The sequence below is a fragment of the Halioglobus sp. HI00S01 genome, assembly GCF_001635445.1.
GTDB lineage: Bacteria > Pseudomonadota > Gammaproteobacteria > Pseudomonadales > Halieaceae > Halioglobus > Halioglobus japonicus.
The window spans coordinates 57,672-115,342 of record NZ_LWEE01000163.1 but is presented as its reverse complement, the minus strand read 5'-3'; the positions used below and the strand labels follow the sequence as shown (position 1 = coordinate 115,342).

The 57,671-nt window shown below is 57.5% G+C and carries 52 protein-coding genes and 2 pseudogenes (2 of these 54 cut by a window edge); 23 read left to right on the top strand and 31 right to left on the bottom strand.

What is annotated here, in order from left to right:
- Positions 1-487: the 5' portion of an ABC transporter ATP-binding protein gene (locus A3709_RS15580; RefSeq protein ID WP_066056552.1), read on the bottom strand. Its footprint begins 179 nt before the window's first position; 487 of the gene's 666 nt are visible here — the first part of the coding sequence; the start codon lies at positions 485-487; its stop codon lies off the left edge, out of view.
- Between A3709_RS15580 and A3709_RS15575 the strand changes: the two genes are divergently transcribed.
- Together A3709_RS15575 and bioA are read left to right on the top strand one after the other, a co-directional pair.
- Positions 486-1,121, top strand: a complete 636-nt coding sequence (locus tag A3709_RS15575; RefSeq protein WP_066056549.1) for an arylesterase — start codon at positions 486-488, stop codon at positions 1,119-1,121. The genes A3709_RS15580 and A3709_RS15575 overlap by 2 nt on opposite strands.
- A complete protein-coding gene (gene bioA, locus A3709_RS15570; protein WP_066056545.1) occupies positions 1,118-2,413 on the top strand; it encodes an adenosylmethionine--8-amino-7-oxononanoate transaminase in 1,296 nt (431 codons plus the stop codon). Before A3709_RS15575 ends, bioA begins: the two co-directional genes overlap by 4 nt.
- Here bioA and A3709_RS15565 read toward each other — a convergent pair.
- On the bottom strand, positions 2,410-3,204 hold the full coding sequence (locus tag A3709_RS15565; protein ID WP_066056542.1) for a PhzF family phenazine biosynthesis protein: 795 nt from the start codon (positions 3,202-3,204) through the stop codon (positions 2,410-2,412). The genes bioA and A3709_RS15565 overlap by 4 nt on opposite strands.
- Before the next feature lie 82 nt (positions 3,205-3,286).
- On the opposite strand from A3709_RS15565, the gene A3709_RS15560 reads away from it, so the two are divergent.
- Genes A3709_RS15560 through A3709_RS15550 form a run of 3 tightly spaced genes read left to right on the top strand, consistent with a single transcriptional unit; the run spans position 3,287 to position 8,683 of the window.
- A complete protein-coding gene (locus tag A3709_RS15560) occupies positions 3,287-4,144 on the top strand; it encodes an ion transporter (RefSeq protein ID WP_066056539.1) in 858 nt (285 codons plus the stop codon).
- A gap of 43 nt (positions 4,145-4,187) precedes the next feature.
- On the top strand, positions 4,188-6,518 hold the full coding sequence (locus A3709_RS15555; RefSeq protein ID WP_066056536.1) for a TonB-dependent receptor: 2,331 nt from the start codon (positions 4,188-4,190) through the stop codon (positions 6,516-6,518).
- Between the two features lie 47 nt (positions 6,519-6,565).
- On the top strand, positions 6,566-8,683 hold the full coding sequence (locus A3709_RS15550) for a YgiQ family radical SAM protein (RefSeq protein ID WP_066056533.1): 2,118 nt from the start codon (positions 6,566-6,568) through the stop codon (positions 8,681-8,683).
- A 1-nt stretch (position 8,684) separates the two neighbouring features.
- Here the strand turns inward: A3709_RS15550 and hrpB are convergent, their stop codons facing one another.
- Positions 8,685-11,240, bottom strand: a complete 2,556-nt coding sequence (hrpB, locus tag A3709_RS15545) for an ATP-dependent helicase HrpB (protein WP_066056530.1) — start codon at positions 11,238-11,240, stop codon at positions 8,685-8,687.
- 205 nt (positions 11,241-11,445) lie between these two features.
- On the opposite strand from hrpB, the gene A3709_RS15540 reads away from it, so the two are divergent.
- Together A3709_RS15540 and A3709_RS15535 are read left to right on the top strand one after the other, a co-directional pair.
- Entirely contained in the window at positions 11,446-12,918 is a 1,473-nt protein-coding gene (locus A3709_RS15540) for an HAD-IB family hydrolase (protein ID WP_066056527.1), read from the top strand.
- Positions 12,919-13,045: 127 nt separating this feature from the next.
- Entirely contained in the window at positions 13,046-13,927 is an 882-nt protein-coding gene (locus A3709_RS15535) for a lysophospholipid acyltransferase family protein (RefSeq protein WP_066056524.1), read from the top strand.
- Between the two features lie 17 nt (positions 13,928-13,944).
- Here the strand turns inward: A3709_RS15535 and A3709_RS15530 are convergent, their stop codons facing one another.
- Together A3709_RS15530 and A3709_RS15525 are read right to left on the bottom strand one after the other, a co-directional pair.
- Positions 13,945-15,315 carry an MATE family efflux transporter gene (locus A3709_RS15530; RefSeq protein ID WP_231871209.1) on the bottom strand — a complete coding sequence of 457 codons (1,371 nt, stop codon included), beginning with the start codon at positions 15,313-15,315 and terminating at the stop codon, positions 13,945-13,947.
- 34 nt (positions 15,316-15,349) lie between these two features.
- The gene (locus tag A3709_RS15525; RefSeq protein WP_066056521.1) at positions 15,350-16,198 is read right to left on the bottom strand and encodes a hypothetical protein; all 849 of its coding nucleotides are present in this window, start codon (positions 16,196-16,198) and stop codon (positions 15,350-15,352) included.
- 113 nt (positions 16,199-16,311) lie between these two features.
- Between A3709_RS15525 and A3709_RS15520 the strand changes: the two genes are divergently transcribed.
- Both A3709_RS15520 and A3709_RS15515 read left to right on the top strand, forming a co-directional pair.
- Positions 16,312-17,184 (top strand): YafY family protein, encoded by an 873-nt coding sequence (locus A3709_RS15520; protein WP_066056517.1) that lies wholly within the window; start codon positions 16,312-16,314, stop codon positions 17,182-17,184.
- On the top strand, positions 17,156-17,548 hold the full coding sequence (locus A3709_RS15515) for a YkvA family protein (RefSeq protein ID WP_156507796.1): 393 nt from the start codon (positions 17,156-17,158) through the stop codon (positions 17,546-17,548). The genes A3709_RS15520 and A3709_RS15515 overlap by 29 nt, the downstream gene beginning before the upstream one ends.
- 2 nt (positions 17,549-17,550) lie before the next feature.
- On the opposite strand, the gene A3709_RS15510 is transcribed toward A3709_RS15515, so the two are convergent.
- On the bottom strand, positions 17,551-18,297 hold the full coding sequence (locus tag A3709_RS15510; protein ID WP_231871208.1) for an ABC transporter permease: 747 nt from the start codon (positions 18,295-18,297) through the stop codon (positions 17,551-17,553).
- On the opposite strand from A3709_RS15510, the gene A3709_RS15505 reads away from it, so the two are divergent.
- Entirely contained in the window at positions 18,287-18,895 is a 609-nt protein-coding gene (locus tag A3709_RS15505) for a uracil-DNA glycosylase (RefSeq protein ID WP_066056513.1), read from the top strand. The two genes, A3709_RS15510 and A3709_RS15505, sit on opposite strands and share 11 nt — an antisense overlap.
- Positions 18,896-18,901: 6 nt before the next feature.
- On the opposite strand, the gene A3709_RS15500 is transcribed toward A3709_RS15505, so the two are convergent.
- Both A3709_RS15500 and A3709_RS15495 read right to left on the bottom strand, forming a co-directional pair.
- Entirely contained in the window at positions 18,902-19,114 is a 213-nt protein-coding gene (locus A3709_RS15500; RefSeq protein WP_156507795.1) for a hypothetical protein, read from the bottom strand.
- A 96-nt stretch (positions 19,115-19,210) separates the two neighbouring features.
- The gene (locus A3709_RS15495; RefSeq protein ID WP_066056507.1) at positions 19,211-20,110 is read right to left on the bottom strand and encodes a neutral zinc metallopeptidase; all 900 of its coding nucleotides are present in this window, start codon (positions 20,108-20,110) and stop codon (positions 19,211-19,213) included.
- A gap of 104 nt (positions 20,111-20,214) precedes the next feature.
- Between A3709_RS15495 and A3709_RS15490 the strand changes: the two genes are divergently transcribed.
- Positions 20,215-21,672, top strand: coding sequence for a helicase HerA-like domain-containing protein (locus A3709_RS15490; RefSeq protein ID WP_066056504.1), 1,458 nt, complete (start codon positions 20,215-20,217; stop codon positions 21,670-21,672).
- Here A3709_RS15490 and A3709_RS15485 read toward each other — a convergent pair.
- Positions 21,665-22,375: a glutathione S-transferase family protein gene (locus A3709_RS15485; protein WP_066056501.1), complete on the bottom strand. Its 711-nt coding sequence runs from the start codon at positions 22,373-22,375 to the stop codon at positions 21,665-21,667. The two genes, A3709_RS15490 and A3709_RS15485, sit on opposite strands and share 8 nt — an antisense overlap.
- A gap of 176 nt (positions 22,376-22,551) precedes the next feature.
- Between A3709_RS15485 and A3709_RS15480 the strand changes: the two genes are divergently transcribed.
- Both A3709_RS15480 and A3709_RS15475 read left to right on the top strand, forming a co-directional pair.
- Positions 22,552-24,420 carry a DUF885 family protein gene (locus A3709_RS15480; RefSeq protein WP_066056497.1) on the top strand — a complete coding sequence of 623 codons (1,869 nt, stop codon included), beginning with the start codon at positions 22,552-22,554 and terminating at the stop codon, positions 24,418-24,420.
- 65 nt (positions 24,421-24,485) lie between these two features.
- Positions 24,486-24,689, top strand: a complete 204-nt coding sequence (locus A3709_RS15475; RefSeq protein WP_066056494.1) for a DUF1289 domain-containing protein — start codon at positions 24,486-24,488, stop codon at positions 24,687-24,689.
- Here the strand turns inward: A3709_RS15475 and A3709_RS15470 are convergent.
- Positions 24,686-25,618 carry a DUF808 domain-containing protein gene (locus A3709_RS15470; RefSeq protein ID WP_066056491.1) on the bottom strand — a complete coding sequence of 311 codons (933 nt, stop codon included), beginning with the start codon at positions 25,616-25,618 and terminating at the stop codon, positions 24,686-24,688. The two genes, A3709_RS15475 and A3709_RS15470, sit on opposite strands and share 4 nt — an antisense overlap.
- A gap of 126 nt (positions 25,619-25,744) precedes the next feature.
- On the opposite strand from A3709_RS15470, the gene yegQ reads away from it, so the two are divergent.
- Complete coding sequence (gene yegQ / locus A3709_RS15465; RefSeq protein WP_066056618.1) at positions 25,745-27,058, top strand: tRNA 5-hydroxyuridine modification protein YegQ; 1,314 nt, start codon at positions 25,745-25,747, stop codon at positions 27,056-27,058.
- Here the strand turns inward: yegQ and ppk1 are convergent.
- From ppk1 to A3709_RS15440, 6 genes and pseudogenes are all read right to left on the bottom strand, one after another.
- Positions 27,055-29,202 carry a polyphosphate kinase 1 gene (gene ppk1, locus A3709_RS15460; RefSeq protein WP_066056489.1) on the bottom strand — a complete coding sequence of 716 codons (2,148 nt, stop codon included), beginning with the start codon at positions 29,200-29,202 and terminating at the stop codon, positions 27,055-27,057. The two genes, yegQ and ppk1, sit on opposite strands and share 4 nt — an antisense overlap.
- A gap of 270 nt (positions 29,203-29,472) precedes the next feature.
- Positions 29,473-29,877, bottom strand: coding sequence for a hypothetical protein (locus tag A3709_RS15455; protein WP_066056486.1), 405 nt, complete (start codon positions 29,875-29,877; stop codon positions 29,473-29,475).
- A gap of 354 nt (positions 29,878-30,231) precedes the next feature.
- Positions 30,232-30,354, bottom strand: a pseudogene (locus A3709_RS25055) (universal stress protein); the annotation flags it as partial.
- Positions 30,355-30,366: 12 nt separating this feature from the next.
- Positions 30,367-31,101 (bottom strand): universal stress protein, encoded by a 735-nt coding sequence (locus A3709_RS15450; RefSeq protein WP_197484234.1) that lies wholly within the window; start codon positions 31,099-31,101, stop codon positions 30,367-30,369.
- Between the two features lie 140 nt (positions 31,102-31,241).
- Positions 31,242-31,490, bottom strand: coding sequence for a hypothetical protein (locus A3709_RS15445; RefSeq protein ID WP_156507794.1), 249 nt, complete (start codon positions 31,488-31,490; stop codon positions 31,242-31,244).
- 92 nt (positions 31,491-31,582) lie between these two features.
- On the bottom strand, positions 31,583-32,611 hold the full coding sequence (locus tag A3709_RS15440) for an AraC family transcriptional regulator (RefSeq protein ID WP_066056480.1): 1,029 nt from the start codon (positions 32,609-32,611) through the stop codon (positions 31,583-31,585).
- 94 nt (positions 32,612-32,705) lie between these two features.
- On the opposite strand from A3709_RS15440, the gene A3709_RS15435 reads away from it, so the two are divergent.
- Positions 32,706-33,797: a PA0069 family radical SAM protein gene (locus A3709_RS15435; RefSeq protein WP_066056478.1), complete on the top strand. Its 1,092-nt coding sequence runs from the start codon at positions 32,706-32,708 to the stop codon at positions 33,795-33,797.
- Positions 33,798-33,802: 5 nt separating this feature from the next.
- Here the strand turns inward: A3709_RS15435 and A3709_RS15430 are convergent, their stop codons facing one another.
- The 4 genes from A3709_RS15430 to A3709_RS23375 all read right to left on the bottom strand — a co-directional run bounded on the left by A3709_RS15430 (position 33,803) and on the right by A3709_RS23375 (position 35,532).
- Positions 33,803-34,315, bottom strand: coding sequence for a PspC domain-containing protein (locus tag A3709_RS15430; protein WP_066056476.1), 513 nt, complete (start codon positions 34,313-34,315; stop codon positions 33,803-33,805).
- Entirely contained in the window at positions 34,312-34,575 is a 264-nt protein-coding gene (gene pspB / locus A3709_RS15425) for an envelope stress response membrane protein PspB (protein WP_066056473.1), read from the bottom strand. The genes A3709_RS15430 and pspB overlap by 4 nt, the downstream gene beginning before the upstream one ends.
- Positions 34,576-34,651: 76 nt before the next feature.
- Complete coding sequence (gene pspA, locus A3709_RS15420) at positions 34,652-35,329, bottom strand: phage shock protein PspA (protein ID WP_066056471.1); 678 nt, start codon at positions 35,327-35,329, stop codon at positions 34,652-34,654.
- A gap of 26 nt (positions 35,330-35,355) precedes the next feature.
- Entirely contained in the window at positions 35,356-35,532 is a 177-nt protein-coding gene (locus A3709_RS23375; protein ID WP_156507793.1) for a hypothetical protein, read from the bottom strand.
- Positions 35,533-35,744: 212 nt separating this feature from the next.
- Between A3709_RS23375 and pspF the strand changes: the two genes are divergently transcribed.
- The 3 genes from pspF (at position 35,745) to A3709_RS15405 (ending at position 37,934) form a co-directional block, all read left to right on the top strand.
- On the top strand, positions 35,745-36,734 hold the full coding sequence (pspF, locus tag A3709_RS15415; protein WP_231871206.1) for a phage shock protein operon transcriptional activator: 990 nt from the start codon (positions 35,745-35,747) through the stop codon (positions 36,732-36,734).
- 28 nt (positions 36,735-36,762) lie between these two features.
- Positions 36,763-37,176, top strand: a complete 414-nt coding sequence (locus tag A3709_RS15410) for a hypothetical protein (RefSeq protein WP_066056465.1) — start codon at positions 36,763-36,765, stop codon at positions 37,174-37,176.
- A 77-nt stretch (positions 37,177-37,253) separates the two neighbouring features.
- Positions 37,254-37,934 (top strand): class I SAM-dependent methyltransferase, encoded by a 681-nt coding sequence (locus tag A3709_RS15405; protein ID WP_197484233.1) that lies wholly within the window; start codon positions 37,254-37,256, stop codon positions 37,932-37,934.
- 460 nt (positions 37,935-38,394) lie between these two features.
- On the opposite strand, the gene A3709_RS15395 is transcribed toward A3709_RS15405, so the two are convergent.
- Positions 38,395-40,251 (bottom strand): beta-ketoacyl synthase, encoded by a 1,857-nt coding sequence (locus A3709_RS15395; protein WP_066056456.1) that lies wholly within the window; start codon positions 40,249-40,251, stop codon positions 38,395-38,397.
- A gap of 117 nt (positions 40,252-40,368) precedes the next feature.
- Here A3709_RS15395 and A3709_RS15390 point away from each other — a divergent pair, with 117 nt between their 5' ends.
- The 3 genes from A3709_RS15390 (at position 40,369) to ribB (ending at position 43,746) form a co-directional block, all read left to right on the top strand.
- Positions 40,369-41,361: a GlxA family transcriptional regulator gene (locus A3709_RS15390; RefSeq protein ID WP_066056454.1), complete on the top strand. Its 993-nt coding sequence runs from the start codon at positions 40,369-40,371 to the stop codon at positions 41,359-41,361.
- A 73-nt stretch (positions 41,362-41,434) separates the two neighbouring features.
- Complete coding sequence (locus A3709_RS15385; RefSeq protein WP_066056450.1) at positions 41,435-42,625, top strand: acetyl-CoA C-acyltransferase; 1,191 nt, start codon at positions 41,435-41,437, stop codon at positions 42,623-42,625.
- Between the two features lie 2 nt (positions 42,626-42,627).
- A complete protein-coding gene (ribB, locus tag A3709_RS15380) occupies positions 42,628-43,746 on the top strand; it encodes a 3,4-dihydroxy-2-butanone-4-phosphate synthase (protein WP_066056447.1) in 1,119 nt (372 codons plus the stop codon).
- A gap of 206 nt (positions 43,747-43,952) precedes the next feature.
- Here ribB and A3709_RS15375 read toward each other — a convergent pair whose 3' ends face one another.
- Positions 43,953-44,516 carry a hypothetical protein gene (locus tag A3709_RS15375; RefSeq protein WP_156507792.1) on the bottom strand — a complete coding sequence of 188 codons (564 nt, stop codon included), beginning with the start codon at positions 44,514-44,516 and terminating at the stop codon, positions 43,953-43,955.
- Positions 44,517-45,159: 643 nt separating this feature from the next.
- On the opposite strand from A3709_RS15375, the pseudogene A3709_RS22710 reads away from it, so the two are divergent.
- Positions 45,160-45,351 (top strand): annotated as a pseudogene (locus A3709_RS22710) (hypothetical protein); the annotation flags it as partial.
- A 568-nt stretch (positions 45,352-45,919) separates the two neighbouring features.
- Here A3709_RS22710 and A3709_RS15370 read toward each other — a convergent pair.
- Positions 45,920-47,065, bottom strand: a complete 1,146-nt coding sequence (locus tag A3709_RS15370) for a LuxR C-terminal-related transcriptional regulator (protein WP_066056441.1) — start codon at positions 47,063-47,065, stop codon at positions 45,920-45,922.
- Between the two features lie 290 nt (positions 47,066-47,355).
- Here A3709_RS15370 and A3709_RS15365 point away from each other — a divergent pair, with 290 nt between their 5' ends.
- Positions 47,356-47,985, top strand: a complete 630-nt coding sequence (locus tag A3709_RS15365) for a hypothetical protein (protein ID WP_066056438.1) — start codon at positions 47,356-47,358, stop codon at positions 47,983-47,985.
- A gap of 349 nt (positions 47,986-48,334) precedes the next feature.
- On the opposite strand, the gene A3709_RS15360 is transcribed toward A3709_RS15365, so the two are convergent.
- The 8 genes from A3709_RS15360 to A3709_RS15325 form a co-directional block, all read right to left on the bottom strand.
- Positions 48,335-48,748 carry a VOC family protein gene (locus A3709_RS15360; protein ID WP_066056435.1) on the bottom strand — a complete coding sequence of 138 codons (414 nt, stop codon included), beginning with the start codon at positions 48,746-48,748 and terminating at the stop codon, positions 48,335-48,337.
- Positions 48,749-48,980: 232 nt separating this feature from the next.
- Positions 48,981-49,883 (bottom strand): alpha/beta hydrolase, encoded by a 903-nt coding sequence (locus tag A3709_RS15355; protein ID WP_066056430.1) that lies wholly within the window; start codon positions 49,881-49,883, stop codon positions 48,981-48,983.
- A gap of 201 nt (positions 49,884-50,084) precedes the next feature.
- Entirely contained in the window at positions 50,085-52,514 is a 2,430-nt protein-coding gene (locus A3709_RS15350; protein ID WP_066056427.1) for a penicillin acylase family protein, read from the bottom strand.
- Between the two features lie 124 nt (positions 52,515-52,638).
- A complete protein-coding gene (locus tag A3709_RS15345) occupies positions 52,639-53,409 on the bottom strand; it encodes an enoyl-CoA hydratase-related protein (protein WP_066056424.1) in 771 nt (256 codons plus the stop codon).
- A gap of 8 nt (positions 53,410-53,417) precedes the next feature.
- Positions 53,418-54,092, bottom strand: coding sequence for a nitroreductase (locus A3709_RS15340; protein ID WP_066056421.1), 675 nt, complete (start codon positions 54,090-54,092; stop codon positions 53,418-53,420).
- Positions 54,093-54,139: 47 nt separating this feature from the next.
- Entirely contained in the window at positions 54,140-54,958 is an 819-nt protein-coding gene (locus tag A3709_RS15335) for a crotonase/enoyl-CoA hydratase family protein (RefSeq protein WP_066056418.1), read from the bottom strand.
- Positions 54,959-54,976: 18 nt separating this feature from the next.
- Positions 54,977-56,605, bottom strand: coding sequence for an acyl-CoA synthetase (locus A3709_RS15330; RefSeq protein WP_066056415.1), 1,629 nt, complete (start codon positions 56,603-56,605; stop codon positions 54,977-54,979).
- Between the two features lie 20 nt (positions 56,606-56,625).
- Positions 56,626-57,671: the 3' portion of a thiolase domain-containing protein gene (locus A3709_RS15325; protein ID WP_066056412.1), read on the bottom strand. The gene runs 118 nt beyond the window's last position; 1,046 of the gene's 1,164 nt are visible here — the last part of the coding sequence; its start codon lies beyond the right edge, outside the window; the stop codon is at positions 56,626-56,628.

The following is a 57,671-nucleotide window of genomic DNA, read 5'->3' as shown; positions in this document are numbered from 1 at the left end:
CGAAAAGCACTGCGGGGCGACTGGCGAAGGCTCTGGCAATGGCCACTCGCTGCTGCTCGCCCCCAGACATCTGCCGGGGATAGTGGGTCATACGCTCGGCAAGACCGACGCGAGTGAGGAATTCTTCTGCCTCCTGTTGAGGGCGATCATGGCCGGCGAGTTCCAGCGGCAACATGACGTTCTCCAACGCGGTGAGCGCTGGCAACAATTGAAACGACTGGAAGACAAAGCCCACTTCCCGGCCGCGCAGCAATGCTCTGCCGTCTTCATCCAGATCGCTTAAGGACGCCCCTGCCAGCTCTACGCGGCCGCCGGTGGCTTCGTCCAGCCCGGCCAGCAGCCCCAGCAATGTGGATTTACCCGAGCCGGATGCGCCGACAATGGCCACACTCTCGCCCGACTTGATTTCCAACGTAATCCCTTTCAGTATCTCTAGCTCGCTCCCGGCCACGGGGACTGATTTCTGGAGATTTTCGGCCTTTATCATGCAGCGTTTCCTTTACCGCCTGTTACGCGTATTCACAGTCGTTGGATTGCTTCTGGCGTCCGCGACGACACCTGCCCAGTCCTCCGGCACGACGTTGCTGGTGCTCGGCGATAGTATCAGTGCCGCCTATGGCATGTCTTTACAAGAGGGTTGGGTTGCCTTGCTGGCACGACACATAGCTGAGGAACGTCCCGGCACTGAGGTCGTCAATGCCAGTATCAGCGGCGAAACCACCGGCGGTGCACTGCGTCGCCTTCCCGTATTACTGGAGCAACACAAGCCGGATCTGGTCGTCATCGAGCTCGGGGGTAACGATGGCCTGCGCGGATTTCCGCTCAATGACTTCCGCGACAACCTGACCCAGCTGGCCACGCTCTCCCAGGACGCAGGTGCGAAGGTGTTGTTCCTGCCGATGCGGATTCCCCCAAATTACGGCTCGCGCTACACCCAGGGGTTCTACGACAGCTATGCCAGAGTGGCCGAAGCCAGCGGCAGCGCAATCGGTGCATTCATTCTCGAAGCGGTGGCGATCGACCCACAACTGATGCAGGAAGACGGTATTCACCCCAAGGCCGAGGCACAGCAGACCATGCTCGACACCGTATACCCTGACATCCGTGGGGCACTGCCATGAGCGCCCCCGACAATCACTGGGAACAAATGCTGGCGGATGACCGCGCCCACATTTGGCACCCCTATGCACAGGCCTCTGACCCCGGCTTTATTACACCCGTCGTAGGCGCCAACGGCGTGCGCCTGCAACTCGCCGACGGCCGTGAACTCATCGACGGCATGGCCTCCTGGTGGTGCGCCATTCACGGTTACAACCACCCGGTCATGAATCGTGCTGTCCAGCAGCAACTGGAGACAATGTCGCACGTAATGTTCGGTGGCCTCACCCATCCGCCAGCCATCAAACTCGCTGCCATCCTGGTCGACCTGACACCCGAAGGCCTGAATCGCGTGTTTTTCAGTGACTCAGGTTCCGTGTCGGTAGAAGTCGCCATGAAAATGGCCATTCAATATTGGCAGGCCATCGGCAAGCCCGGCAAACAAAAAATGGTGGCACTGCGCAGCGGCTATCACGGCGACACTCTGGCTACCATGTCGGTTTGCGACCCGGTCACGGGAATGCACCATCTTTTCGGCGATGTGGTTCTGAAACAGTTCTTCGCGCCGGCCCCGGACTGTGCTTTCGACGGCCCCTGCCCCGAAAGCGACATGGAAGAGATCAGCGACATTCTGGCCCGGCACCACGAGGAGATCGCCGCCGTTATCGTCGAACCCGTAGTGCAGGGGGCCGGCGGCATGCGCTTCTACTCGCCGGACTATCTGCGCAAACTGCGCGCTCTGTGCGATGCCTTTGACGTATTGCTGATATTCGATGAAATTGCCACCGGCTTTGGCCGCACCGGCAAGCTGTTTGCACTGGAGCATGCAGGCGTAGAGCCGGATCTGCTGTGCCTCGGAAAATCACTCACCGGCGGCTATATGACGCTGGCGGCGACAATCGCCAATGATCGCATCGCAGAGGGTATCGACGGCGGTGACGCCGGCGCGTTTATGCACGGGCCGACCTTTATGGGCAACCCCCTGGCTTGTGCGTCAGCGATCGCCAGTATCGAGCTGCTGCTCTCTCAGCCCTGGCAGCGGACCGTGGCGCGACTGCAAACCGAATTGGAACAGGGCCTGGCCCCCGCCCGCGACTTCGAACAAGTCGCGGATGTCCGCACCCTCGGCGCGATCGGGGTAATTGAACTCAAGGAGGCGGTCAACATGCGTGAGGTACAGCCGATGTTTGTTGAGCAGGGCATCTGGATTCGCCCGTTCGGCAAGCTGGTCTATACCATGCCACCCTTCATTATGAACTCCGAGGACACCGCCAGCGTCACTGCGGGCATGCTCGAGGTCGTCGCCAGGCTCTAAAGCGCCAGCGAGACCTCGCCGACCATATAGGTAGTCGCCTCGCCGGTCATAAACACGCGATCTCCCTGCAAGGTGCAATCGAGCCTGCCTCCCCGTTCGGAAATCTGCCGGGCACTCATTCGCGCCTGACCCAGCCGGCTCGACCAATAAGGCACCAGTGCGCAGTGTGCCGACCCTGTCACCGGATCTTCATTGATACCCACGTGCGGGCCGAAGAAGCGAGATACGAAATCACACTCATCGCCCGGTGCCGTGGCAATCACATTGAACGCAGAGGCGGCTACCAGCGCAGCAAAGTCTGGTGCTAGCCTGGCGACATCCGCTTCAAACTCAAACACATACAATTTTTTGCAAGTGCCCTCTACCTGCCAGACCTCACTCGCCATGCCGCCCAGCGCATCGCATACTGCCACATCAACCGCATCGGGCGTCAGTGTGTAGGCAGGGAAATCCAGCGAGTAGCTGCCATGCGAATGGGTCACGCTCAGGTTGCCGCTGCGCGTGGCAAACACCAGCTCAGGCTGCTGTGCGCCCATATGCTGGACCAGAGCATGCGCACTGGCGAGCGTTGCATGCCCACAGAGATCCACCTCGATAGACGGCGTAAACCAACGCAGCTCCCAGGCATTATCCGCAGCGACCAGAAAAGCGGTCTCCGAGAGATTGTTCTCGGCCGCAAGCGCCTGCAACTGACGATCTTCGAGCCAGTGCGCCAGCGGCATAACTGCGGCCGGATTGCCGCCGAATACCGACGAGGTAAAAGCATCTACCTGATAGATGGGGATATTCACGTTTTGCGTCCATAGCTTTGTTATCTTCGGGGTGTTAAATATAGAGATAGCCGCGAGCCTGGGAAAAGTAAAAAATCACACTATGGCAGTACGCGAACAAACAGCGCGCCAGAAGCAGGTCTACGATGTCATTTTTGGCACGGAGACCCCTGCCGGTAAAACCTTCGATATCGTATTAATCGTCCTCATACTGGCCAGCGTGGCGGTGGTGCTGCTCGACTCTATTCCGGAGTACCACGCTGACTATGGCCACCTGTTTCTCAGGGCAGAATGGGGTTTTACGCTGTTTTTCACCATCGAGTACATTTTGCGCCTGTGGTGTTCGCCCAATCGCAGCGCCTACGCACGCAGTGTTTACGGCATCGTCGATCTGCTCGCTGTCGCCCCCACTTATCTGTCGCTGATCCTGCCCCAGGCAGCACCACTGCTGATTATCCGCCTGTTGCGGATTTTGCGGATTTTTCGGGTACTGCGCCTGCTCTCGCTGCTGCGCGAGGCCAATGAACTCGCTGGCGCCCTGCGTCGCAGTGCGCGCAAGGTGTTCGTTTTTTTCACCTTGATGATCATTCTCGCCACTATCTTCGGCTGCCTAATGTATGTCATTGAAGGCAGCGAACACGGTTTTCACAGCATCCCTCACAGCATTTACTGGGCGATTGTGACCATTACCACCGTTGGCTATGGCGACGTGGTACCGCTCACCTCTGCCGGACGGTTTATCGCATCCATCGGCATGTTGATCGGCTACGCGGTCATCGCTGTGCCCACCGGCATAGTCACCGCTGAACTCACCCTGGCCCAGGCCCTGAAGAACGAACGCATTACCCGCCGCTCACGCAATTGTTCCACATGTGCCAGTGTTGAAACTGATCCCCATGCGCACTACTGTAGGAACTGTGGCAGCGAGCTACCCGCGCCGGGGCACAAGCCCGACAACTAACTATGCTAATAACAATTATCGCTGTATCTAACGAGGTATTAAAATGACTGTGTTCAAACCCGCTGTACTCTCTACCGCTGTGGCTTCAGCTACGCTGCTGTTATTGCCCGGCCTGGCCCAGGCCCAGGGCCAGCTGGAAGAAGTGATCGTTACCGCCCAGAAGCGTGAGCAGAGCATGCAGGACGTCCCTGTTGCCGTAACCGCATTTTCTGCCCAGCAACTGGAGAAGTCCGGCGTCAAGGACATGTTCGACCTGCAGGTCAACGCACCGAGCCTGCGCGTTGGTGCCAGCCAGACATCCACGACCACCACCTTTGCGATTCGCGGCGTATTTACCAGCAGCCAGAACTTCGGTCTGGAACCCTCAGTGGGGCTGTATGTCGACGGTGTTTACCGAGCGCGTCAGGGTTCCATGATTAACAACCTGGTGGATATTTCCAGCATCGAGGTCCTGCGCGGCCCCCAGGGCACGCTGTTTGGCCGTAATACCCCGGCCGGCGCGATCACCATGTCGACAGCCATGCCCGATTTCGAGGGCACCGGCTTCATTGAAGGCACCGTTGGCGACTACGACCTGTATGGTTTGAGTGGCGCCAAGTCCTTCACCGCCATTGAAGATGTGTTGGCCTTCCGGGTGACCGGCTTTGGTATGCAGCGCGACGGTTACATCGACATCGTCGACGGCGGCGATGACGTGATTAACGATCGCGACCGCTGGGGCGCGCGTCTTCAGGCCCTTTACCTGCCAACAGATTCTGTCACCGTGCGGGTAATCGCCGATTACTCGGAAGTCGACGAAACCTGCTGTGCAACCGGTTCTTTCAAGAATAACTTTGTCGCACAGGACCTGCCCCCGGGCTCGGCACCGGTCTTCGGTACCGACACCAATATCGTCAATATCGGCGGCACCGTTATCGACCAGGATGACTTCTACGATCGCGAAGTCGCTGTGGCTCGCCCCCCGGTCTCACAGAACGAAGACAGCGGCTTATCCGTGCAGATTGACTGGGAAACAGATTCCTTCACCCTGACCAGCATTACCGCGTATCGCGAGCACGATTCCTTTGACGATGCCGATATTGCATTTACTTCTGTCGATGGCGCCTATCGCATCAACGACGCTGAGCAGAACCAGTTCACCCAGGAACTGCGCATTGCCAATGAGTCTGACAGATTCAGTTACGTCGCCGGCCTCTACTACTATGAACAGGAGCTGGACAACAGCCGCCAGACAATCGTGGGTAACGATCTGAGCGGCATCATCGGCCTGTCGCCGAATGCCTTTATCGGTGGCGACGGATCCTTCGACGTAAACACCCAGGATCACACCAGCTACGCGGCCTTCGGTCAGGTCGACTACAACATTACCGATGACCTGATCCTGACCGCCGGCCTTCGCTGGACCTACGAAGACAAGGACCTGGAGAACATCTACACCGACGATGCGCCTCCCTCCCTGGACTTTTCCCAGGACAACTGGGGTTTTTACTTCTTCGCCCCGCTGACACCTCAGGATGACCTCAGCGAGAGCTTTGACGACGACCGCATAACCGGCGCCCTCAAAATCAGCTGGTTTATGAATGACGACGTCATGCTGTATGCCTCCTACGGCACCGGCTACAAGTCGGGCGGGGTCAACGCCGACCGGATTGAAGAGCAGTTCAACCCGCTCTTCGATGCCGAGGAATCTGAATCCTACGAAGTCGGCATGAAAGCTGACTTCCCGGAACAGGCCATGCGTCTGAACCTGGCCATCCACCGCACCGACACGGACGACCTGCAGACCAGCTCGTTCCAGGGTGGCGGTTTCTTCCTGTCAAATGCCGGGGTCGCAGAAACCTACGGCCTCGAGGCTGACCTCTACTGGGCGCCGACAGACAGCACTACGCTGACCCTGGGTTATGCCTACAATCACGGTGAATACAGCGACTTTGAAAATGGCCCCTGCTGGACGGGTACCCCGTGGCATACCGGAGAGGCCCCTCCCGGGCTGAACGAAGATGGCAGCTGTGATATCTCTGGCGGCGATCTGTCCGGTAACGCAGAGAATGTAGTGGTACTCACCGCCAACCAGGATTTCACGCTCAGCGACACCATGACGGGCTTCATCTACGGCGAATACTCCTGGGTCGACGATCGCATGACCGACGTGAACAATGACCCGGTGAAGTACGATGGTGACTACAACCTCATCAACGTACGGGCTGGACTGCGCTATGAACCATGGGATGCCTACGTCACCTTGTGGGGTCGTAACCTGACCGATGAGGAATACACAGGGACGATTGCAGACGCCCCCGCCCAGACCGGTCGCTTCATTGCCTACTACGAAGAACCCCGCACCTGGGGTCTCACCTTACTCAAGGATTTCTGACCCCAGGTTCTGCTATAATGCGCGCCCCATAACCCCCGGTGGCGCGCATGTCCAAACCCATCCACTCATATCGCAAGTACTGGGCCGAATGTTTCGGCCCAGCCCCCGAGCTGCCCATGACCCGGGCAGAGATGGACGCGCTCGGCTGGGATTCCTGCGACATCATCCTGGTCACGGGCGACGCCTATGTTGACCACCCTTCTTTCGGCATGGCCGTCATTGGTCGTACCCTGGAAGCGCAGGGCTTCCGGGTAGGCATTATCGCCCAGCCAGACTGGACCAGTGCCGATGAGTTCAAGCGCCTGGGTAAGCCCAACCTGTTCTTCGGCGTAGCTGCGGGCAACATGGACTCGATGATTAACCGCTATACAGCGGACCGCAAGCGGCGCAATGACGATGCCTACACCCCGAACAACGAGGGCGGAAAGCGGCCTGACCGCGCTGTGGTTGTCTATAGCCAACGCGTGCGTGAAGCGTACAAAGATGTACCGCTCATTATTGGCAGCATCGAAGCCAGCCTGCGCCGGATAGCCCATTACGACTACTGGAGTGACAAGGTCCGTCGCTCAATCCTGCTCGACAGCCGCGCCGACCTGCTGCTGTACGGCAACGCAGAGCGGGCCATCCTCGCCATCGCCCATCGACTGGCCGATGGCGAAGATGTGCACAATATCCGCGACATTCGCGGTACGGGCTTTGTCCGCAAACGCGTACCGGAAGGCTGGCGCGTCATCGACTCCAGCTCAATCGACCCGATCGGTGCAGTTGAGCCAAAGATAAACCCCTACGACACCCCGCAGGGCCCTGAGTGTGAGCCGGATGAAATCGCGGTCCAGCAGGGCGAAGATGTGGTGCGAATTCTCGACCGCGTCGACGACGATCGGCCTGGCGTAATACGCATTCCCTCTTATGAACAGGTCAAAGACGACAGCGTGCTCTACGCCCACGCATCGCGCGTGCTCCACAAGGAGACCAACCCGCACAATGCGCGACCGCTGGTGCAAGCGCACGGCGACCGCGAAGTGTGGCTGAACTCACCGCCTATCCCCCTGGAGACCGACGAGCTGGACTGGGTGTTCGAGCTGCCTTATACCCGGCTCCCCCACACCAGCTACGGCGATGCACGTATTCCCGCTTATGAGATGATCCGGCACTCGGTAAACATCATGCGAGGCTGCTTTGGCGGTTGCACCTTCTGCTCAATCACCGAGCACGAAGGACGCATTATCCAGAACCGCTCGCAAGATTCGATACTGCGCGAGATTGAAGCGATTCGCGATNCCTCGCCGGCTTTTACCGGCGTCATCTCCGATCTCGGCGGCCCCACCGCCAATATGTGGCGACTAGCCTGCAAGAGCCGGGAGATTGAGGCCAAGTGTCGGAAGCTCAGCTGCGTGTTCCCGGGAATTTGCAAAAACCTCGACACCAACCAGAAACCACTGGTAGAGCTCTACCGCAAGGCGCGGGAGTTGCCCGGCGTGAAGAAAGTACTCATCGCGTCGGGACTACGCTATGACATCGCCGTGGAAACCCCTGAATACGTCGAGGAGCTGGTCACCCACCACGTCGGCGGGTACCTGAAGATTGCGCCTGAGCACACCGAAGATGCGCCGCTGGGCAAAATGATGAAGCCTGGCATTGGTACCTATGACCGGTTCAAGGCCATGTTTGAGAAATACTCCAAGGCTGCGGGTAAAGAACAGTATCTCATCCCCTACTTCATTGCCGCTCACCCCGGCACTTCTGATCGGGACATGATGAACCTCGCCTTATGGCTGAAGCGCAATAAGTATCGCGCCGACCAGGTGCAGACCTTCTACCCGTCGCCAATGGCCAGCGCCACGGCCATGTACTACAGCGGCAAGAACCCGCTACAGCGCATTACCCGTGACAGCGACACCATGCCTACGGTGCGCGGCCTGAGCCAGCGGCGTCTGCACAAGGCGTTTCTGCGCTACCACGACCCGGAGAACTGGCCACTATTGCGCAAGGCACTCAAAAAGCTTGGGCGAACGGATCTAATCGGCAATGGCAAAATGCACCTGGTGCCGCCACGCCAACCCGGGCGTCGTCACGCTGTGGTTGAGCCCGGCAGCAAGACCTTTGCCACCCAGCATAACGGCCTGCCCCGCACCCCGAAGCGCAAACCCGGCCGCCGGCGCTGACTCAGGCGTCGCTGCGGCGTTTGGTATGCCGCGTCGCCGGGGCCTGCAGCGGGTCATCCGGCCAGGGGTGTTTGGGATAGCGCCCCTTCATTTCCTTTTTCACATCCTGATAGCTACCGCGCCAGAACCCGGCGAGATCCTGTGTCACCTGCAGTGGTCGCTGTGCAGGTGACAATAAGTGAACCATTAAGCTGACTTTGCCGTAGGCGACGGTGGGCGTACTTTCACAGCCGAACATTTCCTGGAGTTTTACAGCCAGCACGGGTGGATGCTGGGTGTAGTCGACCCGAATTGATGATCCGGAAGGCACACTGATGCGCTCAGGTACCAGCCGCTCCAGATCCAGCGGTAATGGCCAGGCGAGCATACCGGTCAGTATGGCCTGCAAGTCCAGGCGGGCAAAATCGTCCAGCTTGCGCACAGGCTCCAGCCAGGGACCCAGCCACTGCTCCAACGTGGCAAGCAACGCCGCATCGCGAAGATCGGGCCAGGGGTTATCACCGCCCTCCCCGGCTACGCTATCGTGCAAGAGTTGCACCCGGGCGCGCCACTGCAGCGTGTCACTATCCCAGGGCAGAATATCCAGGCCGCGTCGCCGGACGACACCTAATAGCGCCTCGCCCCTGGCCTCGGCAGACACTTCCCGCAACGGTGACGACTCCAGCTGGATTGCGCCTACCATCCGCCGCCGCTGGGCACTGAAGCGTTCCTCGCGCTGGTCCCATTCAACCAGATCCTCGCGGCGCACCAGTTCTGCGAGAATGCCGTCGAAGCCCGCCGGGTTTAAGCGCGTTGCGCTGTAAATCCGGTCAGTGCTGCTGCCACGATCGCCGCCGATATCCGCCACCGCCAACCAGGCTTCGCGGGCAATGGCCTGCCAACGATCAACACTGGCGCTGCGACCATTAGCCAACTGGTATTGGTCTTCGCTACGCTGCTTGGCTATCCGGTCCGGATACGCACTGGCCAGCAAAATACCGCACACATCCTCTACCGACACGTCAAAACCGGCACCCCGGGGCTGATGTACTTCAGTGGCGATACGCGCGTAACGCCTGGCCAATTGCCACACCCGGCGGAACCAGCCCTGCAGGCGCTCGGGACATTTCCGCTCGCCTAACAGCAGCGCAATAGCGTCTGCAATGTCGGCACTTTCGTTGCCCAGCGGATTGCGCTCGGACAGCACCGCCGCCAGCAGGCAGGCTGTCTCCCTGGCCTTGATGTCGCAACCCACCAGGAGCATGTGGGCCAACCTGGGATGCAACGGCACCTGCGCCAGGCGGACCCCATGTGGGGTGAGCTGCAAACCGCTCTGGGGGTGCGTAAAGACCGCACCACACTGTTCGAGCACACTGATCGCCTGCTGCCAGGCAGGCTGCGGTGGCGTATTCAGCCAGCACAATTCCTGCGGATCGCAAACGCCCCAGGCCAATAATTGCAGTGCCAGCGGCGCCAGATCCGCCTGCAGAATTTCAGGGCTGCTGTGATTCACCAGCCGCCCATGCTGTTCCTCGGACCAGAGCCGGTAGCAGTCTCCCGGCGCAAGCCGCCCTGCCCGCCCGCGGCGCTGCTCTGCTGAGGCCTGAGACACGCGGCGAGTCACCAGTCGGGTAATACCGGTCACCGGGTCAAACACCGGCTCACGCGCCAACCCTGAATCAATCACTATCGTGACGCCTTCTATGGTCAGGCTGGTCTCTGCCACGTTCGTCGCGAGCACAACCTTGCGCCTGCCCTCGGGTGCGGGCGCTATGGCCCGCTGCTGCTGTTCGAGCTTGAGGCTGCCATAGAGGGGACATACATCTACCTCCGGGTATGCTGACAGCCTGGCACCGAGATCCCTGGCAACCGCGCGAATTTCGCGCTGCCCCGGCAGGAAAACGAGTGCACTGCCCTGGCTGTTTGCCAGGGCATCGAGAACCACGTCAGTCACCGGCGGCGCTATCGCCTCCTGAAGCTTCAAGGTGCGTCGATAGTGGGTGGCCACCGGATACTGCCGCCCTTTTGATGTCACCACGGGCGCACCGTCGAGTAACGTCGCTACTGCGTCGCCGTCCAAGGTGGCCGACATCACCAGTAGCTTCAATGGATCTTCCTCGCGGAACAGTTCACGGCCTTGTAGGCACAGCGCCAGACAGAGGTCCGAGTCGAGGCTGCGTTCATGAAATTCGTCAAATATCACCAGCCCAACGTCCTCCAGGCCAGGGTCGCTCTGCAAGCGCCTGGTCAGAATACCTTCGGTAATCACCTCGATGCGCGTCGCCTCGGAAACACAGGCCTCCAGGCGAATCCGGTAACCCACCGTCTCGCCTACCTCTTCACCGAGCAACTCGGCCATTCGCGCGGCGGCGGAACGCGCGGCCATACGGCGCGGCTCCAGCATGAGAATTTTCCGCCCCTTGAGCCAGCGTTCATCCAACAGCGCCAGAGGAACTGCAGTGGTCTTACCGGCACCGGGCGGTGCCTGCAACACCAGCTCGTGGTGCCTGGCCAGGGTCAGCACCAACTCGCTGAGTACCTGGGCAATGGGCAGATCTGCAATTGCGGGGATATTCATAGGGGCATCTTAACCAAGCCCGCTGCCGCTGGCCACGTTACTGCACTCGCGCACCCACTTGGTGCGCTCGCTCACTCTAAGAGTGCAAAAGGTAGCTCCGTCACGGCTTTGTCATACCCACAGCGGATACTGGAGCTATGGCAAGGTTCTTGCTGCGTACATCCACCAAACCGCATGAGTGACAGCTTCTACGGGAGAACCACCGATGACCTCGTTTACTGAACACCTCGATGGCATTGCCGCCCAGAGTCCTGGCCAGAACGGGTGCATTGCCTTCTTTGACCTGGATCGCACCCTGATTAGCGGCTACTCGATTACCGCCCTTGCTCGTGAGACCGCGCGTCACGCGGCCGCAAGCGGAGAAATGGCCAATGCCTCACGACTGGTACGCGAGGTGCTTCAACAGCGTGCCGATGGTTCTGGCGGCAACTACCATCGGCTGGTAAAACGGGTGGCACGAGCCCTCACGGGAGTTACCGAAGAAACCCTTTATGCCTTGGGCAGGCGTGCTGCAAGCAATCACCTTGAACGCACGCTTTACCGCGAAGCCATTGAGCTGGTGGAAGCGCATCGCGCGGCGGGACACCATCTGGTGATTGTCACAGCGGCTTCGCGCTATCAGGTTGAACCACTAGCGGCCATTCTCGGCATCGAGGATATCTGCTGTAGCCAGTTGGTGGTCGAAGGTGGGCAGTTCACTGGCGAAGTCGTAGCCCCGCTTTGTTACGGCGAGGGAAAAACCCTGGCGGCCCGGCGCGTGGCACGGCGCAGAAAAACCAGGCTGTCACGCTGTTACTTCTACACCGACTCCAGCGCAGACCTGCCACTACTCAAAGCGGTTGGGAACCCGGTGGCAGTCAACCCTTCCACCCGACTTGCAGACCATGCCAGCGAACAGGGCTGGCCGCAGCTCACGTTCTCCAGTCGCGGCCGGCCCGATCTCGGCCAGGTGCTGCGCACCGGCGCATTGGCACAGACATTACTGGCCACTGCATTAACCGGCCGTGCTGCGTCGTGGATGGGCTCAACGGCCCGCCAGAATGCAAACCTCATGACGCGGCTACTGGGTGACGTGGGATCAGGCTGTGCCGGACTTAACTACGAGGTAGAGGGGCGCAAACACTTGCAGCGCTCAGCGCCGGCTATTTACGTGTTCAACCACCAGAGTCTACTGGATGCCGTGGTGCTTGCCCACCTGCTCCGCGACGACGTCGTTGGACTGTGTAAGCAGGAGATGGCCTCCTCGCCGATCATCGGCCCGTTACTCAAACAGGTGGACACCATTTTCGTCGATCGAGAACAGCAGGATCAAAGTGACGTTATCGCCCGTGCCTTGGCCACTCTCGACAGCGGCAGGTCACTGGTTATTGCGCCAGAGGGTACGCGAAGCACCCTCGGGCAGCTCCAGCCGTTCAAAATGGGGGCTTTCGTACTCGCTCGCAAAGCCGGCGTACCTGTCATTCCCATTGTGCTGCACAACGTGAAAGACGCGCTTCCGAAAGGCGCCAGAGTGATTAAGCCCGCCACCATTCGCATCACGGTTCTGCCGCCGATACCCCCAGAACACATGCGCCGGATTCGGCCCTGCTGTCATCAGCTCGAGGCAACCTATAGCGCCATCCTGGGAGAATCGCGCGCAGCGGCATTGCCGCACAGTGCCAGTGCCAGGGCAGGCTGACCAACGGCTTGCAGTGCCGCGATTCACAGTGCGACAGTCATCGGAGCCGGCAATCGGTGTGAATACATCACTGCTGTCGGACAAGTGAGCGACTATAATGTCCGTTTATTTCTAATGATTAGCGCGCATGCCCATTTTCGATAAAGACAACCAACCCTTGGGAACAGAACAGGCACTGGCTCTTCACATCGAGTCGGCCCTGGCGGCACGCCCACCCCGTGGCGCAGCCCTTGAAACGTCCTATAAAATCGTGAAAACGCTGTTCGATCCCGTCGTACTGGGTGAGCACAAGCTGCCGGACAAACCCTGTCTGTTTGTCGGCAACCACTCTTTGTTCGCCCTGGACGGCTGGGTGCTGGGGCCGATCTTTCTTAAGGAGCTCAACCGCTTTGTCCGTGGCCTGGGAGATAAATTCCTGTTTACAGTAGCGGCCATCGGCGACACGTTGCTGCGCTTTGGGCCGGTAATGGGACACCCTGACGTCTGCGCTGCCCTGATGGACGCGGGTGAAGATCTGATGGTGTTTCCCGGAGGCGCGCACGAAGCGGTCAAGCCCACACGCCAGATGTATGAACTGCAGTGGAAAGAACGCTATGGCTTCGTCAAGCTCGCAGCAAAACAGGGCTACACCATTATGCCCTTTGGGGTGGTAGGACCGGACGAGTTCTACGCCCATCTTATGGAAGGCGAAGACATCCCCCACTCGTCCCTGGGCAAACTCCTGCGCCGCGCAGGTCTGCTGGACGACAATACCCGCGCCGACATGTTGCCGCCCATACCCAGGGGCGCTCTGGGCACGCTATTCCCAAGGCCGCAACGCTGCTACATCGGCTTTGGCAATCCCGTCGATCTGTCTGAATTCAAGGGGCGCACGCCGGGTAAACGGCAATTGCAGAATATTCGTCAGCAGGTGGCGGACGAGATCGATACGCAATTGGGCGAGCTTCTTATTGCGCGGGCGCGCAATCAAGGCAACGAGGGGCTTTGGCGCAGATTCCTGACGCTGTAACCAGGTACAGCGTTGCCTCAGTGCTCGGCCATTACCCGGGCCAACCGCTCGGGACGCCGCCAGCGACTACTTCTAAGCCTCACCACAAAACACAGCGCGATTGAGATAAGCATGGCGACCAGCACCCACCAGGATGCCAGCGGCGACATCTGCCAATGCACAATCACCAGATACTGAGCGGCCAGCATGGCAAAGTGCAGTGAGGTCGATGTCAACATGACCCAGCGGGTATCACCGGCGCCGCGCAGCGCACCACCTGCGATCAGTATCGTGGCGTCCGCCAACATGTACGTACACAAGCCCAGCATCATGGCCTGGGCCATTTCCCTGACTTGCGCGAACTCTTCGTCCGGCGTGGCAAATACGTCTACCAGCTCAACGCGGAACGTGAAAAACAGTATGGCGAGAATGCTCGAGTATCCCAGCGCCATGATAAAACCCGAGGAAATCAGCTGATTTGCGCGGGCGATATCACCGGCACCCACGGAGCGCCCCATCAGCGTCGCCACCCCGATACTCAAGCCAATCATCGGCACAAAGGACAGCATATCCCAGTTGAACACGATCGCGATGGCAGCGCCTTCGGCAACGCCGTAGGACTGAAACATGAGCAGAAACACGTTGAAGGTCGCCGTGTTCATAAACGCTTCGGTTGCCGAGGGTAGCCCCAACCGCAGAAAACGCTTCATCACGCCCTGATGGTAGCCCCAGCTTTGCCGCACAGAGTACTGGGCGACATGCTTGCGATCGCCGTAAAAGTACAGAAACAGCGCGATAGCCAGCGCCTGTGCACACAGTGTACCCACACCGGCACCAACAATACCCAGTGGCGGAAGACCGACGTGGCCGAACACTAGCGCCCAGGTCAGGGGCACGTTCACCACAATGGCAATCACATCCACAAACATGACCACCTTGGATCGACCAATGCCCACGAAGTAACATGCCAGCAAGGTTTTGCCCAACATAAAGGGCCCACCAACGAGCAGCGTGTAGAAGTAGGCGCGCTCCAGGGGCACAAGGGCTGGATCGTGCCCAATCTTGTCAAAGGCAGTGCCACCGAGTACTCCCACCAATGCGATGATGGGTAGCGCCAGAACAATCAGGTATACACCCTGAGTGACAACCACGGTACAGCGCTCCGTGCGCCCCGCTCCCTGATATTGTGCGACCAGGGCATTTGCGTAGCTGATCAACCCGGTGAAGAACGACAGGCAGAACATCGCCGCCACGCCGCCCCCTAGCGCCGCTGCAATATGGGCCGCGCTGAGGTCTGACATGAAGAAGCGATCGGTGAATATCATCACCGCAAACGTGCCCTGCGACACCACCATGGGCAGCGACAGGCGCGCGAGTTCACGCAGTGTTGTCAGGGACAGAAACTTCAATGCGGCGGCGTCCGGGCCTGGAGAGAGCGGCGCATTATACAGACCTCAGCCAATCCGCCCAATCGCGCTGCAGGGCTGCGGCGCCGCCCGGGTAGGATCGAACCAGAAACCCTCCGGCATCGTAACTGCCACAGGAATGGGTCGACGCCTGCTGCAGGGTGAAGCCCAACGCCCCTCTGCCCTCCGATGACTGCAGCAGGAAATACATCAGGGACCATGACAGGGCATACAGCCGCTGGCTGTCGAAGGCGGTCCAGGCGGTATAGGGCGCCTCGAACAATTCCGTGAGAGAAGGCGCAGCCGCGACCGCCAGCCACCGCCGATGCCTCGGATTGACATGAAATTCCGGTCCGTGGGGCGTCACTACGATGGTTTCATGCACTTCCGCCAAACCCTCTGCTAGCCAGTGCGGCGCGCCACCGAGTTGCGAGACAGTAATCAGGTGCGAGATTTCGTGTAACGCGCGATGACGGGACTCCACAGAGGACGCGTCGAGCAAAGCCACCGCCAGACGCGGCTCCCAGGCATAGAAACCAGTCACCTCAGGAAGCTCGGGCACGAGCGATTGCTTGCGCTGGCGGAAAGCGCCAGCATCGGCGAATAGTTCAAGGCGCACATCAACCACGAACGGTACCGGCGCTGCGAGCAACGCCTCCCAGTGCTGATAGATGCCACGTGCGCCCATCTCGATATCGCGCACCAGGAGAGGATCAACGTTGACCGGTGCCGATTGAAGTGCAAACTGATACGCCGGTCCGCGAATGGCCTCGAAGTTGCCCTGACACATAGACAGGCGCACTGCCGAGGCCTGCGGTGTGATCAACAGCAGACAAAGGGACAGCATGGGCAGGCAGAATAGCGCCCTGAGACGAAAAACAGGCATGGCAGTGCAGACAACTGATTTGCTAGCGGGTTCAGGTATTATACTCTAGCTATAATCACGACATGTACCCGCCGCATACGGGTATTTGATGGGCTCGACCGTTGGAGAACTCCATGCCCCAGGCAGAATCAAAATGGCCTTTTCGCTGGGACCTGCTGCTGCGTTATCGCTACATCGAAACCATTGCGCTCTGGGAGGGTCGGCTCACCACGCGCCATTTATGCAACACCTTTGGCATCGGCAGACAGCAGGCGAGCAAGGACATCAATACTTACCTGCGCGAAGTCGGCATCGACAATCTCGAATACGACAAGTATCTCAAGGGTTACAAACCTACCCAGAGCTTCATGCCTCAGGTCACTCGCGGTCTGGCTGACGAATACCTGCACCTTGTAGCGCGCAACAACGAACTGCTGAATATGTTCGAATCGCTGTCGCTTAATGTTAGTAATGTCGAGGTACTGGCGCACCCCGTTCGCGACGTTAAACCGCAGGTGCTGCGCCCGATCATGCAGGCGGCGCGACAACAAAGGCGCCTGGACTGCGATTATGTATCGCTGAACAACCCCGACCGCGAAGGCCGCATCATCGTGCCCCACACGCTGGTGTACACCGGTCTGCGCTGGCATGTGCGCGCCTGGTGCGAGAAGAACCAGGAATACCGGGATTTCGTTCTGAGTCGGTTTCGCGACACGCCGGAACTCATGGATGAATCCCAACACGGCGCTACTGGCGACGTCGAGTGGAATACCACAGCGACCATCCAGATTACCCCGGATACGCGACTCAACGCGGCCCAGCGCGAAGTCGTCGAATGTGATTACGGCATGATCGGTGGCGAACTGAGGATCACCACCCGCGGCAAGCTGGTCCCCTACGCGTTGCGCCTGCTGCACATCAACCCCCGCGAGCAACTCAGTGACCCCACCGCCCAACAGATCATCGTGGCGAATCGGGATGAACTCGAGCCGTGGCTATTTGGCTGACATCATGAAAGATCAGAACGAATTCCAGGACGCCTACAGCGAACAGAATTTCTGGCGCAAGCTCACCGGCTACGCAAAGTCCGCCGGTCGCGAAGTTGTCGAGAAGGCCCTGCTGCTGTTTTATGCCATGCAGGAAGAAGACGCACCGGCCTGGGCGAAGGCCACTATTGCCGGAGCGCTTGGCTACTTTATCGTGCCTATCGACGCCATCGCTGACCTCACCCCTGCGGTTGGCTATGCCGACGATCTGGGTGTACTTGCCCTGGCGATTGCGGCGGTAGCGCAGTACATCAATGACGACGTACGTGCCAAAACCGCTGCCAAACTCGACAGCTGGTTTGGTGACGACGACAAGCCCGACTAGATTCAGCGTTCTTTTGCCAACCTGCGCATCACCAGCGCCAGGAAGACGGCAGTCGAAATACCCGCCGCTGCGAAAATGAGACACATCACCATGATCTGGTAACGCGCCGCAACCAGCGGTGAAACCCCCGACAGTATCTGTCCAGTCATCATGCCCGGCAGAGAGACCAGACCCACTGCAAACATGGCGTTAATCACAGGTATCATGGCCGCCTGGTAAGCCTTTATTCGCGCTTGCGCCAGTTCCACACCGTGTTCAAGTTCACTGAACAGGCGCTCCGCTGCTAGACTCACCGCGGTCATGCTGTTGGCAAAGGCCATTCCGGCCAGCGGGACGACATAGCGCGGCATGTACCATGGGTCCACCGACAACACCAGCTGGGTAATCAGCGCCAGTGTCAAACCGCCACCAGTGACTATGGCAATCCACGAGTCCGCCAGCAATTGCAAGCGCCGGCCAGGCACCGATCCAACCGCAATCCAGGCCGATGCGGTCATCATAATGGCCAGCACCAGGGCGATCAGCAAGCCATTATCGGCCCCGAATATCCACGCGAGCACATAGCCTATCGCCATCAGCTGCACAAGCATTCGACCCAGCGCATAGAGTGCGTTGCCAGTGCCGAATGACCACCGCCACAAGATGACCAGGGCGATAAATACGGGAACAAAAGCCAGCGCCAGGCGCGGCAGCGATAGTGTTATAACGGCATCTTCCATCGTGGTATATATACACCATATGGATGACATAGACAGTTTCATCGACCAGCTTGCCGCATTTCCGCGCTCCGCACAGCTGGCAAATCCCTATCACGCAGCAGCGTATCGCGACAATCTGCGGGTCTACCTGCGCAAGATTTTCGCACAGCCCGGACGCAGGGTACTGCTGGTGGGAGAGGCATTGGGATATCGCGGCGGCGTCTTCACGGGCCTGCCGTTCAGCAGCGCGCGGCTGGTCAGGGAGTCACGGCATCCGTTCTGGCAAACACTGCGCCCGCAGTTGCAGATTAATGATGACCTGCCCGAAGCCACGGCCAGTATCGTTTGGGAGTATCTAGCCGGGCGACGGCGCATCCCCTTGTGTTGGAACGCCCTGCCGTTTCACCCTCACCTGCCCGGCGAACCCTACTCCAATCGTGCGCCGAGCGCGGCAGAACTCAAGTCCGGCGAAACATTTCTGCAGCAGCTGATAGCTGCCTACCAACCGGATCGGATCGGCGCCGTCGGCGGCAAGGCCGCACAGGCGATACAGCGCGCGCTCCCCCACCAATCCTTTCGCGCAATCCGCCATCCGTCCTACGGCGGCAAGCAGGACTTTATTCAAGGCATGGACCGGCTGCTGCGCTAGACATGCTCAACCTGCCGCGGTTACCCAGAGGCCGCTGGCCGCGATCGCAGCGGTCACCAGTTCCGGGAGATAGCTACCGCCGAGCAACAACGCGGTGGTCACCGCGCCAATGGCAATAAGCCGCTCCGCAAGGTGGGTCTCGGGCGAGGCGACAGGCCCGGAACGCCGGGCAAGCAAATTGCGAGTAATACGGTATTCGATGGCTCTGGCGTAAGTCATGGCAAGCTCTCCAATGTCTGAGCCTGCATCATGGATCACCCACTCATTGCGCTCCATCTGTCGCCTTACGGACGCGTTCGAAAAGGCGACAGGTGCCTATAGCCGCTGCGCCGAAAAGGTATCGCAGGCGTCCACATAGCCCTGTTCAAACCCGACCCTGAACCAGCGCACACGCTGCTCGGATGTACCATGGGTAAAACTGTCAGGAACGACGCGCTGGCCGGCCTCGCGCTGCAAACGGTCATCGCCGATCGCGCTGGCCGCCCTAAGTGCCTCTTCGAGATCGCCTTCATCGAGTATCTGCGCCTTGCGGTTGGCGAAGTGGCCCCAGATACCGGCGAAGCAATCAGCCTGCAACTCCTGGCGTACCGATAACGCATTCACCTCGGCCTTACTCCGTCCCCTGCCGGCGGCGTGCACCTGCTGGCTAATTCCCAGCAGCGTCTGCACATGGTGCCCGACCTCGTGTGCCACCACATAGGCCTGGGCGAAATCGCCTGGGGCACCGTGGCGGCGAGCCAGGTCATTGAAGAAACTAAGATCAATGTATAGATTCTGGTCACCCGGGCAGTAAAACGGACCGACCGCGGCGCTGGCCAGGCCACAGGCTGAATTAACTCTACCACTAAACAACACCAGGGTCGGCTCGCGATACTGCTGCCCGGAGGCGGTGAACACCTGATTCCAGGTATCTTCGGTCTCCGCCAGCACGACCGAGACGAAATCGGCCAACTGCTCCTCTTCTTCACTGAAACTGGCTTGGCCGGACCCGGTTTGCCCGCCGGCGAATAACAGGCCCAGTACGTCGACACCCACCATCCTGCCGCCGAAGATAACCAACAGGCCACCGATAAGCAGCACCCGTCCGGTCTTGCTACGCAGTAGCCCGGGCAGAAATCTCAAGAGTAGCGGCGCCGCTCCGGCGGCCGCATAGCTGGGGCCATCACCCCGACGGTCTTCAATGTTGTCGCTTCTTCTACGATCCTGCCAACGCATAGCGGCCCTCCCTAGTTATTCAATCTAGCAGTGACTTAAAAACTGGCAAGCTGCCGCGCTTGAATATACTCTGAAAGTTATTGCATACCTCAGGGGCATCCAGCATGAGCATTCTCATCGGCGGTAACGACAGCGGCCAGGTTGGCCTGGATCCAAAATTTGCCAACCGCCATGGCCTGGTGGCCGGAGCCACCGGTACAGGCAAGACCGTGACGCTGCAATGTCTGGCGGAAGGCTTCTCGGATCTGGGCGTGCCCGTATTCCTGGCGGATGTAAAAGGCGATATTTCCGGCATGAGCCAGGCCGGCAAGCCCCACCCCAAAGTTGACGAGCGCGTTGCCAAGATCGGCATCGAGGGCTTTAGCCAGCACGCCTATCCGGTGGCGTTCTGGGACTTGTTCGGTAAGAAAGGTACGCCAGTACGCTCTACAGTCTCCGAGATGGGGCCACAGTTATTGTCGCGACTGCTCGACCTCAATGAAACCCAGGAGAGCATCACGACCCTGGTATTTGAGTTCGCTGATCGCGAGGGCATCCTGCTGGTGGATCTCACCGATCTGCGCACCACACTTGAGTACCTCGGCGAGAACGGCAAGTCATTGGGCGCCGGCTATGGCGTATCAAAGGTATCCATTAATGCCATTCTTCGTCGCCTACTTATGCTGGAACGCGAAGGCGGCAAGAAGTTTTTTGGCGAGCCGGCACTGGAGCTGGAAGACTTTATGCAGGTGGCACGCGATGGCCGCGGCATCATTAACATTCTGGCAGCCGATCAACTGATTATGAGCCCGCGGGTGTACTCGACGTTTCTATTGTGGCTATTGTCAGAGCTGTTCGAGAACCTGCCGGAACTGGGTGATCCGGAGCAACCTGTGCTGGTGTTCTTCTTTGACGAAGCTCATCTCCTGTTTCGGGGCGCCCCACGGCCCCTGCTGGAGAAAATCGAACAGGTGGTGCGCCTGATCCGCTCCAAGGGCGTCGGCGTCTATTTTGTCAGCCAGAGCCCCAGCGATATTCCCGACAGCGTGCTTGGCCAACTGGGTAATCGCATTCAGCATGCGCTGCGCGCCTACACACCCAAGGAACAGAAAGCGGTCCGTGTAGCCGCCGAATCCTTCCGCGCCAACCCCAAACTGGATACCGTCACCGCAATTACCGAGTTAGGTGTGGGCGAAGCGCTGGTATCCACCCTGCAAAAAAAAGGGGTGCCCTCGCCGGTAGAGCGGGTACTGATCAGGCCACCCTCGTCACGCATGGGCAAAGCCACCATGGCCGAGCGCAAAGCGCTGCTGGATCGCGACCCGAACATGCGTCGCTACGGAACCCCCGTCGATCCACGCTCTGCTCACGAGGTGCTGTCGGAGCGAACCCAGGCCCGCCTCGACGCCCAGCAGGAAGAAGAAATGCGCAAACGTGCGGAGAAGGCCCAAGGCAAGACGAAGTCCCGCTCCAGCAGCCGTCAGAGTGTCGGTGAAGCGTTCCTGAAAAGCATTGCCCGCAGCCTCGGATCTACTGCGGGCAGGGAATTGTTTCGCGGTGTACTGGGGTCGCTGCTCAAGTAGCTTGCGGGCCGGTAAGCGCTTCAACACGCGCCATCCAGGCCACTACCCCGGGATATTCCTGAATTATGGCTTCGAGCTCCACTGTGTCCAGGAAACAGGAAAACATCGCATGTACAGCCAGGTCGGCCAGAGTCAATTGACCGCCAACCAGAAAGTCACTCTGCTCTAACATGCCAGCGACGGCGTTAATGTGACGGCGACAGTCGACAAGCAGTTGTCGCTCTGACTTGCGACCAATACCCTGAGTCGCGGTGATCTTGCGAATTCCCTTGCGGATCTGCCCCGGCATTTTCCCCGCAAGCACCGACTTCAGAAACCATCCCTCGCGCTCAAACATCCGCGGCAGGTTCCGCTCCCAGTTATGCTCTGTAGTAAACCGCATGTGCATCTCGTAAAAATACAGGCTCTCATCGGCCCAGTCCTCTAGCACATGCACCATGCCAGCCAGGGCGGGATCTTCAGGAATGAGCGATGGGCCAGCAAACTGCTGTTCGATGTAGTGCGCCGCGTCTGTGGAGTCGCACACCCATTCGCTGTTGTGTTCTATCGCCGGCAATTTGCCGATGGGATTGTGCTCGCGTTTCAATTTGCCCTGTTCTACCAACAGCCAATAGCGCTCCTCAAAGGCAATGCCTTTGTAGCGCAGCATTCGCTGTAATTTCTGATTAAACGGCGACATGTGATACTGGTGTAAAACCACCATGAAATAGCCCCTTTTGTTATTGATTCTCAACGCCTCGCGACTGCTGGTTTTTTGACCATTGGCGGTGTATAGTCCGCCGCGAACGGTCGGCAATCCCGGCTAAATTTCTCGTAAATGCCATCGCCGGGCTCTTATCCGAACTCGCGGTCGCGTTTCCTGAAGATGGTAGCAACAATATGTCCAGAACTGTACTCGGAGCGGCTCTTGTCGCCCTGCTAGGCACGGCTGTGCTGGTAACCCCTGTTTTCTCCAGCGAACAACCTTCTCAAACATCCCTCTCAGCCGACCAGGCGAGCGAATCGGCCCGGGCCAATGCCTTGTTCGACGATATCTTCGATCGCCGTATTGCCCGTGACCCCAAGTACCAGACCTACCTTGGTATCAAAACTGACTACGACAAGTGGACGCCGATTTCCGAGGAGCGCTACGCCAGTGAGTTGGCTCACGACAAAGCCGACCTCGCATCACTGGAAGGGATTAATGCCGACCTGCTCGATGACCAGACCCTGCTCAGCTATCGCCTGATGGAGCAGGACCTGCAAGAGAGCATTAGCGATTACCGCTGGCGTCACCACACCTACCCGGTGAACCAGATGTTCGGTACGCACTCCGAGATTCCCGCCTTTCTGATCAACCAGCACCGCATTGCTTCGGTCAGCGACGCACAGGCCTATATCGCTCGTATTAACGGTGTGAAACCGCTCATGCAACAGCTGATTGAGCAGCTACAGATTCGTGAACAAAAAGGCGTCATCGCACCCGACTTTGTACTCCCCCACGTGATCTCGGATTCCCGTAACCTGTTGGTAGGTGCGCCCTTCGAAGGTGGCGAGCCCAGCACTCTGATGGCCGACTTTACCGCCAAAGTCAGCGCCCTGGACATCTCCGACAATGAGCGCCATAAGCTCCTGCGCGACGCCGAAATGGCCCTGGTAGCGAGCTTCCAGCCCGCCTACCAGGATCTGATTGTGTACCTGGAAAACCTGCAGGAAAAAAGCACTCACGAAGCCAGCGTGCGCAAGCTGCCTGACGGCGAACGCTTCTACAAAAACCGTCTGGCCCGCAATACCACCACCGAGCTGAATGCCGACGAAATCCACGCCCTGGGGCTCGCGGAAGTTGAGCGCATTCACGCCGAAATGCGTGTCATCAAGGACAAGGTCGGCTTTGAGGGCACGCTGCAGGAATTTATGCAGTTTATGCGCAGCGACGACCAGTTCTATCTGCCCAATACAGATGAGGGCCGCGAGGAATATCTGGTACACGCCCGCTTTGTGCTCGAGGACATGGAAGATCGCCTCGATGCATTGTTTATTACCAAGCCCAAAGCCGAGCTCGAAGTAAAGCGCGTCGAGCCCTTCCGTGAGAAATCAGCCGGCAAGGCGTTCTACCAGATGCCTTCAGCCGACGGCTCGCGTCCGGGCAAGTACTACGCCAACCTGTACGACATGGCGCAAATGCCCACTTATCAGCTGGAGGCACTGGCCTACCACGAAGGTCTGCCCGGCCACCACATGCAAATTGCTATCAAGCAGGAACTGGGCGACCTCCCCAAGTTCCGTCGGTTTGGTGGCGTCACCGCCTACAGCGAAGGCTGGGGACTGTATTCAGAACTGCTGCCCAAGGAAATCGGCCTGTATCAGGACCCCTACTCCGACTTCGGCCGTCTGGCCATGGAACTGTGGCGTGCCGTGCGTTTGGTCGTAGATACCGGCATGCATGCCCAAGGCTGGAGCCGCGAAGCGTCCATCGAGTTCTATGTCAGCAACACGCCCAATGCGAAAGGCGATGCGGTCAAGATGGTTGAGCGACACGCCGTCATGCCTGGCCAGGCAACCGCCTACAAGATCGGCATGCTGAAGATTCTTGAGGAACGCAGTAAGGCCCAGCAGGCCCTGGCGAACGATTTCGACATTCGCGAATTCCATGAGGCGGTGCTGCGCAACGGTGCCGTACCCCTGAATGTGCTTGAAGAGCAGGTCGACGCCTACATCACCCGCAAGCGCGCCATTGCAGCCAGCCCTGAGGCCAAACCTGCCGGTTGAGCATGGCTCTGATCGCAGCGGTTTTGCTAGTCTCTACCTCCTGAAAACGGGAGGTAGGGACAATCATGGCCGCAGACTGGCATCGCAGCGAAGAGGACAAAATTCACAAGTCACGCTGCGTGCATAACTTCAGTCTGGTTAACGGTATTTGCAGTGGTTGTTTTCGCACCCCGGACGAATGCGACCGCTGGCACAATGCCGACATCGAGGAGCGCATAGCTATTTTGCAGCGCACCGCGCAGCGCCGCCGCGAAAGCCAGAGCAGCTAGCTGGCCGGTGCGCGGCGCAGCTTTTTCCCTCCCTCAACAACCGCAACCACCAGCGCACCGGCAATCATGCCTATCACCACGCCTGCCAGAGTCGGCGTAATGGCCGCCAATACCGGACCAAAACCCGCCGTAAGTTGTTCAACGGCAACCGCCAGCGGATGAATACCGTGGACGAGAATTCCACCACCCACCATAAACATCGCAACCGTACCGATCACGCCCAGCGCCTTCATCAACCAGGGTGCGAACTTGATCAGGCCCAGGCCAAACCAACGTTTGAAGCGCGCCCAGAGGCCCTCGCCTTCACTTTCATGCAGATACAATCCCGCGTCATCGAGTTTGACGATGCCGGCCACCAGGCCGTAAACGCCCACCGTCATAATGAAGGCAATCCCAATAAGCGTACCAATCTGGGTGGCGAGATCCGCCTCCGCCACGATGCCCAGGGTGAGTACGATTATTTCTGCCGAGAGAATAAAGTCAGTGCGCACGGCACCCTTGATCTTACTCCGCTCGAGCTCGACCAGATCGACGTCTGACTTGGCCACCTGTTCCAGCCTCGCAGCTTTTGCCTGTTCGTGATCATCGGTACTATGGAAGAACTTGTGAGCGATCTTCTCGAAGCCCTCAAAACACAGAAATAACCCACCGGCCATGAGTGCGGGGGTAATCAACCAGGGGGCCACGAAAGAGACCAGCAAGGCCAGTGGGACGAGAATCGACTTGTTCACGAGCGAGCCCTTGGCCACCGACCATACGACTGGCAGTTCCCGCTCGGCCCTGACACCGGTCACCTTCTCGGCATTCACCGCAAGATCGTCACCGAGTACACCAGCGGTCTTCTTGGCAGCCACTTTTGTCATCAGCGACACATCGTCCAATACCGCGGCAATGTCATCGATCAGCAACAGTAAGCTGAAACCTGCCATTGGGCTCTCCCGGTCAATTAAGGCCTCTTGAGTGTGCCTTTTTCGCGGTCAAAACACTAGTTGCGCTGATCTGATATGGGTACAATGCGCGCCTATTTTTTGACCAGTTCGGCCCTCATGACATCGATTGCTCCAGAACTTCTCTCCCCCGCAGGCACGCTGAAATCTATGCGTTTTGCGTTCGCCTATGGCGCCGACGCGGTGTACGCAGGGCAGCCCCGCTACAGCCTGCGCGTGCGCAACAATGAATTCAATAAACTGGAGAATCTCGCCGCTGCGGTAGAGGAAGCCCACGGCATGGGCAAGAAGTTCTATCTGGCGTCGAACATCTCACCCCATAACGACAAGGTCCGCTCTTACATTCGCGACCTGGAGCCAGTCATCGACATGGGACCCGACGCACTCATTATGTCCGACCCCGGCCTGATCATGCTGGTGAAAGAGCGCTGGCCAGACCAGGAGATTCACCTGTCCGTACAGGCCAATGCGGTCAACTGGGCGACGGTGAAGTTCTGGCACAAGCAGGGTATCAGCCGGGTCATTCTGTCCCGTGAACTGGGCCTGGACGAGATCGAGGACATTCGCCAACAGTGCCCGGAAATGGAGCTGGAGGTGTTTGTTCATGGCGCGCTGTGCATCGCCTATTCGGGCCGCTGCCTGCTCTCTGGCTACATGAGCCACCGCGACTCCAACCAGGGCGCTTGCACCAATTCATGCCGCTGGGAGTACAACACCCACGCAGCCACCGAAACGGATACCGGCGATATCATTGCCGTCGATGCCGCCGCCAACCAACACCATCCCGAAGCCAATGAGCCGGTGCTGCTCCAGGAGCGCAATCGCCCTGGCGAATATATGCCCGCCTACGAGGATGAGCATGGCACTTACATCATGAATTCCAAGGATCTGCGTGCGGTGCAACACGTTGAGCGGCTGGTAAACATGGGCATCCACTCGCTCAAGATCGAGGGGCGCACCAAGAGCCATTACTACGTGGCGCGCACTGCACAGGTCTATCGGACCGCCATCGACAATGCCATGGCAGGAAAGCCCTTCGACATGGGGCTGATGTCAGAGCTCGATCACCTGGCCAATCGCGGTTACACCGAGGGCTTCTATCGCCGGCATGTACCGAGTGAATACCAGAACTACGAAGTGGGTCATTCGGGGAATCCGAACCAGCAATTTGTTGGCGAAGCCCTGTCCTGTGACGGCGACACCATGACCGTGGATGTAAAAAACCACTTTGCGGTGGGCGACACCCTGGAACTGATCAGCCCTGCGGGGAATTACCAGTTCAAACTGGAGAACATTACCAACCGCAAGGGTGTAGACGTGGACGCTGCGCCAGGCTCAGGTCACGTTGTGCACATACCGCTGCCCGAAGGACACGGGATTGGCGAAGACGGCGGCCATGCGCTGTTGATGCGATACCGCTAAAGACCAGCCTTCTTGCGCCGGCGCTTGGCCGGCACTCGCATTCTCGAGCTTGGAAAACGCGGCAATTTGCCCGTTGAAAGATAACGGTGAATGCTCTCCTGGGAACGTATTCGCGCGCCCTTCTTCTTGCTGTCGGCAAAGGCATTGGACAGGTCTGCGTCCAGCACCCGCGCCTTGACGTTATCGTGCCACTGCTGATCGAGGATGCCCTGCATCATCTCCTGTGCGTCCTGATCGAAAATGGGTACCAGCGCCTCCACCCTGAAATCGAGGTTGCGCGTCATCAGGTCCGCAGAGCCAATCATATAGCGCGGATTACCGCGGTTGTAGAACACATAGACGCGTGGATGCTCCAGATACCGGTCGACGATACTAATGGCCTGAATGTTATCTGACAGCCCTTTCACACCCGGCAGCAGCGAACACATACCACGGACGATAAGATGCACCTGGACACCGGCTGCGCTGGCTTCGTACAGTTTTTTTACCAGCTCACGATCCACCAGGTTATTGCACTTTAGCGTCATCTCAGCGCGATAACCGGCGCGTGCGTTCTCGATTTCCTGATCAATCAGTGCCAACAATCCAGGTCGGCTGCTATGCGGCGAGACCAGAAGCAAACGATAGTCTGGCCTGCGATAGTTGTACTGCAGAAAATCGAAAATGTTATACACATCCTTACCGACATTCTGGTCGTAGGTCATCAGCGTGAAATCGGTATACACCCGCGCGGTTTTTTCGTTGAAGTTACCGGTACCGATATGTGAGTAATAACGTCGTGAGCCGCCCTCACGGCGCTCTATCAGAATCAGCTTGCTGTGCACTTTGAGGCCGGGAATACCAAAGATGACATTAATCCCGTTCTCGGTAAGCCGTTGCGCCCAGCTGATGTTCGCCTCTTCGTCAAACCTGGCAGCAAGTTCGACCACGGCCAGCACGCGCTTGCCATTGTCCACGGCGTTTACCAGGGCATCGATAACACGAGAATTCTTTGCGACCCGATACAGGCAAATTTTGATATCTGTAACATCTGGGTCAAGTGCTGCGGTCTTGAGAAAATCGACCACATAATCAAACGGGTGATAGGGGTAGTAGAGAAAAACATCCTTGTCGCGAATTGCGTCAAAAATACTGTTCTCACATTCCAGTCGCTCTACCCGAATCTGCGGCAAGGGTTTGTGCTCGAGATATTTCGGCCCCACATTGGGAAAACTCATGAAATCCTTGGAGTTGTGATATCGCCCGCCGGCAATGAGGCTGTCGTATTTGCCAAACCCAAAGCGGGTACACAAATGGTCGAGCAATCGCTGGGGAATGGTGCTGTCGTAAACCATGCGCACCGCGTCGGCCTTCTTGCGCTGTTTGAGACTTTTCGCCATCTTGTCGATCAGGCTCTGGGTAATACCTGTGTCGATTTCCAACTCGGCATCGCGGGAAAATTTGAAGCAATAGGCCTGCGCCTCATCGACGGGAATAACACCGCGAAACATCTGCGGCAGGCATGCCCGGATCACATTATCCAGGGCAATAAACACTTTGCCGCCCTTTCCCTTGCGCCTGGGAATTTCGACGAAGCGTTCAAGGCGATCAGTAGGGACTTCAACCACCGCGTAGTTGTAGCTGTCACCGGAGAGTATGTCGACAGCCAGGTAGATTGACTCATCATTCAAGGCAGGGATGGCGCGATCTTCGCGCAGCAATATGGGTTCCAACTCCGGTAGCACCCTCTCGGAGAAATAATCCTGCACATACTGCGCCTGCCCCTCATCGAGTTGGCGCTCGTTAATCAGGTAAATCTTGCGCCGCGCCAGCTCCTGCATAATCACGCTATAGATACGATCAAATTCTTGCTGCAGCTCCGCCACCCTGTCCAGGATGGCAACCAGCAAGTCCTTGAAGTATTGACGGTTGGATCCAGACGACACGGAGATCAGGCGACGCACCTCCGCGACCCGGACACGAAAGAACTCATCGCCGTTATTGGAAAAGATACCCAGATAGCGCAAACGCTCGATAATGGGCACACTTTCGTCTGCTGCCTCCTGCAGAACGCGCTCATTAAACGACAACCAGCTCAATTCGCGGGGGTAAAAGTGGTCACTTTCGCGCAGATCGGCTGCGCGGGTTTTGATCGGGTTTGCCATGGTGGTCCAGTCTAAGATCGACTCTTCGAATCTAGTACATTTTCGTTACGAGCGATAGCGCGGTTTGATGACAGACACTAGACAGATAGGTACAAAAAAAGAGCCCGGCTCGAGGCCGGGCTAAGGTAGGGATTCTACCTACAGGGGATATCTAGGTGCAGCCGCGCTGTTGCCATGTGCAAAGCCAGCCGCGAAATTTAAAAAGGGCCCGTTTATTCCTCGTTAACGCTGAGGCGGGCCAAGGTAGGGATCTCCAATACTATGGACGACCTAAGCAGCAGCCTGCTGGATGTCGTCCGGGTAGGCAGCGCCTACCGCGTCGAAACTGTAATCTTCCATGCCAAGCTCTTTGAGTACCGCTTCCACGTCGTCACCACTCTTGGCACTGATGCGCTTGTGAATGGTGTTGAGCAAACCGTGGCGATTCACCATCTGCCAGGTACCGGTGGCTCGGGTGCGCTTGCCTTTGCTGAAGCTCAGCGCTTCCTCGTAGGCGTAAATGGCGCGGACAGCAGCAAACTCGGCGTCGGTGTTTGTCTCGTGGCGCTCCGCTCGCAGATCTACCGCGCGACGGTGAGCCTGGGTGGCCAATTCCGGATGACCTCGACGTGCTGCGTTCTTGGCAAATACGTAGCAGAGTTCCGGCTCTTTAATGCGTTCTACTAATTCGTGCATGTCTTTTCTCCCTATCGTTAACGCGCTTATCTTGTCGCTGCGCCGTGTATGGGTTGTATATTAGGGAGTGAGGGCCAATTTCCACATGGCAGCACGCGACAAGCGCATGACCGCGCGCGCCATATGGCCGACACTGTGGGAACCAGAGCTAGATCAAGTCTGAAGAGCTTGCTGCAAGCACATGAATTAGATGAAAAAAGCCCGCGCGTCATATGACGGGCGGGCTAACAGCCGTATGTTTCGGGGCAGAAACATCGGCCAGGGGACGTGTTAGCACGTGCAGGGAGCAACGTGCTAAATAAAAAGTAGTCCGCTCTGACCAAATAGCAAATTATTCGCTCAAAAAATCATCAGTCAGGGTTTAAGAGCCAGGACATCGGTCTTGAGATGGCGCAAAACTTTCTCTGCGGTATTGCCAAGCAGCCGCGCCTTCACGCCTTTGCGACCGACGTTACCCATGATGACCAGCTGAGCGCGTGTGGCGGCCGCCTAGCTGGCGATGACCTTCTCGACCGGCCCCTTCTTCACCGTAAATTGCTTTTGGGGGATATCGAACTGCGCCGCCAGGGCCTTGATTTGACGCGCCATAGCTTTCTTGGCGTCGGCCACATAGGTGCCGGGATCAATCAGGTCGAGATCAGCCAGCAGCACCGGAATCTCAATCGCACTGACAATTTCAACCGTGGTATCCATGGCCGATGCCAGCTGCTTTGACCTGCGCAGGATTTCCTCATTGAGCTTTTTCTTGGCCGGGATCTTGGTATCCAGGTGCAGCGCCGCAAGCACCGGCTTGGTGCGCGACCACTTTTTCTCCGCCAGAATCAGCACCGGCACCGAACATTCACGCAGAAGCTGCCAGTCAGTGGAAGTGTGAGCAATGGTCTCGAGACGTCGCCCGGTTTTAATCATCATGTCGTAACGGCTGCCTTCACAACGTGCAGCGACCCAGCTCGCGACATCTTTCTCCCAGACCACACGCAGCTTTACTTTTTGCCCATCGGCAACACGCTTGTCGATTTCGGTCTGAACTTCTTCGCGACGGTTTTCAATCAACTGCGCCTTGATTTTGGCCCGCTCTGCCGTTGCCAGTTGCAAGGCTTTGAGGGGCGCATATACAAATGCGACCACTTCGCTGTTCATACCCGTGCGTGCAGCGATATTCAGGCCGCGTGAAGTAGCAATGCCTTTACGTTCGAGGTCGGCGACGATCAGAAGTTTTGCCATCGAATAATCTCATTGTTGTTTTGCCTGAGAGATTATGGGGCTTTGGGGCCTGGTGAACAGTGGCTCAGATCAATAAAGCAATAATTATCGCGGCGTCTGCAGAACCCAAAAGAAGGCAGCTGCAGACCAGGTTAGCGAGGTTAGGAAGAGATCACGGGATACCAACTATCATCGACCCGATAGACGAGACCGTCGTGCTGTAAATCGACCAGCACCCGCTCGACGACACTCGCGTGATAGGTTTCAGCGCCATTGGGCGTCCACTGGGCGAGGAAAGCGGCAATATCGCTAGTGGTAGCACCCGCCGCATACGTAAAGCGCACCGCCATGTACACCGTGGCTTTCATCATGCTCATGACTTTGTCGGTTATTACAACAATCGGATTCATGCCAACCTCCTGTTTGTTGACATGAACACGATGCGTCGCCGAACGCACGCAGAGCATGGCCCGCCACGCCAATAGCATGGCGAGCCGCGTCATTAAGCGCGCGGCTGTACTGAGGCTCTGAAGTCGGCGGGGGCCGTGCCTGTCCAGCGCTTGAATGCGCGCGAGAACGTGCTTGGCTCTGAAAAGCCCAACAGGTAAGCCGTCTCAACAACCGAACGATTGGGCGTGCTGAGATATTTCTGGGCCAGCTGCAGACGCGTGTCCTGCAGCAGATCCATGAAGCTGGTGCCCTCTTCCTTCAACTTGCGCTGTAGCGTTCGATTACTCACGTGCATAGCATCGGCAATCTGCTGCTGGCTTGGCGGCCCATCGGGAAGGTGCTGTACGATTTTGTCGACCACGTCGCGCGACATAGAATGGGCCAGAAAACCATCGAGATAAGCCTGGGCCTGCTCATCGTTCACCCGGGCCAATGCGGGATCTCCCGTCACCAGAGGCTCGAGTATGTCTGACTTGTACCAGGCTACGCTGGTGTGCGGCGCATCGAACTCTACATGCGTGCTCAGTAACGACTCCCAGCGTTCAGGATTGGCGGGGCGCGGACGCTCCAACTGCACCGAGGCAGGCGGAATAAAATCGCCCAGCGAAAGATGACACATGCGCGCTACGATACCGACACCAAAGTCGCGCACCGCAGGATGATAATTATCGCTGAGCGGAATGGGGCCAAACTCCAGGCGAATATAGTCACCGTCTTCGGAGAGCTTCATATTGGATGCGGTCGTGAGCAACTTGCCGAAGCGCACCAACCTCTTGAGCCCGTCGAGAATCGAATCACTGGCGAGCCAGGCCAGACCAAGACCGTGAAGTACCTGCGCCTGCAACTGCTCGGCAGCCACCAGGCCAAAGGCCTCATCTTCACTCTCTTCAACACAGGCCGCTAATAGCGCATTGAATTCTCGCTGGGGGATACGCCAGTCAGGGTTGGCCAGCTTGGCGCTATCCAGACCCACGCGCTCCATCACCTCCAATGGCGACATACCAATGCGCCGCATCGCCTGCGCCAGCGGCAGCACCATGCTGCCTAAAACAGAGTGTTGTAATGTTGAGTCCTGCTCCATGCGCCCTCCCCTGTGAGCTCTATGCAGACTAATAGAAACCTTGCCTGGGCCCAAGGGGGCATTATACTGTATTTATATACAGCATAGGTGAGCCATGTCGCCCAAACCACGCATCATCGCCAGCCAGAAGAGCGTCCTGTCAGGTCGCGGCGCTGCCAGCAATCACCCGCCTCGCTTCCAGCGGCTGACGACACTGTGGGAGGATGGCATTGAGGGCCCCAGCCCGGTCACCGAATGCCGCGCAGTCCAGGCCAGCTCGATTATCTCGCGCAACACTTCGCCTGATATTCCGTTCGAGCAATCGATCAATCCGTACCAGGGCTGCGAGCATGGCTGCACCTATTGCTACGCCCGGCCCACACACGCCTACCACGATCTCTCGCCGGGGCTCGATTTTGAAACGCGCCTGATTTACAAACAAAACGCGGCAGAAGTTCTGAACAATGAACTGGCCAAGCCGGGTTATCATTGCCGGGGCATTACCCTGGGGGCCAACACCGATCCCTACCAACCGGTGGAGAAACAGCTAAGTATCACCCGTGACATCCTGCAGGTACTGTGGGAGACGAGCCACCCTGTCAGCATTATTACCAAAGGCGCCCTGGTTACTCGAGACATCGACATTCTGGCGCCAATGGCCGCAGAAGGTCTTGCCTCAGTAGCAGTGAGCATTACCACACTCGATGACGATCTCAAGCGCACTTTGGAACCGCGCGCTGCCTCTGGCCACGCGCGGCTGCGCACAATCGCATCACTGAGCGAAGCTGGCATACCGGTGACGCTGCTGGCCAGCCCGATGATCCCTGGACTCAACGACGCAGAAATGGAACGCATTGTTGCCGCCAGCGCAGAGGCAGGTGCTTCCAGCGCGGCCTATATGCTGTTGCGACTCCCGTTGGAAGTCAGGGATTTGTTCTACGAATGGCTCCATGAACACTACCCCCTGAAAGCGGCGCGCATCATTTCACTCCTGCGGCAATGTCGCAGCGGCAAGGATTACGACAGCCGCTTCGGCCACCGTATGCGCGGCCAGGGGACCTACGCGGACCTGTTGTCGCAGCGCTTCAGAATCGCCTGCAAAAAAGCAGGCTTACGGGACGGAGAACGCTACCGCGGCAGAACAGATTTGTTCACACCACCACAGAAAAAAGGGCGCAATTGCGCCCAGATAGATATGTTCAGCTAAAAACGCTACAGGTTGGAAAACTCGCGGTTGAGTTTGAATTTGCGCGACGTCACATAGGACTCCATGTCTTCGACGCGGCGCAAGGCGGCGTCGAGCCGTTCCCTGGCGCGATTCAATCGTACACTGCTGGATTCAGAGTAACGAAACACTTTGCGCGGCCGGTAATCGTGGTAGCGCTCATCATATTCCATCTCCACCTCGACCTCGTCATAGTCAGGCTCTTGCCAGCTATAGCTGTCATTGCTGCGTCGGGTTGGCCGCGGTGAAAGCAACACCCAGGCGGCCAGATATATCCACAGTGCCAGCGTACCCGTGAAGATGAATCCCCCGATCCAGATCATCCGCATCACCCAGTGGGCGATATCCCAGTGATCCGCTAGCCCCGCACAAACACCGGCGACTTTGCCGTCGCGGGTATTGCGGTACAGGCCCATGCCCCAGCCGCCGCGCTTGTTACTGTAAAACTTCCTGGCGTGATGGCCGCGGCCTCCACGTCGATCATCGTATCTACGACTCATGAGTTTACCTCCCGGTGCTGCTCTTGACCGCTCGGCTGCCGCCAACCGCCGTGGTCGGCGTCCAGCAGGCGTTCGAGGGTCTCGATGCGTTCCGTTAACTTGTCCACTGTCTCCAGCATCTGTTCAACTGTTTCCCTGTCCTCTGCGGACAATCCCTTCGCCGACCGATTAACACTGCGGTAGTGCATGCTGATCCAGACGGGCGCCACGATCACCATAAATAAGATGGTGGGGACGAACATGAATTGCCAAAATTCCATTAATCATTTCCTTGGGCCGGGCTTCATACGCCCATGCTGCCATTGTTAGGATGTCGAGCCAAATCCGCGGTGGCGATTAGTCCTTGCTGCTGCCACCGATTTCGGACTTCAGACGGCTCAGCTCGTCGTTAATGCGGTCGTCTTCGGCCAGCGCATCAATCTCGGCGGCCAGGTCCGGGGGCACATCGCGGCCAATGTCCATCGACTCGAGCTGGCTCTCGAGGTTGTCCATGCGACGCTCGAAGCCTTCGAAGCGGGCGAAAGCGCTGTCGAGTGCATCGCGATGCATCTGGCGCTTCACCTTGATGCGAGACTCCACAGTTTTGGTGCGCATGGCCAGGGCTTTCTGCTTGGCCTTGGCATCAGACAATTTCTGCTGCAGCTGCGCCACTTCCTCATTCAATTGATCGATGTGCTCGTCAGTGGCTTTCAGCTCGGCCTCAACAGTGGCTACTTCGTCTTCGATGGCGTGCTTCTCCTGCAGTGCTGCACGGGCAAGGTCTTCACGCCCCTTGCTGATGGCCAGCTTGGCCTTCTCTTCCCAGCTGGCGGCCTCTGCCTGAACCTGCTCGAGACGGCGTGCTGCGGCCTTGCGATCTGCCAGCACCCGGGCCGAGGAAGACCGAACCTCGACCAGCGTATCCTCCATCTCCTGGATAATCAGGCGGATCATCTTTTCCGGATCCTCCGCCTGGTCCAACAGCGAGTTCAGGTTGGAATTAATAATGTCTGTCATACGGGAAAAAATGCCCATTGCTACGTCTCCTGCTTAAGTAATTCTCAGCCCTTTGCCTGCGACTTCGTCGTTGGCTGGGCAATCCAATAAATCAGTTCAATCACCGCCAGCACCTGAAGAAAGCTCCACAAGGCTGCCGCGGTTCCGGCGAAAGCAGCCGTCATGCCACACAGCACTGCCAGTGCGGTATAGATCACAAACCTTTCACCCCATTTGTTCATTTGCCTGTTCCCTACGTTAAATGGCGATTTTTTGTATTACGGAGCAGGTATTACAGAATCCGTGCCAGAATTCGTATCTCTCTGTTTTTATTGAATTTAATATATTTAGCGATCATTCCAACACTCTAAATAAGGCTATTTTGACCTTTTTATAGGGTTCTATTTACCTATTTATTGGGTATATTTAACCTATGCAAAGACCTCAGGAAAGTATGATTGGCAATTCAGCAGCCCTCGCGGCCGCCCTGGACCGCGTATCGGTACTCGCACCAATCAATCGGCCGGTGCTGGTCATCGGCGAGCGCGGCACCGGTAAAGAGCTGGCTGCAGACCGCTTGCACTTCCTATCCACCCGCTGGGACGCCCCGCTGCTAAAAACCAACTGCGCAGCCATCGCTGATGCGCTGCTGGAGTCCGAACTGTTTGGACATGAACCCGGCGCCTTTACCGGTGCCACCAAAACCCACCGGGGCCGCTTTGAACGCACCGACGGCGGCACCCTTTTTCTCGATGAACTGGGTACCATGTCACTGCGCCTGCAGGAAAAGCTCCTGCGCCTGGTGGAGTACGGTGAGTTTGAGCGCCTCGGTGGCCAGCAAACCCTGCGGGTCGACGTTCGCGTTGTCGCGGCTACCAATGCCGACCTTCCTGCCATGGCCGAGCGAGGGGAGTTTCGGGCAGACCTGCTGGACCGACTGAGCTTCGACGTCGTGCACCTGCCCGCCCTGCGCCATCGCCGCGAGGACATTGCGGAACTGGCAGAGCATTTTGCTTTTGGTATGAGTGCCGAGCTGGGCTGGGAGCTTTTTCCCGGTTTTTCCGAAGCGGCCATGCAGCAACTACTGGCGCACCAATGGCCAGGCAACGTGCGCGAACTCAAGAACGTCGTTGAACGCTCACTATACCGCTGGGGCAATCCCGACGAAGCCATCGGCGAAGTCGTGATTGACCCCTTCCGGTCGCCCTATCAGAACGCGGATTCGGAGACACCTGAAGCAACCGCGCCCGCAACATCAAGTGAAGACGATCAGGACTTTAGCGCACGCATGGATGCTATCGAACGCGACCTCCTAACCAAAGCGCTTGCAGACAACGAGGGCAATCAACGCCGCACAGCCGAGGCGCTGGGCCTGAGCTACGACCAACTGCGCGGCATGGTGCGCAAGCACAAACTGGGTGGCACACGGCGGAGAAGCCGCTAGGATACACACACCAACCCAAGGACATGCCATGAACGCCTACTCTCTCGCCGTGCTCAGTGCCGGGACGTTTTTTCTCACTGCCCTGCTCTGTGGCGTCTGGAAGTATGTGCAGATGGTCGACAGTGAAACGGGGCAGGCTCACTTCTATGTCGACACAGCGCACCGCGCTTCGCTCATGTATGCGTTTGCCTGCGTCCTGATCGCCGCATTCGTCAATATCAGCCAGCTTGGCGCCACCCTCGAACTGGTGGCGACGGCGTTACTGGTGATCTATTTTGGCATCGCCATTCTCACGTACATTCTGCAGGGTTTTAAAGCCGAAACTGACAATCAGGTGCATCGCGCATCAGGCGCAGTACGTGTGTTTATGTGGACATTGATTGGCGCTGAGATCGGCGGCTTTCTGATCCTCTTCTATGGTGTGATCACCGCCCTGCTCTAGCGACGATTATAGATTACCTGCAGCTACTTGAAGACCTGTTTGTCGCCATCCCACGCCAGGGACCCGGCAGCCCGGAAGTGCTCAATCGTGCACTTGCACTGTGTGACTTCGACCCTGAACAAGCGCTGCAGGTAGCCGATATTGGCTGCGGCACCGGCACATCCACTCTGGCGCTGGCACGGGCACTGAATGCAGACATTACCGCCGTGGACTTCCTACCGCGATTTCTGGCCCGACTGGAGTTGCATGCCCAAGAGGCCGGACTGGAGAAACGCATACAAACCGTATGTGGCTCCATGGACGCGCTGCCCTTTGCCGACAACAGCCTCAACCTGATCTTTTCTAAGGGCGCAATTTACGACATCGGCTTTGCCAGCGGCGTTAACAACTGGCGACGCTTCCTCAAACCCGGCGGCTTATTGGTCGTATCAGAAATTACCTGGTGTCATGCCAATCCACCGGCGACACTGCGCGAGCACTTGGAGCAGGCCTATCCCGAGGTTGGCACCGCAAGCAGCAAAATTCAGGTATTGGAAAATGCCGGCTACAGCCCTATTGCACACTTTCTGCTTCCGCAAACGGCATGGACAGAGCACTATTACGCGCCTCTCGCTGAGCAGTTTGCGCCATTTCTGGCGCGTCACCCGGGCAATGAAGACGCGCAGAGCATCGTCGCTGACAATCAGGCGGAGATCGCCATGCACAACGAATACAGTACCGATTTCACCTATGGCATGTATATCGCTCGCAAACTCTAGCCTCGCACATCTATCGCTAGGGCTCAGCGAACGGTGGAGAAACCCTCGTCCCAAGCATAGGCGCGATAACAGGATTTCAGGCCTGCACCACATTCAGAGGGGTGAATTCGCAACAGCAAGACCGGCACCGACTGCGTGTCCACCAATTGCCAACCCCGGGCTAGAANCCGATAAACCGTGTTGTCCACCACCACCCACAAAGTGGTACCGCCGGTACCACCCCACATAGACGCGGCGGAGGTACAGGAGAAGTGCAAGGCATCGATGAAGGTCGCTTCATCATCTCCCAGCGCAAAGCGCTGCACCGCCTTCTCCCCGACACTGAACTGCCCCTGTTGAAAGCCGATACAGTCGGCCGCCGCACTCTCGAGCACAGTATCGGGCGTACCGTCGTACTCCACCTGCGCTATCGCATTTGCCGCAAAGCATACAGTGGCGGCTAATGAATAAATCCAACGTTTCATAGAGTCATGTCCTCATAGGGTGATTCGAGATCAAGGCTGACCTCGTATCCACCCACCACGATGCGGGAGCCATCCAGTTCAACATCACCATCCTGCAACACCCCGTGATCGAAACGATATACGGGATCAATGGTGCCGTTCGTCATACCCGCATCATAGCCCTGCTGGGTTTCACGCACCACCTCGTTAGCCGCCTCGTAGGCCTGCCATTGCGCCTTGGAATAGCGGGCCTTGAGCATATTGCGAACGGTGCTGGGACTGAGCATGGTCGCCGAGGCGTTGTTACCGCCGAAGCCTTTGGAGTTGATCACTGCATAGGCCGCCTCGGAAGCGTCGAACTCGCGATGCGCCCGACTGAAAACGAGATGGTCCTGCGCAACATCGTCGGCAATGCCATCAATGGTGTTAATGCCCGGGATAATGCCGTGATGCCACATGCCGAGTGTCGATGTGACCTGGTCACCGGAGGCGGCGCCGAGAGAGTGGCCCAGGTAACTCTTAAGAGCCGCAACAGGCCATTGCTCAATGCCAAAGGCCTCAGCTACGCGCGAGAGAATTTCAGACTCACTGGTGCGGTTCTGCGGCGTGCCGGTGCCGTGAGCCTGCACAATGCCGCCGGTGCGTAGTGCGTTCTCACCGACAATTGCCCGGGCCGCAGCCGTCGCTTTTGCCATGGTAATGTAGTTACCCACACCAGGGCCGGAGATCGACTTCTTGTAGCCATCCGCGTTGACGAAGACATCGGTGGCGGCACCGAACACAGTGGCACCCAACTCCATTGCCAGCTCATCGTCGAACAGCACAATCATCTGCGCAGATTCGGCAATGGTAAAGCCACAGTTTTCAGCAAACGGCCGACACGCGCGGCGATGATCGGGAGCGGCGTCCGAAGCCAGACCATCCAGCGCGCGCAGTTCTTTGTCCGTCGCCAGCGCGCCCATCGCGGCATAGCCTTCCATCACCTCGGCATTAATCGGTGCTTCGGCAGAACCAATAAATGCCACTCGCGCGCGACCGGCGCGAATATCGGCAATCCCCATACGCATGTTGTACAGGAATGACGCACAGGCGCCGAGGGTCGCCCCGGTGGCACCCATGGTGCCGAGGATATAGGCATTAATAAAATCCGAGGGCATTTCGGCGAGGCTTAAGGGGCAGTATTTGGAGGTGACGCGTTTACCATTGTAGCGGGCTTTGAGCATACCGCCGGCGCCGGCACTGTCGAGCTGCCCCATGGCACTGCCAGCATACACGCTGATCTGGTCAGCGGGCACCTTGCGCTGCAAATCCTCCCAGTTGAGGCCGAGGTTACCTAGCGCGTCAGAGGCTGCGCACACGGTCATCTGCAGGCCACGGGGATGGCTGCGCGAGGGGTACAGCGTTCCCGGCTCATAGCCCGTGGGCAACTGGCCGGCCGCCTTTACCTCAAAATCCCGCGCGGTGGGCAATAGGAATTCCTGGTGACCGCGGATATTCACATTCACGTGAGTGACAGACGTGGGCGTTACTTTCCAGCTGGGCGGAATGGCGTCGGGCAGATGGCGGGTTTCAATATCGAAGTTCACCGGATGACCGTTGCTCTCGGTGGGAAACCGCTGGTTCCACAACACGGCATCAACGTCGAAATGCTGGCCCTCGATCTTGCGGATGAGGGTGTGATCGAGAATGTACTGTTCATTGCCCGCAGCACCGTCCAGGGCCATCATACTGGCCAGCGAGGCCAGCGTGCCCTGTTGAGTCTGCTCTGGCAGGGCTTCATAAGCCATGCGAGCGACGCCGTGATGTCCGGATGCTCTCCCAGCACCATTGATACCACCAAAGCTGACAATCACGGGCAACCGCTGTTTCGACATTCCTGTTATTCCTCTCTACTGCGATGAGTTGTTATCGGACAGTGTAGGGAGCACACAGACTAGCAGATATCGCATATCTGCCACATAATATGTGCTTTCGGCACACAGAAGACGCTCATGTATCGTATTGCCGCACTGCTATACCCACAGGCCCTGGCTACCAGTATCACCCTGCCCCTGGAAATTTTGCAGGCCGCTGCGCAACTGGCCCGGGTGGAATCCAGGCAATCTTTCGCGGTAACTTCGGTACTGGCCGCACCCGACCTGCGCCCGGTGTCACTGCTAGGCGGACTGACCCTGGCGCCGGACATTCGCTATGATGAGCTGAGCGACCTGGACCTGCTCATCATTCCGGCGATCTGGCGCAACCCGCAACCCATTGTGGCCGCCGCCCGCCCATGGCTACCGCAGTTGCGCGACCTGGCCCAGGCCGGCACCCGTCTGTGTGCCGTTGGCACCGGCGCCTGCATGCTGGCCGAAGCGGGTTTGCTCGACGGCCGCCCGGCCACCACACACTGGAACTACCGCCAGGAGTTCGCCCGCCGCTATCCCAAGGTGGCGTTCAAGAGCCGCCACCTGATCACGCAAAGCGACAATATCTTCTGCGTGGGCAGCGTGAACTCCATCGCCGACCTGGCCGTCCACCTGATTGAACAGTGGTACGGTGAAGGCATTGCCCGGGCGGTGGAAAGCCAGTTCTCACCAGAGATCCGCCGTCCGTTTCGCGCTGCGGCATATCAGACCGGCTCAGACAGCAGTCACCACGACGAACTGGTGGCCGAGGCCCAGGACATGATTCGCAGCCAGCTGAGCAATCCGCCAAGGCTTGCCGACATCGCCGCGCAACTGGGCATCAGCGAGCGCAGCCTCAACCGGCGTTTTCATCAGGCCAGCGGCAGCAGCCCCCGGGAGTGGGTTCAGAACCTGCGTATCAGCCGTGCCCGTGAACTCCTCAGACACAGCAACCTGCCGGCTAACGAGGTGGCTTGGCAAGTCGGTATCAACGACGCCAGCCACTTTGGAGCACTGTTCAAACGCAGGGTAGGCATGACCCCGGCAAAGTACCGCGAGGCCGTACGGGGCAAGCTTTTCACCCCGGGTGTGCCTTGAGTAAAACGGGCGCTTGTGGCTAAATTAGCGCCCTTTTCCCAGCCATCCCGGCCCAGCGCCAATGGATCCAGATATGTCTGAAGAAACAGTAGTCATCGTCGACGGTGCCCGCACGCCCATGGGCGGCCTACAGGGCAGCCTCAGCAGCGTACCCGCGCCCGAACTGGCCAGCACCGCCGTGCGCGCTGCCCTCGCCAAAAGCGGCATTGGCGGCGACGCGGTAGATGAGGTGTTCATGGGCTGCGTACTGCCCGCTGGGCTCAAGCAGTGCCCTGCCCGTCAGGCAGCAATTGGCGCAGACATTCCAGTATCGGCCGGCGCCGTGACCGTGAACAAGGCCTGCGGCAGCGGCATGCAGGCCGCTATCTTCGGCTACGACAGTATTCTGGCCGGCACCAACAGCGTGGTGGTTGCTGGCGGCATGGAGAGCATGTCGAATGCACCGCACATGTTGCCCACCGGCAGCCGCGGCGGCCTGCGCACCGGCCATACCCAGCTGTTCGACCATATGTTTCTCGACGGCCTCGAAGACGCTTATACCGGACGTGCCATGGGTAGCTTTGCCCAGGAGACTGCCGATGAACGCGGCATCACCCGAGAGCAAATGGATGCCTTCGCCGTGGAATCCCTCAGCCGCGCCAAGGCGGCTATTGACGACGGTTCCCTCAAAGCAGAAATCGCACCGGTGACGGTACAGTCCCGCCGCGGCGAAACCGTGGTGGAAGACGACGAGCAACCGCACAAGGCGGCTGTCGACAAGATCCCCAACCTGCGTCCCGCCTTTGCCAAAGACGGCACCATCACTGCGGCCAACGCCAGCTCTATTTCCGATGGCGCCAGCGCCTTGGTAATGATGTCTGCAGCTGTCGCCGGGGAGCGTGGCCTCCAGCCCCTGGCCCGAATGGTCGCCCATGCACGCCACAGCCAGGCACCCGGTGAATTTACCATTGCACCCATCGGCGCTATCCAGAAGCTGCTGCAAAAAACGGGTTGGTCCGTCGAAGATGTAGATCTCTTTGAGATCAACGAGGCGTTTGCCATGGTCACCATGCTCGCCATGGAAGACCTAGGTCTGGATCACGCCAAGGTCAACATCCACGGCGGTGCCTGCGCCCAGGGCCACCCCATTGGCTCAACCGGTGCGCGCATTCTGGTGAGCCTGATGTACGCTCTGAAAAAACTCGGCAAAAAACGCGGCGTTGCCGCTCTGTGTATTGGCGGCGGCGAAGCTACCGCTGTCGCCATTGAATTGATTGAGGAATAAGCATGGCCCTTTCCAGCGTACCTGACATTCTGGACGACATCCGCGCCGGCAAGATGGTCATCCTGATGGATGACGAAGATCGCGAAAATGAAGGCGACCTGATTATCGCCGCCGAGGCAGCAACCCCGGAGATGATTACGTTCTTCTCCAGCGAAGCCTGTGGACTCATCTGCATGCCGATTACCGAAGAACGCGCGCGTCAGCTGCAACTGCCACTCATGGTGCGGGACAATCGCTCCCAGCACGAAACCAACTTCACGGTATCCATCGACGCGGCCGAGAAAAAAGGCCCCGGCATCAGTTCCGTGCAACGTGCGCACACCGCCCTGACAGCAGTAGCTCCCGGTGCCAAGCCCATGGACATTATCCAACCCGGGCATATCTTCCCGCTGGTCGCCAAGCCAGGCGGTGTACTGCGCCGTGCGGGCCACACCGAAGCCGGTGTAGACCTCGCCCGCATGGCAGGCTTCGAGCCCGCTGCACTGATTGTCGAAATCATGAACGAAGACGGCACCATGGCCCGCCGCCCGGAACTTGAGGTATTCGCCGAGAAACACGGCCTGAAAATGGGCACGATTGCCGACCTCATCGAATACCGCGCCCTGCACGAGCAGTCTATCGAGCTGCGTAACACCAAAACCATCACGACAGAGTTTGGCGAATTCGAGCTGCACACCTTCCTCGACCTGATCGACGACACCGTGCACTACGCCCTCACCTGCGGAGAGATCAGCGAAGACGCCGAGGTGCCGGTGCGGGTACAAACGGTGAACACCCTGCGTGACGTACTCGGCACCACCATCGCCGACAGCAGGCCCGGGTGGTCTTACCGTCGAGCTATGGCGCATGTGGCTAAAGCCGGCTGCGGTGTTGTAGTTCTCATTGGCCAGGAACAGAACCCCGAGCAGGCACTGGCTGAGGTTGTGCAGTTCCCGGAGCCGCCCAGCGTAACCGGCCCTGCCGATACCAGCGGCCAGCAGAACTATCGCGTCATCGGTACCGGCTCACAAATCCTCAAGCGCCTGGGTGTCGGCAAAATGAAACTGCTGTCGGCCCCGGTGCATTTTAACGCCCTCTCCGGCTTTAACCTTGAGGTTACCGACTTCGTTGAGCCCGAATAATTTGCGGCGACGGGAAAGGCGCTCTATCGGCACCTTTATCTAATGCTGCAAACAGCTACAAAAAAGGCCTACTGACACTCAGTAGGCCTTTTTTGTGAGGATCCAAACCAGTCTGTGAAACGTGCATCTTCATCACGTAGCTACAGCCGCTGAATTTTGAGAGAGAAACTCAGACAATATCGGGGCGCTAATCAGTCGTAGGTACTTCAGGCAAGCAACCGTACTTTATCGGCAATGGATTTTGGGCGCCTAATGCCGAACCTGGCGAGGACACCTTGGTTCATATTCTCATCGAGCCACTGCAGTGCAAAGTCTGGAATACTCAAAAGGTCTCGTTCATCCCTTATCCCGTAATCATCATCAGCTTCAATATCTTCGCAGATAGAAAATCCTGCCCTTTCCTCGAACGCCCGGATACCGCTTTCTTTAGCCGTGCTGAGTTCTTGAAACAGTGAGCTATGAAATTTCAGCGGATTTCCAGTCAATTCAGATAAACGTGCCACTACTGCCAGATCTTCTTGCTGCGGGTGTGGGTATTGTTTTTTGTACGCGTAAAGCAATTGCACAGCCGGCAGGGACAGGCTGGTATTATCTCTACCAGCATTTTCATAGCTAAACTTCTCCCCGACTTCGCCCATGAAATGTTGGACCACATCGCCATCGGGAAAATCGTCACGCTGGTATCGGTATACACGTACTCTTTCTTCGCCAAAGACTTTATCCAGCATCCGCACACGACCGGCATAACCAAGTGGATAACGGTCGGTCAATCGAGTCATCCGCCTTTTGAGTCGCTCTTGAAAAGCACTCTCTAGACGCGATTTCATGGGTCTGAAATAGACTAGAACATCAATCTCAGAAAAGTGTTCTCGGAAGTATCCATGCACGTGTGCAAGTTCTGGTTTCATTAACGTAGAGAGACTCTGCAGACAAAATTGCATCTCTTCCATTTAGCTTGGCAAGCTGATCAGAGAGCTCTTTTTTTGCCAGCTGCTGAATTTCATCCAGCTTTCGATCTGACAAATTGTCATGCTTATACATGGGGAGCGCCCCAAGATCGTGCGAAAATGCACCGAGCATCCAAAGCGACGAGTTAGGTATTTTTCTGTGGAGGTATTCTGCCGAAAGAGCGCCTTGGTTTCGGTGCAAATAATTTTGAATTGCTGACGTTCCGGTTTTATGAGTTCCTACGTGAAGAGCGAGCCTGTTTCCTGGCAATTTCTACATTCCTGTATATCGATTCTGTAATGGAGATCCGCTTAATAAAAAGGCAGAAAGTGTAGACAAAGGTATCACAGATGCATGGTGCTCGTCCCAGCGGGAAGCCGGGCATGCTACCTGATTGAAATAGATGAACCAGCAATGTCTCGGCTTGGAAAGAGATAATCACATTCTCTAGATTACCTCGCTACCGCGCCCAGCCCCGCCGGCCAACAGAACTACCGCGTCATCGGCACGGGTTCCCAAATCCTCAAGAGCCTGGGTGTCGGCAAAATGAAACTGCTGTCGGCCCCGGTGCATTTTAACGCCCTCTCCGGCTTTAACCTTGAGGTTACCGAGACCTGTGCCGCGTCCGATCAAAGGTCGCTAGAAGGCAGGAATTAGGCGATAGACGAAATCCAACAATATTCCTTTGATATTGTTGCCTCAATCTTATGCTCGCCTGACCTTCAGAGATACCCTTAACAGACTTGACGGATCGCCAAACAGTGAATTTTTGATTACTGCGATAATTTCAAGACTGGGCGGCAAACTGAACAGCATGTCATAACTTACCCTCTGTCATTTTCTCGTCAACGGGCTCGCTCGCGAAAACGCTTCCTGAATCAAATCCAGGTCGCATAAGTCGTTCACGCCGTCTTGGCCGTCTCCTGCTCGACCCGGGCAGCCTCAGAGAATGAACGCTTCTGCCGAGTTCGAAAAACCCGCTCTGTGCTGAGTGATAAATATGCTGCCCACGAGCGGCCATTGTAATAATGTCGTTGGGGCGATTACATGTAGAGCTATCAGAGCATCACCGCTATTCATATGGTGGCGCAACCGCCGACAGTTCCAAGGCTAGCTGAGCATGGTCATGAGAGAGTTCCTTCATTGCTGAAATGTCTTCTTTCGTGACTGCATCGCCCGGCAAATCAAAGCCAATCTAGATTTCACATCTCTTCACGAAGTGGCGCTACCGTAGCATCGTCTGGACAAGTGAGACGAAATCTGCCTGGCCGGTTGAATTGGTACGAGCATACACCTCACGCGCGTGTGACTTTACTGTGTCGCGACTTACACAAAGAACGTCCGCAACTTCGTTATACGTGACTCCTAATGCAAGAACTTTCGCGACACGTGCTTGAGATTTGGTGAGGCCAAACACTTGTGTTAGCTGTTCCTCCGCAGGAACGTTACGATCACTCAGGTTCCTGGCCAGCACTAAAGCCCTCGAAGAAAACTCTCCATTGCTAGCCGCGCGCATCTCCGGCGGCTGGTAGCTCTTGACTTGTACCTGGACAACCCCACCTTGACGGTTTCTGAGTAAAGTAGTTTGGAGCACTGACTTGCTCGAAGATGACGTCACTTTGTGAACCATTTCGGCAATCACATTCTCTAGCTGCGCCTTTGCAAGAATCTTCTTCCCACGTTCAAGCTGTTGGGTAAACTGACCCAACAGGCTAAGAGCTTTGGAATTAGCGTAATCTACCGAACAGTTAGAGTCGCAGATCAAAAGACCAATGTCCTGGTCAGAAAGCGCCTGAGAAGACATGTCACGTTGCTCAATGCACTTGTAAAGATGTTGATAAAGTTTCATCGCGCGCCCAAGATGGCGCAAAGTGTACTCCAGTAGCAGATGCTGATCTCGACTGTGTTCTCGGACTGAAGACTTCGAGTTTACGGCCAACACCCCTGCTGTAGTTTCCTCAAGTAAGAAAAATCCAACACTGGTAACTGGCAAGTCAAACTGATGCCAGAAATTTTGATAAAACTCCGTTTCCAAAAGTTCATCATGACTCACCAATTCAATGCCATCATAGATGACCCCGGGAGGCCGGATCAGTGCGGCATTAAACCACGGGTCCAACACGTTATACGTTTCGATATATTGGGTTTGTTGATCGTCTGTAAGCGCAGTCGACACACGTACGGAGCTCACTTGCTCGACGAGATCGATATAACCAAGGTTAACGGACCCAACATTTAGAATTTCTTGCAGGTCCTCGCAAACCGCTTTCCATGCAGGCGGGTTGGCTGCTGCTTCGTAAAAGCTTTCCGTAAGCCGAACAAGTTCAGCATCGGATACTAGCGGTGAAATTGTCGAATTCTTACCTTCCATGTGCAAAAAATTCTTTAACCAAACCGTCGTATAAAACTAGCACGACTTGTTTGTACATTCTAGCCAGCGAGCGGTCACCAGAAAGTCGCAACTATCAAACTGGCTTGTGGGGGCACCATTTTGGTGCTTTTACCATGTGCGAATTTCACCCTATAGGGTGATGCTCTACGACAAAGCCTGATCCAACCTTTTGGTGCGTTTCCCGGAAAAGGTGTAAAGAACCATGCCGCAGTTTAGTTTTAATCCACTCGGCCGTTGCTAGCTCAGATGACTAGTCGAGGTAGGTAGGTATGAAATGGTCCTTGAGCTTGATCGCCTCGCTTGTTATCAGCGGACAAATTTTCGGCGGCAAAAATCCGACCGGTGAGGCCGCGGCTACCGTCGGGGCATTTATGCCAACCGTAGGGAACACTGGCGGCGATGGTGGCGGAGATGGCAATTTGATCGGTGGTGATCTTTTCCGCGGATATAACACTGCGTACTACTACTGCGATGCCGCTTATGGGAAGACAATCACGGTCTCGTACGCATTAGCGGCACCAGCCTGGTTCAATAACGAATACGAACTCAGCGACAGCAGCGGGCGGCCACTGTGCACGCTCTTCAAGAGTGCGGGTGAGTCTATACTCTTCCGGATTGTCCGTAACAGCCAGTCGCCCCCAAACAACACCTGCCTGACACCTCGCTTCCTAGGCGCGCAAGCCTCCGACATCTCGCTTACTTTCAGGTCGACGCTTGATGAGCGCATTGATCCCTATACTGGAGATTATGTGCCTGATTTCTCAAATGCGCAGCGCTTTGGTGATGCGTTCGTCAGAGAGGGTCGCGCGATCAAGGCGCTCGTAGGCCAGGCATGGTCCGTCACGGTAAACCGCTCTGGTGGATACATTCTCGGGCTTGAAGTTGGGGTCTGCCCCTGAACAGTAAGGTGCGCTCTTGCCGCCACGAAGCGGGGGGTTTTATTTGGTGGTAAACCACTAAGTGATTTCCCGGCATCAGAGGAATTATTGGTTGTCTGGAACACCTGACTCTATTAATGAGAACTGCTTTGAGTTAACTGGCCATGTGAAACCGATCACTACCACTCCAAACTCAATCGCTGCAGGAATTAGGCGAAAGCGGTCATTTGGGATCAGGCCGGGTAATGTCCGCTTTGTGGACGAAAGCGGACGTTTACGAAACTATATCAAGAGACCGCAATTAGGCGAAAGCGGACTGCGATTAGTCAAGGTGAATGATCTCAGAGGCCATCGCTTTAAGTTTACTAATTTAGTTTCCTTCCGCGCCCGGGCCTAACGGCTGCCCAAAGCTAAACTCTACGAAATTGCCATCTGGATCTCGTATTCCGCAATAGTAGCCTACTGGATATGGCTCCTCCCGTGGCTCCCACTCCAAGATACCATCTGATCGAGCCATATCTGCGATAGTATCGACAGCCTCTTTACTGTCCACAGCAAAACCAAGATGAGAGTAATCTGCAGGGGCCTGCTCCCGGCCGGGGCCACCGGGGATAAGTACGACAATAAATTCTTTTTCCCTCCCAGCCTGAGCCAACCAGACGACCCGCTTCCCCTGGTTAACTCGATTATGAGTCAACTGCATTTGCGCATATGACGTATAAAAAGCAACACACGCTTCAAGGTCACGAACGTGCAAAGCAAGATGAGTAAACGAAACTAACATGAAAAATTTTCTCCGCTAGTCAGAAAAAGCTCCTTCAAACAATGTTAGCGCAAAAGTCCGTTTCTAGGCGAAAGCGGTCGTTCGGGATCGAAGGGTTGAAGCCACAGCCCCAAAGCTGACACTGGATTCCGGCCTTCAAAGGAATGACGGGAAGGGGACGCTTAGCTGACCCTGGAATCCGTGTTACTTGTATGGGAGATACCGACCCCGACAGGGCTTTAGCTTGGCCTCATCAGCTTGGATACTTTTCCCGCTGCAGTTTCCAGTCGACAAAGTGCTTAATCTGAGCCCAGGCTTCCTCCGCTTCGGGTATTCCAGAATCCAACAGACCGTGCCAGCCGTGTATCATTTCCGGCCAGCTTTCCAGGGTAACTTTCACTCCCGCCAGCGTTGCACGCTCGGCTAGTCGCAGTGCGCCTTTTGCCATGGTGTCGTATTCGCCGACCTGTAGGAACAGATGGGGTAGTCCTTCAAGATTCGCGTTGCAAACTGAGACACGGCCATCGTCGAGCTCTATTTTGCCCGCGGTGAAATCGAGCCCACGATTTTTCACCCACTCCGGCGTAAGAAACGGATCCCTTCCAGAGGATCTGGTCGTTACATTCAAATCGAACCACCCTGTCAGCGACACAAAGCATGCCGGCATCGGAAGCCCCTCATCTCGAGCCCTTAATAGTGCGCTCACTGCCAAGCCCCCGCCGCAAGACTCACCCAGAACAACAATCTTGCCAGGGGAAACACCGATCTCCAGCAATCCTCGATAGGCATTAAAGCAATCCATGGGAGCGGCGGGATACGGATGTTCCGGTGCCAGGCGGTAATCAGGCATAACCACCGGCATATCCAATGCCCTTGCTATGAGACCGCCGTAAAAGTGGTACACATCCAATGGGCAAGATACGTAGGCGCCACCGTGGTAGTGAAGTGCGACACAAGCGTGGTCGGAGTGGCGATTATATTCGTACCAGCCGGCTCTGATACCACCCACTTCTTTGACGTCAATCCGCAGGTCACTGTCCGTTGGGTGATTATGAAAAGGCGCCATGGTGTTTCGAACTGACTGAAAATCGGCATTGGGGTCTGCGAAATTTTCCGGGATGAGGTCGATGATTGCCTCGAGATTATCGCTCGCCATTCTGGGTTCCAGTTCCGATTGTGTAGATTGCGTCGCCCGTTGGCTGCATCGCAACTCAACCTCAATGTAGCAGTTCCCTATCGAGATAGCCTGGTGTGAATTTTCCCTGGCAACACTTTGTTCCTACAAAAAGGCCTCCTGAATCACATCCAGGAGGCCTCGTTGGTTTATGCTCCCCACCCCTCGCGAGGCGGCCAATGATTACTCAGCGATCGTCTCTCGCCCTATTTCCTGCTCGTCGCGGGCAGCGTCACAGAACGGCATATCGATCCAGCCGCCTTCGCTGTACAGGCGTGTGGCGTCGGCGTAGTGATCGGACGCGGGGTCAGTGGACTGCGAGTAAGTCAGAATGGCATAGGCATCCGGGCACTCGGTCTCATCCCAGGTAATAGCCTGGATGTAGCTATTGCCGTGGGTAATATTGGAGTAGCCTTCGCCATCGATAAGGTCAGAGGTAATCACGCTGAACATCATGCGCGAAGAGCCGCCATGAATACCGATGCGCTCGCCGTTCTTTTCGTCGAACTGCACCTCACCCCAGGGGGCATCAAGCGCAATGCCTGCGTCCAGCAGCGCGTCTACGCCACCACCAAGCGCGACACGAACAGCGTCAACCACTACCGGATCGAGGTTAAGCACAGCAGGCGTGGTCACGGGCATGGTCACATCAAAAGGCACACTCCAGAGGTTTTCAATGTCGCGTGCGCGCTGCCAGAATTCCCAGAAGATATGGCCGCCAACGCTGTCGAGTCGGTGTGCACCGTCCCAGTTGCGCAGTATCGTACAGGCCTCTGTCATGGCAGCGGGATTGGCGCTATACATGGCCCAGTCTGCGGTTTCGTCACAGACATCGGCGAGATCACTCTGCACCAGCTGCGCGACGTAGTTGTCTGCCTGATAGGAGATCGCCCGGACATTATCGATATTGAACAAGGGATCAGCACCGTGGTTATCCCCGCCTGCCAGACGCGCTTCAGCGAGCGAGAACGTGTGCCGGGTACGCATGCTTTGCTCAATATTCTCATCGCCAATCACGGGCGAGAAGCCGGTGAGCAATTGGCGTGGATTGGACAGCCAGTAGCTGTCGTTGGCATTGGCGCCGTATTCGCGCGTTTCGAGCTTCGGCAGGTTGTCGTAACCAAACACGCCTTCGGGCGTATCGGGATCGTTGCCCCACTCGCAACTGGAATCAGAGCCCTCCAGTGTGGTAAAACCAAAGTCGGTCAGCAGCGCCTGCAGCGTTCCGCGAATACAGCTGCCGTATTGAGCTACAGAGACGTTGGGCACCACAGAAATATCGCCGTAGAACGCGTTGCCATCACGGTCAGCCGCAATCGTATTCACCCAGGGAATACCAATACTGCGCAGAGCGTCGGTAAACTCGCCCATGTTCTCGGCCTTACCCATTTGCACCCACTGGTCGAAACCGCGCAGATTTTCCAGATTCGCATCGCGATAGGTCAGCAGCGTACCGGCGGCATTGGGCCAGCCAGCCAGAAGCGGTGAGACAGAGCCCAGGTCGACAATCGGGCCGTAGTGAGAGAAGTAGAACGTGTAATCCACCTCGGCGCCGCTGCCATCAATGGCCGTAACCGAGCGTGAGGTAATTTCGCGCATCTCGCCGTCGTACTCGTACTGCATGGGGTTGTCTGGATTGAGCGACAGTTCGAAGAAGGTGAAGCGGTCGCCGGTGCTTACCGTATGTGACCAGGCGACGTTTTCGTTAAAACCAATCACCGGTGCAGGCAGGCCACCGAGGGCCGCGCCCATCACGTCGTATTCGTCCGCAATGGTCAGGTGAAACATAAAGAAGCGCAGGTTGCCCTGCCAGGGAAAGTGCGGGTTACCAAACAGAATGCCGGATTCTGTCTGCGAGGCATCGGCGCCGATGCCATACGCATTACTGCCAATTTCCCATCCCTCAGGCACGCCAAGCGCAGCGGTTACCGTCGCCTTGTCCAGCCCGGCGAACAGTTCGGCCTGTTCAGACTGCGCCATCGGCGCCACGGCAGCCATACCCTGGGGTGGCGTCACAGCGGTACTGAAATCGGCCAGCGGGCCACTGGAGCCACGCAAGATCGCCTTGTGAGCGAGTCGTACCACATCGCGATAATCCACTTCGCGCACCCAATCGGCGCCGCGACAGCCTTCTTCGCCTTCCGCCAGGTTGTCGACACCGGTCTCGCTCAGGTAGCGGTTGACGCCGGCGGCATAGCCCTCCATCGCGGCTTGCAGGTCGTCAGACAAAGTCCCGAAGATGCGGTCGATAGTCTCATCGTCGTTGTACAGTTTGTAGACCAAGTCGTCATTGAGGTTTCCCTCGTCGCCCAGATAGCGGGCGGACTCGCCGTTGGCGCGCACATACTCACGCATCAGGGTACAGAAATTTTCTTTGCCGTAGGTGTAACCTACGCCATAACCGCCACTGCCCCAGTCGTCGGCCACGACATGGGGAATGCCGTATTCAGTCCAGATAATGTCTGTCTCGTAGGTGTATTCAGGCTCCGGGGGATCGACCGGCGGGTCAACGGGCGTGTTATTGCGGTCGGAGGAATCGCTACAGGCGACAATTACGCTGCAGGCCAATGCAGCCAGTGGCAGGCGCAACTTGCGGGGTAGTTCAGTGCTCAAGTGAGGTACCTATTAGAATTGTTAATGAAACAACCGTAACAGTTTACCGATCGGCCAGTCCCTTGCACAGCCGCACCTATAAATAATGGCCAGTGAATTCTGGCCACCAACCAGTCAAAAGTGGTCAGCCCTTCAATTCGCGAAAATTGGGCGGCCGCTTTTCCATGAAGGCGGTAATGGCTTCGATATTCTCGGGCGAACCGGCCTGCCGGGCCATGCCCTCTTTCTCTGCTTCAATGGCAGTGTGGATCGCAGGCATATGGTGCATGCGCAGGCTGCGCTTGATCTCGCGCAGCGAATTCACCGGCCACTGGGCGATCTCCCGCGCCTGCGCAAGGGCGTGATCGAAGAGTTCTGACTCCGGCAGCACCCGAGCCACAACACCCAGTTCCAGAGCTCGCTCAGCTTCCATCCAGGCCGCCGTGTAAAACAGTTCCGCTGCCCGTTGCGGGCCAATATTGGCCGGCAACATATAGCTGCTTGCCCACTCCGGCACCAGCCCCAGGCTGGCGAACGGTAGGCGCAGACGGAAGGACTCGGCTGCGTACACCATGTCAGCGTGAAACAGCACGGTGGCACCACCACCGACGGCGGCGCCCTGCACTGCCGCTACTAGCGGCTTATCGAATTCAGCCACCGCCAAAGCTGCTGCATCAAACAGCGCCTGAGCATCGACACCCGCCTCACCGAAGCTGGAGAGGTCAACGCCGGAGCAGAAATTGGCGCCGGCGCCGCACAGCAGCACACAGACCACGTCGTCGTCATTGGCGGCATTGCGGAAGGTCGACTCGATCGCCAACCACATATCGTTGTCGATGGCGTTCTTACGCTCCGGACGATTCAGGGTGACAACCAGCACCCCGTCACGATTCTCGACAAGCAGTTTATCGCTCATAGTTGTCCTTATTGATGAAAATTGACGGCCGTCGCCAGATCGGCCCGATCCGTTTGACAGCCATTTGCCGGCGCATCGGCCACAGGCCTGCCGAATGAAATACCGAACACGAGTTTGTCGGTTTCAGGCACGCCCAATACTTCCCGTACAAAGTTGGCCTGGAAGCTCAAAGCAGTCTGCGGGCAGCTGCCAAGGCCGTGCGAGGTCAGCGTGAGCATCAACGTCTGCGCGTACATGCCCAGGTCCGCCGCTTCGCGCAAACCGAAGGGTTCGGGCAGAAACAGGAATGCCACGTGGGGGGCATCGAAAAACGTGAAGTTGCGCATGAACTGGGTGTGGCGCCCGGCCTTGTCTTCACGGGTAACACCCACAGCATCGTAGAGGGCCACAGCGGCGCCGTGCTGGCGCTCCTTGTAGACACCGTCGTACATGCCGTCATAGGGAAAGTCCATGCTGATGTCCCCGCCCATAAAGCGCTCCGGAATTTCAGTACGGAGTTTTTCCAGCACCGCACCCGAGGCCACATGCACGTTCCAGGGCTGAGTATTGCAGTTGCTCGGCGCGCGCTGGGCAACGTTAAAAATGCGCTCCAACAGCGCCGGCTCAATGGGCTCCGGCTCAAAGGCACGCAGGGAGCGCCGCCCTTCGACTACCGCCTGGAAAATATCACTGCTGTCTGACATCGGTCTGGAATCCGTCTTGAGTTGGGCGCGCCATTATCGCGGCAAGATCAGGTGCCGGTAAACTCCGCGGGGCGTTTTTCCTTGAACGCGCGCATACCTTCCTTTGCATCGTTGGAGGCAAACACAGGCCCTGCGAGGGCATCCGAGGCCACCATGGCATCGTCTTCGCTCATACACTCCTGGTGCTCACGCAATGACTGCACCACGGCCTTGACCGCCAGCGGTCCGTTGGCACAGATCTTGGCTGCGTATTCCTTGGCGGCATCCAATGTGGTGCCCTTCGGAACAATCTTGTTAATCAGGCCGTTATCCAATGCCTGCTGTGCAGACACGTGCTCACCGCAGAGCAGAATCTCGGCGGCCAGGCAGTAGGGAATCTGGCGGCGCAGGCGCACGGTGGAGCCGGACATGGGATACAGGCCCCGCGCCACTTCTGTCACACCGAACACCGCATCCTCAGCACCGACCCGAATATCCGTGCCCTGCAGAATCTCAGTGCCGCCGGCGAGCGCGTAGCCCTCAACGGCGAGGATAATCGGTTTGTTGGGGCGATTGTCACGCAACAGCGCCTGCCAGTGCACATTGGGCACTTCACCCATGAGCGTCATAAACTCTTCGGTAGCCCCGTGATCGCCATCCGCACCGGCTTTGAGGTCCATGCCCGCACAGAAGGTATCGCCATTGGCGGTCAGAATCGCACAGCGAAGACTGTCGTCTTCATCCAGCAGGCGCCAGGCTTTGTACATACCCAGCAGCATCTGCGGGCTGAAGGCGTTTTTCGCCTCCGGGCGATTCAGCGTCACGATCAGGACGTTGCCCTCCTGCTCAACAATGCAGTTCTCAGTGCTTATATCCAGTTCAGCCATGTTACTTCCTCAATGTTGTCAGGCTTGGTGGAAATCGCCGGACAGGGCAATTTCCAGAGCTTTGGGGTACGCGGGCTTGCCGCTTGGGGCGCGCGGGACTTCGTCCACTATGTGTAGCTCGCGAGGCACCTTGTAGCCTGCAATGTGTTCTCGGGCCGCCTCCTGCACCTCGGCAAGCGACACCGCTGCATCGCCGCGCAACGCCACCACAGCGGTTACTTTGCTGCCAAAGCGCTCATCCGGCGTGGCGACCACCAGGCAGTCGAAAATGGCAGGATTGGCTTTCAGCGCCTGCTCCACCTCTTCGGGGAAGATTTTCTCGCCGCCGCTGTTAATGCAGTTTGAGCCGCGACCGTACACAGTGATTGTGTCGTCTTCTTCAAGTCGCGCCTCGTCACCGAGTAACAACCAGGGGTTGCCGTCTACCTCAACAATCGTGCGCGCGGTTTTCTCCGGGTCGTTGTAGTAGCCCACCGGGATATGCCCGGCGCGCGCAAAGATACCCATTTCACCGTGCTGCACATGACGATGCGGCTCGCCTTCCACATCGGTAATTACGGACATGAACTCGCTCTTGGTGACATTACCAAGACCCTGCCCTTTCTTGCCACCGCCATCCATGCCCATGTTTCCGGACTCTGAGGAACCGAACGAGTTGGTAATGAATACGTTGGGGAAATGCGTCTTGAAGGCTTCCTGCTTGCTCTCGGAGAACACAGCGCCACCGGAGCCCACACTAAATATCGAGCTCAGGTCCCAGCGCTCGGGATTCGCCTCAAGGGCATCGAGCAGCGGCACGGCCATGGCATCACCGACAATTGAGATCGCGTTGACCTTCTCTCGAGCCACGATGTCCCAGACTTCTTCGCCCACCAGCGAGCGATACGGGCTGAGCACGACGGTGTTACCGGCCAGCATCTGGATACAGGCATACCACCAGCATGCGCCGTGCATGAGCGGCGCCAGGGCCATACCAACAATCGGAAAATCACCGATACGATCGACGATTTGTTCGGGCTGGCTGATCGCGCCATCGGGGTGGAACCAGCCACCGCCGCCCATGGCGGCAAAGAACACGGCTTTGTGTGGCCACATGACGCCCTTGGGCATACCGGTGGTGCCGCCGGTGTAGAGAATGAACAGGTCGTCGTCGGCACGCTCACCGAAGTCGCGGTTGTCAGATTGCCCCGCCAGGCTGGCCTCGTATTCCAGCGAGCCGATAGCATCGACATCGGCACCGCTGTCATCCACCACATGCACAAACGTTTTCAGATCGGGAGCCGCGTTGCGAATCTCCGCAATGTGAGGTGAGAACTCCTGATTGTGAATACAGGCAACCATGTCCGCGTTGTCAAAGATGTACAGCAGCTCATCCTTGACGTAGCGATAATTCACATTGATCGGCACCGCCCTGATCTTGAAGCAGGCAAGCATACCCTCGAGATACTCGTTGCAGTTGTAGAGATAGAGCCCAACATGGTCGCCCGCGCCCACCCCATTGGCAGCCAGGTAGTGCGCCAGCTGATTGGCTCGTTGGTCGAGCTCAGCAAAGGTCGCCCGCTGGTCACCGCACACCAGGGCATCGCGCCCCGGCACTTTATCGGCCACCATCTCGTACATATCGGCGATATTAAAATGTTTATTCATGCCTGCTACTCCTTCCGTACTTAGGCCTTATCTGCGCCCACAACCCACATGGCGTAGAACTGGGCGCCACCGCCGTAGGCATGGCCCAATGCCAGTTTAGCGCCTTCAACCTGGTGGTCACCCGCGTCACCACGCACCTGACGTGCAGCCTCGGCAAAGCGAATCATGCCCGAGGCACCAATCGGATTCGATGACAGCACGCCCCCTGAAGGGTTCCAGGGAATATCGCCATCTTCATCCAGCGACGTTGCGCCCTCCATGGTCAGCTTCCAGCCCTCGCCCTCCGGGGCGAAGCCGAGGTTCTCCAGCCACATCGGTTCGTACCAGCTAAACGGTACGTACACCTCAGCACAGTCGAGATCCTTGCGCGGGTCGGTAATGCCTGCCTGCTTGTAAACATCCGCCGCGCAATCGCGGCCAGCCTGTGGGTTCACCTCATCGCGACCGGCGAACATTGTCGGCTCCGAGCGCATCGCTACGCCGCGAATCCACGCGGGGGGCTTGGATGCCTTTTCTGCCAGCTCTTCGTTAGCAATGACCATGGCACAGGCGCCATCGGACGACGGGCAAGATTCCAGGAAACGGATCGGATCCCACAGCATGAAGGATTCCTCGACTTCCTTCATCGTGATTTCAGGCAGTTGCAAGTGCGCCAGAGGATTGCGCGCGCCGTGCAGTCGATCCTTGACAGCCACCTTGATACCCACGTCGTAGGGGGCGCCGGAGCGGCGCATGTACTCGCGAATGATTGGTGCGAAATAGCCGCCCGCACCCGCATTCAGGTGGGTGGAAAAAGGCTGTGGATTTGAGAGGGCCCACATCGCGTTCGACTCTGACTGTTTCTCAAAGGCCACGGTAAGCACCCGCTTAAAGGCGCCACTTTGCACATGCGATGCCGCTACAAGTGCCGTTGAGCCGCCCACCGAGCCAGCCGTGTGGACGCGCAACATGGGCTTGCCATTACATCCCAATGCGTCGGTGAGATATATCTCCGGCATGATAACGCCCTCGAACATATCGGGGGCTTTGCCGATGATTACCGCGTCGATGTCATCCCAGGTCAGCT

Coding starts and splice junctions, on each gene's coding strand:
- A3709_RS15440 (WP_066056480.1), bottom strand. CDS start 32,611: ATGGAGCAGGACTCAACATTACAACACTCTGTTTTAGGCAGCATGGTG.
- A3709_RS15355 (WP_066056430.1), bottom strand. CDS start 49,883: ATGGCGAGCGATAATCTCGAGGCAATCATCGACCTCATCCCGGAAAAT.
- A3709_RS15515 (WP_156507796.1), top strand. CDS start 17,156: ATGAACTCGAGCCGTGGCTATTTGGCTGACATCATGAAAGATCAGAAC.
- pspB (WP_066056473.1), bottom strand. CDS start 34,575: ATGGAATTTTGGCAATTCATGTTCGTCCCCACCATCTTATTTATGGTG.
- A3709_RS15505 (WP_066056513.1), top strand. CDS start 18,287: ATGGATGACATAGACAGTTTCATCGACCAGCTTGCCGCATTTCCGCGC.
- A3709_RS15365 (WP_066056438.1), top strand. CDS start 47,356: ATGAAATGGTCCTTGAGCTTGATCGCCTCGCTTGTTATCAGCGGACAA.
- A3709_RS15430 (WP_066056476.1), bottom strand. CDS start 34,315: ATGAGTCGTAGATACGATGATCGACGTGGAGGCCGCGGCCATCACGCC.
- ppk1 (WP_066056489.1), bottom strand. CDS start 29,202: ATGGCAAACCCGATCAAAACCCGCGCAGCCGATCTGCGCGAAAGTGAC.
- A3709_RS15495 (WP_066056507.1), bottom strand. CDS start 20,110: ATGCGTTGGCAGGATCGTAGAAGAAGCGACAACATTGAAGACCGTCGG.
- A3709_RS15485 (WP_066056501.1), bottom strand. CDS start 22,375: ATGGTGGTTTTACACCAGTATCACATGTCGCCGTTTAATCAGAAATTA.
- hrpB (WP_066056530.1), bottom strand. CDS start 11,240: ATGAATATCCCCGCAATTGCAGATCTGCCCATTGCCCAGGTACTCAGC.
- A3709_RS15510 (WP_231871208.1), bottom strand. CDS start 18,297: ATGTCATCCATATGGTGTATATATACCACGATGGAAGATGCCGTTATA.
- pspA (WP_066056471.1), bottom strand. CDS start 35,329: ATGGGCATTTTTTCCCGTATGACAGACATTATTAATTCCAACCTGAAC.
- A3709_RS15535 (WP_066056524.1), top strand. CDS start 13,046: ATGCCCATTTTCGATAAAGACAACCAACCCTTGGGAACAGAACAGGCA.
- A3709_RS15520 (WP_066056517.1), top strand. CDS start 16,312: ATGCCCCAGGCAGAATCAAAATGGCCTTTTCGCTGGGACCTGCTGCTG.
- A3709_RS15555 (WP_066056536.1), top strand. CDS start 4,188: ATGACTGTGTTCAAACCCGCTGTACTCTCTACCGCTGTGGCTTCAGCT.
- A3709_RS15455 (WP_066056486.1), bottom strand. CDS start 29,877: ATGCACGAATTAGTAGAACGCATTAAAGAGCCGGAACTCTGCTACGTA.
- A3709_RS15385 (WP_066056450.1), top strand. CDS start 41,435: ATGTCTGAAGAAACAGTAGTCATCGTCGACGGTGCCCGCACGCCCATG.
- A3709_RS15345 (WP_066056424.1), bottom strand. CDS start 53,409: ATGAGCGATAAACTGCTTGTCGAGAATCGTGACGGGGTGCTGGTTGTC.
- A3709_RS15575 (WP_066056549.1), top strand. CDS start 486: ATGCAGCGTTTCCTTTACCGCCTGTTACGCGTATTCACAGTCGTTGGA.
- pspF (WP_231871206.1), top strand. CDS start 35,745: ATGATTGGCAATTCAGCAGCCCTCGCGGCCGCCCTGGACCGCGTATCG.
- A3709_RS15490 (WP_066056504.1), top strand. CDS start 20,215: ATGAGCATTCTCATCGGCGGTAACGACAGCGGCCAGGTTGGCCTGGAT.
- A3709_RS15395 (WP_066056456.1), bottom strand. CDS start 40,251: ATGTCGAAACAGCGGTTGCCCGTGATTGTCAGCTTTGGTGGTATCAAT.
- A3709_RS15475 (WP_066056494.1), top strand. CDS start 24,486: ATGGCCGCAGACTGGCATCGCAGCGAAGAGGACAAAATTCACAAGTCA.
- A3709_RS15540 (WP_066056527.1), top strand. CDS start 11,446: ATGACCTCGTTTACTGAACACCTCGATGGCATTGCCGCCCAGAGTCCT.
- A3709_RS15480 (WP_066056497.1), top strand. CDS start 22,552: ATGTCCAGAACTGTACTCGGAGCGGCTCTTGTCGCCCTGCTAGGCACG.
- A3709_RS15445 (WP_156507794.1), bottom strand. CDS start 31,490: ATGAATCCGATTGTTGTAATAACCGACAAAGTCATGAGCATGATGAAA.
- A3709_RS15340 (WP_066056421.1), bottom strand. CDS start 54,092: ATGTCAGACAGCAGTGATATTTTCCAGGCGGTAGTCGAAGGGCGGCGC.
- A3709_RS15360 (WP_066056435.1), bottom strand. CDS start 48,748: ATGTTAGTTTCGTTTACTCATCTTGCTTTGCACGTTCGTGACCTTGAA.
- ribB (WP_066056447.1), top strand. CDS start 42,628: ATGGCCCTTTCCAGCGTACCTGACATTCTGGACGACATCCGCGCCGGC.
- A3709_RS15370 (WP_066056441.1), bottom strand. CDS start 47,065: ATGGAAGGTAAGAATTCGACAATTTCACCGCTAGTATCCGATGCTGAA.
- A3709_RS15525 (WP_066056521.1), bottom strand. CDS start 16,198: ATGCCTGTTTTTCGTCTCAGGGCGCTATTCTGCCTGCCCATGCTGTCC.
- A3709_RS15450 (WP_197484234.1), bottom strand. CDS start 31,101: ATGGCAAAACTTCTGATCGTCGCCGACCTCGAACGTAAAGGCATTGCT.
- A3709_RS15410 (WP_066056465.1), top strand. CDS start 36,763: ATGAACGCCTACTCTCTCGCCGTGCTCAGTGCCGGGACGTTTTTTCTC.
- A3709_RS15390 (WP_066056454.1), top strand. CDS start 40,369: ATGTATCGTATTGCCGCACTGCTATACCCACAGGCCCTGGCTACCAGT.
- A3709_RS15435 (WP_066056478.1), top strand. CDS start 32,706: ATGTCGCCCAAACCACGCATCATCGCCAGCCAGAAGAGCGTCCTGTCA.
- A3709_RS23375 (WP_156507793.1), bottom strand. CDS start 35,532: ATGAACAAATGGGGTGAAAGGTTTGTGATCTATACCGCACTGGCAGTG.
- A3709_RS15500 (WP_156507795.1), bottom strand. CDS start 19,114: ATGACTTACGCCAGAGCCATCGAATACCGTATTACTCGCAATTTGCTT.
- A3709_RS15470 (WP_066056491.1), bottom strand. CDS start 25,618: ATGGCAGGTTTCAGCTTACTGTTGCTGATCGATGACATTGCCGCGGTA.
- A3709_RS15335 (WP_066056418.1), bottom strand. CDS start 54,958: ATGGCTGAACTGGATATAAGCACTGAGAACTGCATTGTTGAGCAGGAG.
- A3709_RS15330 (WP_066056415.1), bottom strand. CDS start 56,605: ATGAATAAACATTTTAATATCGCCGATATGTACGAGATGGTGGCCGAT.
- bioA (WP_066056545.1), top strand. CDS start 1,118: ATGAGCGCCCCCGACAATCACTGGGAACAAATGCTGGCGGATGACCGC.
- A3709_RS15560 (WP_066056539.1), top strand. CDS start 3,287: ATGGCAGTACGCGAACAAACAGCGCGCCAGAAGCAGGTCTACGATGTC.